Origin of the sequence: Acetivibrio straminisolvens JCM 21531 (genome assembly GCF_000521465.1) — a bacterium.
In the GTDB taxonomy this organism is placed as follows: Bacteria; Bacillota; Clostridia; order Acetivibrionales; family Acetivibrionaceae; genus Hungateiclostridium; species Hungateiclostridium straminisolvens.
In genome coordinates this window covers 1-46305 of the sequence record NZ_BAVR01000028.1, presented here as the reverse complement: position 1 = coordinate 46305, position 46305 = coordinate 1, and the positions used below count along the sequence as shown (strand labels likewise).

The following is a 46305-nucleotide window of genomic DNA, read 5'->3' as shown; positions in this document are numbered from 1 at the left end:
CTTAAATACATAAAACAAATTTTTATCAAAAAAATTTCATATTTTTGATAAAATGATTTATGTTGACCTTTTTCTCTGCCATAAAATTTTATAATAAATTACACTTGAAATGAGGACATAAAATAAATATACTGTAATGGGAACAAAAATTATAATAAGGAGGACTTATCGTGGAAGAGCTTCTTAAAGGTATACTTGGTCTTGGTTGGCAGAATTATTTAATGTTTATCATTGCAGGCATACTTATTTATCTTGCAATAGCCAAAGAATATGAACCAACACTTTTACTTCCTATCGGATTCGGCACAATTCTAGCAAACATACCTTTTTCCAACGCTTTAGGAGAACATGGCGTGTTAAGCATCTTATACGACGCAGGAATAAAAACAGAGCTTTTTCCTGTATTGATTTTTGTCGCGGTAGGTGCGATGATTGATTTCGGCCCGCTGCTAAAAAATCCTTTCATGCTGTTCTTCGGTGCCGCCGCACAGTTTGGTATTTTTGCTACAATGCTGGTTGCGACTTTATTGGGTTTTGATTTAGCCGAAGCTGCTACAATCGGTATTATCGGTGCTGCTGACGGACCAACATCCATAGTTGTTGCTCAACAGCTTGCTCCAGGTCTTATCGGACCCATAACAGTGGCTGCTTACTCTTATATGTCTCTGGTTCCAATAATTCAACCTCCGGTCATTAAGCTTCTCACTACTAAAAAAGAAAGACTTATTCGTATGGAGTACACTGAAGAAAAAGTACCGAAATCAGTTAAAATTCTGTTTCCGATAATCGTTACATTATTAGCCGGATTAATTGCTCCATCCAGCGTAGCTCTTGTAGGATTTTTAATGTTCGGAAATCTTATTAGAGAATGTGGTGTACTGGACAGACTGTCCAAATCCGCTCAAAACGAGCTTGCAAATCTGGTAACCATCCTTTTGGGTGTTACCATCGGTTCAACCATGGTAGGAGAACAATTCCTTAACGGACGTACATTAATGATTATTGGTTTGGGACTTGTTGCTTTTATATTTGACACTGCCGGCGGAGTAATTTTTGCTAAGATTTTGAATTTATTCTTAAAGAAGAAAATAAACCCGATGATAGGTGCTGCTGGAATTTCCGCATTTCCTATGTCTGCTAGAGTTATACAGCAGATGGCTACCAAAGAAGATCCTTCGAACTTCATTATAGCTCAATCCATAAGTGCAAATGTTTCCGGACAATTAGGTTCAATAGTTGCCGGCGGCATGATTCTTGCACTGGTGCCATTATTTATGTAGAAGGAGTTGATTATTAATGATAATAAATTGGGAAGCATTCTATAAAGGTATCAATGTAGCTTTAATAGGACTGGCAGGAGTATTTACTGTATTAATATTATTTTATATCATGACAAAGCTATTATTATACTTTTGCAATAAATATGAAAAAGAAAATCCCAATTCCAATAACCCTTAAAAGATAAATCATTAAATTTGAATTTGTGCCTGATTAAAATATTAAAAACAATAAAAACTATTACAGCAATTTATACTTGTGTAATAGTTTTTATATTGTTAAAGTTTACGGCTGAACTGTATAAGATGTTTCAATCCTTTGTTCTCCGCCGGTTATTACTATCGGATAAGTTCCCGGTGTCGTGTTTGACCGTACCTTCCATACCCATGTTGCAACTCCGTCTCTATTTGCAGTCCTCTTTTCAAAGACTGTAACATCTTCTCCGCCCCATTTATATTTTGATGTTATACTGTAGGTTTCCCCCGGTTTCCCAATTATACTGATACTTGCATATTCTTCATATCTCACTGTTGTATTGGCACTCAGTATTTTAAGTTCATCCGTCGAGCCATCATAAGTAGTATTATTATTCTGATAAAGCCTTGTAAATTCAACATTATTATTGTCATTGTAATTTATATTGGAACTGCAGCCTGTAAGTAAAAGAATTGCCAAAACTATTGTTGCAAATTTTATTTTCATTTGTATCACTCCAAAGTTATTAATAAAAATATTATAAATATATAATCTCCCTTTTTACCTAATAATATGATAAAGTTAAATATGGACATAAAATGCTTATTGCTTAAAATACCATTACTTTTGATATTATAAAACGCCACTTTTTATAACATAATAAATTATAAATAAGATTCTTTTTGAGCATAAATAAAATGCCTATTGTCAAACTAATTAAAAACTGAAAAGAAAGTAGAGAGAAGCGTATGAATTACATAGTATATGACCTGGAACTTAACAGTAAGCCCTTTAAAAGCAGTATTCCAAATGAAATTATTGAAATCGGGGCAATAAAACTTAATGAAAACCTGCAGGAGATAGGAGTCTTTAGCTCCTTTATCAAGCCTAAACACTTTAAAAAACTCTTTCCTGTAGTAAAGCAAAAAACCAAAATCACTCAGGATCAAATTAATAGTGCCGATAGTTTCAGAAATGTCATAAAGCAATTCATCCGATGGATTGGTGATGATTTCATTCTCATTAGTTGGGGACATGACGACGTGCACAACCTGATATTAAACTGTAAATTCAACAGGATAAGAACTGACTGGCTAAAAAGAAATATTGACATCCAAAAGCAGTTTTCAACCATCTACAACTTGCCGTCAGGGCAAAGATACAGCCTCGAAAACGCTCTTTCATTGATTGGAGTTGAAATAGGTGAAAACCTTCACCGGGCACTAAATGATGCTGAATATACTGCAAAGATTTTTGCCTCAATATTTGACAAATTAGACTTGAAGGTTTATAACACCGTTCATATAAAGAACAAATATAAAAGAATATTTAAAAAAAACTCAAAACCAAAACCCATGGCTTTGGCAAAACAAATAGGCGTAGAAAAAGCAAATAATAAAAGCTAAAAGCTTTTATTATTTGCCGGATAAAATTCGTTTTGCTCTTTCCACATCTTTTACACTCGGTTCTTTTAATCCTTCAAGCTCATACTTTTGACCGAGTTTTTCCCATTTATACGCTCCCATGCTGTGATAAGGAAGAACTTCGATTTTTTCCACAGTCTTAAGCTTACTTATAAAAGCAGATGCCATTTTTAGATCGTTCTCATCATCGGTATACCCGGGAACAAGGACATATCTTATCCAGATAGGCACCCCTTGGCCGGATAAATACATCGCAAACCGCTTGATTTTTTCGTTGGATACACCGGTAATTATCTTGTGCTTATCCTCCCGGGCATGCTTTATATCCAGCAACACAAGATCGGTGTACTTTATAAGCTCTTCAACCTTCTCTATATCGGCATATCCATTGGTATCCAACGCCGTATGTACGCCCAGTTCTTTTGCCAGTCTGAATACCTCCGTCACAAATTCAGCCTGAAGAACCGGTTCGCCGCCGGTAACAGTGATTCCGCCGCCTGAAAACTTTATATAGTCCATGTACTTTTTCATTTCGTCGATTATTTCTTGGGGAGTGTATTCACTCCCCGCATTTACATCCCAGGTATCTCTGTTATGACAATATATGCACCTCAAGGGACAACCCTGCATAAAAACCACAAATCTTATGCCAGGCCCGTCCACTGTTCCGAAAGATTCAAATGAGTGTATCCTACCCTTTAATGTCATTGCCCCGTCCTTTCTATTAGACTTTTCCGTGAATTGTTCTGTTAATAACATCTAGTTGCTGCTCTCTAGTAAGCTTTATAAAGTTCACCGCATATCCCGATACCCTTATAGTAAGCTGAGGATACTTTTCCGGATGCTCCATAGCATCAAGCAGCGTTTCTTTTTCAAACACATTTACATTTATGTGATGACCGCCTTGCTTGAAATATCCGTCAAGCAGCGATTTAAGGTTGTTTATCCTGATTTCCTCATCTCTTCCCAGAGCTTTCGGAATTATGGAGAATGTATATGATATACCGTCTTGAGCATATTCATAAGGAAGCTTTGAAATACTGCTCAATACGGCCAGAGCACCATTTACATCCCTTCCATGCATAGGATTTGCACCCGGTGCCAAAGGTTCACCCATCTTTCTACCGTCAGGAGTATTTCCGGTCTTCTTTCCATAAACCACATTCGAAGTTATTGTGAGTATGGAAAGCGTTGGCATTGATTTTCTGTATGTTCTTTGCTTTCTAAGCTTATTCATAAACATTTTTACTACTTTTACAGCTATTTCATCAACACGCTCGTCGTTGTTTCCGAATTTCGGATAATCACCCTCAACTTCATAATCTACAACCAGATTGCTTTCGTCCCGTATCGGCTTTACCTTTGCATATTTTATTGCGCTAAGGGAGTCCGCCACCACAGACAATCCGGCTACTCCGCATGCCATTGTCCTGAACACATCCTTGTCATGGAGTGCCATCTGCAATGACTCATATGCATATTTGTCATGCATGTAGTGAATTATATTGAGGGTATTCATATAGAGTCTTGCCACCCAGTCAAGCGCCATGTCGAATCTCTTCATAACATCTTCATATTCAAGGTATTCCGTTTCTATCGGTGCAAACATCGGAGCAATCTGTTCTCCAGTCATTTCATCCTTTCCGCCGTTAATAGCGTAAAGAAGAGCCTTTGCAAGATTACATCTGGCACCGAAGAACTGCATCTGCTTTCCGATTCTCATGGCAGAAACGCAGCAGGCAATTCCATAATCGTCTCCCCAGTGATGCCTCATTATGTCGTCACTTTCATACTGTATGGAACTTGAATGGATTGATACCTTTGCACAGTACTTTTTAAAGCCTTCGGGCAGGTTTACAGACCAAAGCACAGTAAGATTGGGCTCCGGTGCATGCCCCAGGTTGAAGAGCGTATGCAAAAACCTAAAGGAAGATTTGGTAACCAATGTTCTTCCATCCAGCGCCATACCTCCAATACTTTCGGTTACCCATGTGGGGTCTCCGCTAAAGAGCTTTTCATACTCGGGAGTTCTCAGAAATCTCACCAGTCTCAGCTTTATAACGAGCTGGTCAACCAGTTCCTGAGCTAATTCCTCCGTAATTTTTCCCTCTTTCAGGTCTCTCTCGATGTATATGTCAAGGAAAGTAGAAATTCTTCCAATACTCATTGCAGCGCCATTCTGTTCCTTAACTGCTGCAAGGTATGCAAAATACAACCATTGAACGGCTTCTCTGGCATCCTTTGCGGGGACTGATATGTCAAAACCATAGCTTAAAGCCATTTCCTTAAGCTGTTTTAATGCCTTAATCTGCTCGCTGATTTCTTCCCTGTCACGAACTGTCTCATAATCAATATAATCCAGCTCAAGGTTCGTCAATTCATTCTCTTTTTCGGCAATCAGCCTGTCAACGCCATAAAGGGCAACTCTTCTGTAATCGCCGATTATTCTTCCTCTGCCGTATGCATCGGGAAGGCCGGTGATAATTCCCGCTTTTTTTGCTTTTCTCATTTCCTGAGTGTATACATCATAGACACCCTGATTGTGGGTTTTTCTGTGTTTTGTAAATGTTTCAACGACATCAGGGTCAACTTTATGGCCATAAGCCTCAGCTCCCTTGACAACCATGCGTATACCGCCAAAAGGCATTATTGCTCTTTTCAAAGGTTCATCCGTCTGAAGCCCCACAACAACTTCAAGCTCTCTGTCTATATAGCCCGGTTTATGAGATGTAATTGTTGAAATAGTACGGGTATCCACATCCAATACCCCGCCGTTCTCCCGTTCTTTCTTTAACAACTCAGAAACTTTCTCCCAGAGCTTCCGGGTTTTCTCCGTAGGACCGGCAAGAAAGCTGTCATCGCCTTCATAAGGAGTATAATTTTTTATTATAAAATCACGTACATCAATTTCCTGGCACCAATTGCCTCTATCAAATCCGCGCCATGCATCCATCCTTCTCATCACCTTTCAAATCAAAATGTCACTATATATTTACCCAATATAATTGAACAATATCCAAAATAAAAAATACTCTGAAATACCTTATAAAATTTATAAAATCATTTTCGATTCACTTTTATACGGCTCACAAACGTATTTTTTCCTTCAATATATTGTACATCAAAATATTGTACATCAAAAAAAGTGTAATGGCAAACACTTGGATAATTAATTTTTTCTACTATCCAATAATACCATAAAAATTGATATATACAATGCTATAATGTTGTTGAAAATTGCTATTTTTTATTTTCTAATTCAAAATACAACTTGTCATCCTTGATAAGGCAGTTTGTATCAAGCTTGCTGCACAAATTCTTTTCCCTCTCCAAAATAGACTTTGCTTCGCTTCCTTTTTGAGGAACTACCTGGGTTTTCCCAACTGTTCTCACCGGTATCGCCTCTATTCCAACCGGTTTTGTGCCTTCGTAATCCAGCATGACAATAAAAGACTCCTGGTTTTCCGGATCGTTCTGGTCAAAAATAAAATTCCCCAGACTGTAGAAAATAGGTTTGCCGTTATAGATTTCTATACCTTGGAACTGATGGGGATGGTGTCCTATTATTACATCTACGCCGTTATCCAAAAGACTGTGGGCAAACTCTCTCTGTTCGGGCAGGACTTCAAAACTTTCCTCTACTCCCCAGTGAAGTGAAACGATTAAAATATCAACCTTGTCCCGCACTTGTTCTATATCCTTCTTAATGGAATCATCAAACTTTAAAGGCCTCGGTGCCACTCCCGGCTTGTCCTCTCCGGCTGCAAACTTGTAGTTCGGATTTCCCTTGTATACAACCTCAGCCATATCGGTATAAGCCAGCATTCCCACTTTCATACCCTTTGCTTCCATTATTGCAGGCTTCCTTGCTTCCTCGAGATTTTTTCCTGCTCCGGCATATTTAATGCCGTTTTTATCTAAAATCTCCATTGTGTCAAACAAACCCCGTTCATAATAATCAAGTATGTGGTTGTTTGCAAGATTCATCAAATTAAATCCGGCATATTTAAGCCCTTCTATTGATTCAACATCATTTTTAAGAACATATTTACCGCCTTCTTTTATGCCTGTAAGAGAATGAGTACTTGAAGTAATGGGCTCCTCCAGATTGCAAAAAATCACATCCCCTTTTTTTAGGATGTCCCTGACCTCAAGAAAAGGATATGTATAGTCTTTATTGCCGTTTTTAAGTCTCATGCCCACGCCTCGCCCCAAAAGAATATCTCCTACCGCAACAATTTTTAATTCCTGCACAGGAGTTGCTGTGGGCAAAAAAGTATTATAGACAGTGCCACTTACACTGTCATTTGCATCATCCTTCACTTTATCCTCATTTAAATCCTTTTTTTCATTATCTTTCTCATTTATTACAGCAATGCTGTCATTTTCGGCAGAACGGTGATTGCATGCGCTAAGACCCGATACTCCCATCAAAAAAGCAATCGCCGCCACCCAAATTATATACTTTTTATTCATTTTAATTCTCCTTTTTTAGTAAAAAAGCATTAAAGAATAGCCCTGTCCGCTAAACAAGCTTATGCTCCGTTATTGGGGTGTAAACCCTCTTATTGCCTATCTGTTCACTTTTAAACAGATTTACACTTCTGACTTCAATTGGGGCAAACCGGTAGTTTTTAACAAGCCCTTTGATTTCTTCAAAATCGGTATTAAACCTCACATCCTGTGCTATGGTTACATGAGGTACATAACGCCTTTTCTCCCTTTCAAATCCCAGTTTCTCAAGCTTTATGTCTATTTCCGACTGGAGCTTGTGAAGGCTTTCAAGATCGCCTGCAAGCTTTAACCACAAGACCCTAATGCAGTTATTCCCCGGAAAAAAACTCAGTCCGTCGATATTAAGGCAAAACTTTTGAATATTGCCGCATACCTCTTCAAGCCCATCCTTGATGCCCTGCACTTTGGATTTCTCTATTTCGCCAAGAAACTTTAAAGTAAGATGAAAATTGTCAATATATTTCCATCTGCCGGCAGAAGCCAATTCTTTAAGATTACTCTGAAGCTTCAATATTTCTTTCTTCAACTCCATATTAAAATCAACCGCTATAAAAGTTCTCATAATTATCCCCCTGCTGTTATTTCGTCAATAACCGTCAATTTTATGTAACGTATTTCAATTCATAACAAAAGTATACCATAAATATCATGGATATATAAAACTTTTTCTAATATCCGGTAATTGCAATCTTGCCCATGGAAGTTTCCACCTTTGCTTTTGTAGGATAACTGAAATCACTAAATTCATTTACTTCCAGTTCCCCAACGCTTTCAAAAGAAACTTCCGACTCTTTTGGAAGCATCAAATCGATATTTCCGGTTCCGGTTTTAAAAGTATAATCTCCTCCTTTTTCAAGCTCCGCCTTTACGCTTATACTTCCAATATTCTTTATTATACCGGACTTACCGGATATCCTGCCGCTTGATATTTTTACGTTTCCCACATCCCCTTTAATGTTTACTACCCCGACAAACCTGTTAATCTCCATATTGGCCATATTTATATCGGCGTTTAAAACTCCCTTGATATCATCGTAAAATTTTATATTGCCTATATCGAGTTTTAAATTGAGGGTATTTTCTGCTTTTGGAATATATATTTTTAAATCAATGCTTTTATCTATAGGATTTTTGTCTTTACCTTTGTACTCCGCTTTGAAAACAATATTACTTTCGTTTTTATCTATATCAACGTTGAAACTATCGAGTTTTTGAGCTAAAACCTCTTCCGCTTCAGCTCCTCTCACCCTTTTAGTCATTTCAAACTTTACTTCATTCTTATCCCAGGTATAAACCTCAATGTTGCTTGAGTCACAGACAATGTCCAAAACCAGAGGCTTTTCGGCTTCTACCGTCTTTTCACTGTATGAATTTACTTCCCTCTTCGGCCCTAAAACAGTTCCGGCAGATGTACACCCCGAAAACAAGACAAATTGTAATAAAACCGCAAGTATAATTATTTTTCGGCTCAAGTTTCTCCCCCTCTTTTCACCATCTCTTTATTGTTTGATACATAATAACACACCAGTCAAAGGTGTTACAAATATTTCCCTTTCTTGATTATTGCCGAAAAACAATACTTTTACCCTTTAAATTTTGCTTCAAATAAAAAAGAGCTTAAATTTGTAAAGCTCTCTTTTTTCTTACCTTTCATAATTAACTTTGAATAATTAAAACCTATATTTTTTTCCTTTTGCAAATTATTCTTATTATAGTTTTGATATCCGTTCCTTCCTCAATAGTATATTCTCCAACCTGTATAAATCTCTGAAGATTCATGGCTCTAATTTCATTCACAAAGGAATCGGCATCGTCTATCAATCCCTTTTCAACAAGCTTTTTGGAAATAACATACGGATTATCTCCCGGGGCTATGGCTACTTGAACTTGCTTTTTTACAGTGTTCTCCAGTGCTGCTGTTGACTCAGCCTGTATGTTTTCCGTATTTCCAGAAGCTGCAGTTGCCCCGGCACCTTCAATATTCCCCGGAACTGCTGTTGACTCAGCCATAATATTTTCAGTACCCTCCGGAGCTGCAGTTGACTCTACATCAACACCTTCTGTATTCTCCGAATCTTCAGCCGGTCCAGCCTGCACACCTTCAGTATTAGCGGTCTCAGACTCCTTTTGCTCATCTTCCTTAATCATTTCGCTGCTTGAAACCATACCATACTGTCTAGCCCTTGCCATTATTTCCTCTTTGCTCATTTGAGGTTCCATTCCGGCGGAATAAATAATACCTGTCAGTGCTGTCAGCACCACGCCTATTCCGATACCCAATAGTATATTTTTAATGTGAAACTTTCTCATATAATCCCCCGCAAGTAAGAATGAACTGCTTTTATTTGTTTACACCAAGGATAAGTTGTATCTCACCCTTACCGATACTTAGCTTCTTTGCTATCTCAGTTTCATTAAGACCTTTTTGAGCCAATGCCAAAACCTCTTTATGCTTGCTGTTTATAGGTATAACTTTATCATCGGTTATGCCCTGCAATTTAATTTGATAAGGTTTGGCGGCACTTACAGGTGTTTCTTCAAACTTTATACTCTCAATACTGTCAACGACAAGATCAGATTTGCTCTCCGCAAAGGAATCCTCAGTATTGAAATCAAATCTCTCTTTTCCTGAGTCCATTGAAACATTGGTACACTCTTTAGTTAACTTTTCCAACCTCTCTTCGGCGTCTTTTATGAGGTCCAGTGTTTCTTTGTTCTTTTGCTCCACCTGAGAGATGACATAATCGGAAAACTTGTTTAGCTCTTCAACCATAAGGTCTGCATCTGTAATAATCTTTGCAAGTTCTTGCCTTTTTTCATCAATTCTTTTCTCATCGTCAATCGATTTCTTTTTGTCGTAGAGAATCAAAGCCAAAGATATAAGTATCAATAAAATCCCTATAAACATCATGCTTACATAAAAACCCGTCATCTCATCACTCCTTTATCTTTTGCTTGAGACTAAATTTACAACCTTATGTCTATTATGCTTGTTTGTTCTTCCAATTCTTTTTCTCCTTTAGTTCCGTACCTGGCTCTGTTTGGGTTTTTTTCTGCTTTTTTTCATCCTTCTTCTTTTCCTGTTCACTGTCGACTCTCACTTTTTCAGCATTTTCCCTTGAATGAACAATATTAACGTTTTCCTCAGTTTTTTGCCGCATTGTATTAGTTTGCTGCTCATTAACAACAATGTTTTTCTGCTGCTGATCATTTTGAATTTTTGATATCTCGGCTGTCTTTGGAATCATCACTTGAAAATCAATGGGTTTAATAGACATCCGGCATCACTTCCATACACTTTTTTATTTATCAATAGGTCCTACTCTTATATCGGCTCCGTCCCTATATAATGTACAGTATTGAAGGTCCTCCTTGACATACATCATGCTTGTCCCTATTGTAACCTTTGTTCCCGGATATATATGATCAAATACCCTGACTTTACCGTCAGCTTCCCTCTGGAGTTTTTGCTCCGTTATCACCAATTCCTCTTTTAATTGATTAAGCCTGTTTGAATAATAAATCTTTGTCCTAACGCTTTTGGCCATTAACTCTTGTTTTTCCGGGGACATTTTTCCCGTAGCTTCAAGCTTTTTCAGTATTGTTATAGCCTGATCCGTTTTAACCAGATCCTCTTCAATTTTACGAATTTCATCCCGAAGCTCTTTGTAATGTTCTTTGATTTGAGGATCAACACCCACTTCAACATCGGTGTGAGTAGCAAGATACGAGCCAATAACCTTTGCAGATATTTCTTTTCCCACCTTGCATTTTCCGCCTATCAAAAGGCCTTTTTCCGGAAAGCTCCAGTTTGTTTCCGCATTTCACGTTGCTGTGCATTATCGCTTCGGCCTTTATATCACCTTTTGCTTCAATAATACTGTTTTCTATATATTTTGCAATTATATCGCCGCCGCTTTTTAATAAGCCTTTTCCAAGCCCCTGCATTCCCCTTCTTAGAATAATGTCACCATCGGCTTTTATAACTGCAGCCTCTACCACACCCATTACCTCAACACTGCCTCCGGCTTCAACAATAAAACCGGATAAAACATTTCCTCTTATGATAACATTGCCCACAAAACTTATATTTCCGGTAGAGTTGTCAACATCTGCAGGAACTTCATAATTGGCAAAAACATTTACCTTTCCGTCCGTATAATTAACCTGTCCGTCTATGCCGGCAATTAGATTTTGCCCGTCTTCAGTTATTTCAACATTTTTTCCTTTGGGAAGCACAGCAGGTTTTCCATTTAAGGCCGGTACCTCAGTATCTTCCACCGTTCTACCCGGTGCACCCGGAAGCGGAGGAATCAGCGAACACAGAACCTGTCCTTTTCTTACACTTTCAATAAGGTTTAATTCTCTGAAGTCTACTCTTCCATCTTCAAGAACAGTAGGCTTTCTTTCTTTGTTCAAGTCAAAATGAAACTCCACTTTCCCATTCTGACCGTTTGTGGGAGGTGTACCCTCGGCAATTAATATTATCTCATTATATACTGGATATTTTGAAACACTCTCAAGGGTTGACTCGTTTATTCCGTACCGTACTCCGTTGTTTTTCAAAATCTCCATTATCTCTTCTTTGGTCAGCATTCTCCCGCCGTCAGGAGGTTTTATCACCATTGTTGCTTTCATCTTGTCTGCAGAAATGTTAACATTTATTGAAGCATCAAGTACTAACTCCTCCTGAGGTTCACCAATCTTCACAGGGGTATTTACCGCCTTTTGAACGGCATACTCGACCATTTCTTTATCATAGCTGATCTTTTTTTGCGCAAGCCTGCTTATTACATCGTTTACTTCAACCGCTTTTCCCTTACCTACCGGAGAATGCACTGTAAGATATACGCCATTTTCTTTATACTGGATTTCAAAAAAGCCGTTATTCACACTATCATAGGATGAACCATTCCTACTGTCTGGCATACCGGTTTCCCCCCTTTATCGATTATTATCTTTTGTTAATCGCTTAAAATACTTTTGTGACGTGCAAGTTTACCTCTAAGACGCAGAATTGCCTTTGTATGCAATTGAGAAATTCGTGACTCCGATACTTTCATTATCGCACTAATTTCTTTCAATGTCAAATCTTCAAAATAATACAAAGAAACCACCATCTTTTCTTTTTCAGGGAGCTTACCTATAGCATCCACTAGTATTTCTCTAAGCTCTGCCATTTCAATATAGCCTTCGGGTTTTTCTTCCCTGCTCTCCGGAGCAGTTGTAACACCTATCTCATAGTTTTGCTCCAAAAATTCCTCTAAAGATATCATCGAAGAAAGATTTACTTCACTCAAAAGCTTGTTCAATTCGTCAACACTTATTCCAAGTTTGTCCGCCACTTCTTTATCTGAAGCAGAACGTCCAAGTTCATTCTCCACTTCGGCATAAACCTTTTCCAGTTCTTTATTCTTCTGTCTTAAGGACTTGGCACCCAATCCAGCTCCCTTATACTGTCAATAATTGAGCCCCTGATCCTTAATGATGCATAGGTTTCAAACTTGACTCCCTTATTGATGTCAAACTTCTCAATAGCATCAATCAGGCCAAATATTCCATATCCAATCAAATCATCATATTCAACATTAGAACCGAAGTATATACTCAGTCTCCCTGCAATATATTTGACAATGTTCGAATACTCAATAATGAGCTGTTCCTTAATAGCAGGGTTCTTAGTATCGGTGTACTGTCTCCATAATTCCAGTTGTTTATTGCTTGCGGATGACATATTAATCCCCCATTACCCATTTATTTTATTTATATATATAATAAAATTTTGAAACTTATTGCTTATTATCTTTAATAGTGACACGGCTTACTTCAAGAGGCGTAAATTCCTCGTCATAAAGTTGATCGCTTTCAACTTTTTCATTATTCCAGTCACCGGATTCGCCTCCTACTCTATAATCAATCCCATGACTTTTGTCATGTTCCTTTTTGCCCATGTTTGTATGTTCGGCTGTATTTTGAACTTCCTGTTCATTCTTTTCCTTTACTTCTTCATAAATATTGGTTACAAATCTCCTCAAGAACACACCGATAGCGAAAAAGAGAATCATACCGGCCGTCATTCTGACACATATTGCCTTTAAGTCAAAGCCATTTCCATAACTTATTATTCCCACTACAATCGATGCAGAAGCACCCATAATAAACGGCATTTTGCTGATATAGTCCATTTGTCAATCCTCTCTCATATTTGTTTAATTCCATATCCTATGGTTCTAATCAATAGCATACCGCTGTCCGAGTCAAGCTCAACAGTGCGACCGTAATTACCTCCGGTATCCTCAGATATTATGGGAATGTTGAGGCTCTCCAACTTCTTCCTTGCCGCTTCTACATTTCTATGGCCAATGCGCATTAATTCCGCTCCTTGAGTAAAAACAAACATTTGCGCTCCTCCGGCCAATTTTGCTACAATTTTCTTCTTTACCGCTCCAAGATTCAGCATTTCTTCCACAAGGAGGTCGATAGCAGTATCAACAAACTTTGCGGCATTAGTTTTATTTTTTACTTGCGTGCTGTCGGGAAGCATGGCATGGGCCAGTCCCACTACTTTCGTAGTCCTGTCAAAAAGCGCTATACCCACACATGATCCGAGCCCCAGAGTTGTTAATATCGCAGGATGATGCGATGCTTTTAAATCAGCCATCCCAACTTTTATAATATTTTCCATCAATCAGCGACTCCTAAAGCTTTTAATAGTACTTCATAAGAATCAATATCAGGAACCAGAAAAAGTTTCCCACAACTTTTGTACTGCCTTCATTGAATTCTGTTTCAATAAACAAAACCGAATCTCCAATTTTTCCAAATTCAATTGCGGGAACACTTATTATTGCCCCTGCCATATCAATTGCAAGTTCAGGTACTGACGGCAAAATGATAAGATTGGTCAGCGTAGATAGTGCCGACAGGTATGAGCCTGCAAGAATATTGCCTATTTCTTTTAATGCTGAAACCTGAATCTCATCAAAGTTAACAACTTCGTCTAAAGGTTTTCCCATTAAGATATTAATCAAAACACAAGCAGCCTTATCTTCCAGAATGAACATTATACTGCCACTTATGTCGCCAGTAACACTTAAAAGTAAGCCAACCACCGGAATTTCTGCCCCGCCAAGAATATCACTCACTTCTTGAAATTGAAGAACTCTTACTTGAGGTACATCCATATTAACTCTTTTATTAAGGATTTTTGCCAAAGCAGTAGCAGCATTTCCGGAGCCAATATTTCCCATTTCCCTCAAGACATCAATTTGAATTTTGTCAAGATTATCAAAATTTACACTCATTACTCAAAATCTCCTTGTTCATCTTCTTCACCAATATCCGTAAGCTTTTCAAGATTCAATAGAGTGACAATCCTGTCATCCACCTTGCCCACACCATATATATAATCCATTGACAAATCATTGGCAAAGCTGGATACATTCTCAATGGACTCCTCTGTCAAATTCAGCACTTCATCGACCTCATCCACAATTATTCCAAAGGTGATATCGTCAAACTTCAAGATAATAATCCTAGTCTCATCGGTTTCTTCAACCGGAGGCAATCCGAATTTTTTTCTTAAGTCCATTACAGGAATTATTTCTCCTCTTAGGTTTATTACACCCTTTATATATTCAGGAGTTTTCGGTACCCTTGCAGCCGGCATCATTCTTTCAATAGTTGTAACTTTTTGAATGTCCAGTCCGTAGTCTTCCTTTCCCAGCTTGAAGACAACATATTGCTTGCTTTCTGAGTTAGCTCTTTGCTCCATTTCCTTCAACTCCCTTCTATACGGCTAGTAAGTTAACATCCAGTATCAGTGCTACATTTCCGTCTCCAAGGATGGTGGCACCGGCAATCCATTTAACACCTGAAAGAAGTTTGCCCAGTGATTTTATAACTATTTCCTGTTGTCCTATCAGCGAGTCTACCAGAAAACCGGAAAGCTTTTCTCCTTTTTTTACAATAACCACTGTCATGTCTTTCTTTGTTCTTTCAACCTCAGGAACCTCCAGGATTTTGTCAAGCCTTACAATCGGCACAACTGTGTTCCTTAGCAAGAACACTTCCTGCTTTTGAACCATTTTTATCTGTTCAGGAGTTATTTTGATTATTTCCTTGGTACTGCTTAGAGGTATTGCATATTTTTCGTTTCCGACCATAACCAATAGCGCCTGTATTATTGCAAGAGTAAGTGGAAGTCTTATTATAAACTTGCTTCCTTTTCCCGCCTCCGTTTCAACCTCAACAACGCCTCCAAGCTGTTCTATCTTGGTCTTTACCACATCAAGCCCTACCCCTCTTCCGGATATATTTGTAATGCTATCCGATGTACTGAAGGACGGCTTAAACAAAAAGTCAATAATATCCTTCTGCGACAAAGTATTGGCAATTTCTTTCTTTACAAGACCTCTTTCTATGGCCTTATTTTTTACCTTCTCAACATTTATACCCTGTCCGTCATCCTCAACTTCAATTACAACATTGTCTCCATCCTGATAAGCCCGCAAATTTATATGACCAACAGCAGACTTACCCATCTCGAGCCTTTTCTCCTTCGATTCGATTCCGTGGTCCGCCGAGTTCCTAAGCAAATGAATAAGGGGATCTCCTATCTCGTCAATAACCGTTCTGTCAAGTTCAGTCTCCACACCCGACATATTGAGTTGAATCTCTTTCCCAAGCTCCCTCGCAGTATCCCTTATCATTCTCGGGAACCGGTTGAATACCATCTCAACAGGCACCATTCTAACCTTCATTACTGCATCATTAAGACTTGTTGTTATGCGCTCTAAGTATTCAATTGTTTCATTATAGGTTTGAGTATTCTCACTTCCATTAAGACCGGCAAGTCTGGTTTTAATGATAATAAGCTCACTAACCAGATTCATCAATACATCAAGCCTGTCAATGTCAACCCTGACGGTTTTGCCGGTTTTTGTCTTATGGGCTTGAGATACAGTATTAGATTCGCTTTTCTCTTCCTGTGCCTGAGCCTCTTCCCCTTCTGTTTGAGTATCAGCCTCATTGGAATCGCTCTCGTTTTGAGCCGCAGAATTCTTTATTTCTGCAGTTTCCACCGGAACTATTATTACTTCATCAACCTCGGCAATTCCGTTAATGTCCCTTTGAAACACTTCTGCGCTTTCTTTCGATACGCACACCACTGTAAACTCAAAGTCAAATTTTTCGTCTTCAATGTCTTCAACTTTCGGCTCGGACTTAATAATTTCGCCATATTTTTCTAGCGTCTGGAATATAATAAATGCCCTGGCCGACTTCAAAACACAGCCTTTATTCAGCACAACTGTAATCTTGAAGACATTCATATTCATCTCTATTGCCTTGTTTGCAACATTCTGTTCATACTGATTAAGTTTAATGCCTGAAGTTGGATGCTGATTCTGTTCTTTCAAAGGTTCCGAAGAATCTGCAGTTTTTTTGCCGGATGAAGCCGTCTCCTCGGAGGATTTCATTTGAATAGTATCATTCAACTCCTTAATGATTTCATTATATTCGTTACTGCCCTCGCTTCCGCTGTTTACAATATTGTCGGTGTAGTTTTCAAGAGCATCGAGACACTTAAACAGCAAATCCACAAGTTTTGAAGTTGCTTTTATTTGATTGTTTCTTAATGCCTGCAAAACATTCTCCATATCGTGGGTCAGCTTTGCCATTTTAGTAAATCCCATTGTACCGGACATGCCCTTTAGCGTATGAGCTACCCTGAATATTTCATTCAAGACCGATGTATCTTCCGGATTCTGTTCTAATTGAAGCAACGATTGGTTCAAACTTTGCAAGTGCTCTTTTGTTTCGTCAATAAAAATCTCGAGGTATTGACTCATGTCCATTATTCATGCACCCCCACTATTTTCATAATCTCATTCGCTATTTCTTTCAGCGGTACAACTACATCTACTGCTCCTGTGCTAATTGCGACCCTTGGCATCCCAAATACAACGCATGAGCTTTCATCCTGTGCAATTATATGTGCCTTGTTCACACTCTTCAGCTTTCTGATGCCTTCACTTCCGTCTCGTCCCATTCCCGTCATTATCACGGCGACAATGTTTTTAAATCCTGTATCGGATACCGACTCCATCATTACATCAACTGAGGGTCTGTGGCCTCCTAACGGAGGATCCTTTGAAAGTTTTATTTTAAACAAATCATTGCCTTTCTTTTCAAGAAGCATATGGAAGTCTCCGGGGGCAATGTATACATGAGAGTTTTCCAAAATCTCATTATCCTCAGCCTCTTTTACCTTCACATTGCTTATTGAGTCCAGCCGCTCCGCCAAGGACTTTGTAAATCCTCCGGGCATATGCTGCACTATTAAAAAAGCAGCATCTACATTTGCCGGGAACAGCGGCAAAACATCCTGAAGCGCCCTCGGTCCGCCGGTAGAAGTACCGATAACCACAAGATTTTGAATTTTGCTTTTGGTTGTATCGACTTTTATTACATTTCCTGTTTTCTTTTTGTCGCACTGAAGGCATTTATAGTTTTTGGCAATTTTCACTTTTTCAATTATCTCATTCTTTATTCTTTCCTCTTTCATATCAAAAATATTTTCAGGCTTTGCAACAAAGTCCATTGCTCCTTCCGCGAGAGCCTGAATAGTTGCCTCAGCACCCTCTTTTGTAATACTGCTCAGCATAATGACCGGAATACGCATAGTTTCATTTAGTTTTCTCAAACACTCAAGGCCATCCATAATCGGCATTTTCAAGTCCAGAGTGATAACATCAGGTTTTAACTTCTGCGCCTTTTCAATGGCTTCAAGACCATTTTTTGCAGTATCGATAACTTTGATTTCCTCATCACTGTTTAGAATATCCGATATTACTTTTCTCATGAATGCCGAATCATCAACCACTAAAACCGTAATTTTTTGCTTCAAATTCCAAATCATAATGCAATATCAACCCTTTTTTATAAGTCTTCTTTGTTCTTGAAATATATAGCTTATAATTCTTTCTCGGTCTTTTTTCTCAATATCTTCAAACAAGACTCCTATTTCGTATTTATAAACATCATTTTGTATTCATACTCTGTCAGCCGGACTACTCTTCCAAAAAGTTTACCTTATTAAAATCATTGAGTGACAGTTCGCATTCCAGCAACTCTCCGGTCTCAATTCTTTCCTTGAGCCGGATACAAACTCCGCCTCCGCTTAAATCTCTGGTATAAGATTTTGTAAATCTTTTTTTAGAACCGTCGATTTCTTTCTGTCCTGCTATTCTGTAACCTACAGGGATTGAACAATCAAACCTGAAAAACTCCCGTCTTTGTATCTTTCGTATCTCCGATGTTATTTCAACTCTCAGAAGACTTATATTATGTCTAACTTCTCTGCCGATAACCTCTCCTTTAACTTCATAAAGGTTGTCGTTTTTTATAAATACCATATCTACACTTTCACCAACGATGACGGGATAGATTCTACCGTTCTTTATCGGAGCTGCAATGTATATTATCTTGTCGTTTTCAGCCCATTCAAATTCGCTAACAAAGACAGAATTGCCTCTTTTTTCATCCAAACTGTTAAGTTTTAATTCAAGCTTAAGCCCTACGCCCAATTCGTTAAACCTCATATTCTACCTCCGTACAAGTACTCCTGATACAGACTGCTAATTAAGTATTCATAAGGTTTACAAGTCTTCTCACAAAGCTTCTTATTCCACTTTCCTGCCGATTTGATATATCTGCACTTCCTTCTATCAGTCTTCTTGAAATTTCCTTAATCTGCTTTGTGGCATCACTTTTAGGGAAGCTCAAAGAAAACGGCTGCTGCATTTTCACTGCCTTTATTACCGATTCATCCTGGGGAACAAATCCCAGCGGATAAAGCTTCATTGCAAGAAATTTTTCTGCCACCATCGAAAGTCTGTTTAGTATGTCTCTTGCTTCATTTGCATTTTCCGCTCTGTTGACAACAACTTTTATTATCTTATTATTTTCCCTGTTCGATATCATCTTTATGAGCGCATAAGCATCAGTAATGGAAGTAGGTTCGGGAGTAGTTACAAGAAATACCTCGTCGGCCGCCATCACAAACTCATCACACTCTCTGACAGCCCTGCTCCCGTGTCAATCAGTATAACGTCCGATAGTTTGTCTAAAAGGGATATATTGTTGACAAACTTCTCAATCTGCGGGCCATCAAGCTTTACCAGGTCTTCCACACCCGAACCGCCGGACATAAACTTTATATTTTTAGGCCCGTCTGTCAAAACCTCAAGTATATTTTTCTTGTCATACAAAACATCCACCAGTGTATATTTGGGCACAATTCCTAAAAGGATATCGATATTTGCCAAACCAAAATCCGCATCTAAAATTGTTACTCGCCTGCCAAGCTCACTTAAAGCTATGGCTAGATTTACTGTGATATTGGTCTTGCCTACACCGCCTTTTCCACTGGTTACAGTAATGACTTTAGCGGCTTTGTCCCTGACGCCCAAGGGATTGTTTGAATCTACAGCATTTCTCAATTTTAAGTTATCTATAATTTGTCTGAGTTTTTCTGCTTGATCCATCATCTATGAAATGCTCCCTAACAGATTTTTTGTTATCATGTCAACATTTGCAAGCTCAATATCATCCGGTACACTTTGTCCGGTTGTAACAAACGATAAATCCCTATTGGTCAGGCGTCTTGAATTTAGTATGAGCCAAAAGATGTACTTTCATCCAGTTTTGTGAATATAAGTTTGTAGTTTTCCAAAAAGCTATAGTGTTCCAGGATTTCTCTGCAGTTTCTCATACCTGTTGTGGTACTTAACACAAGGAAGATTTCATCGGCACGGGTTGCCTTTACCAACGTCTTTAGCTCATCAAAATGATCTTTGTTTTTGTAACTTCTTCCTGCAGTATCGATAAGTATCAAATCTTTATCGCTGTATTCGTTTATGGCTTCTTGAATTTCATTAACCGAATATATAACTTTAAGAGGCATTCCCAGTATCTCTGCGTAAGTCTTAAGCTGTTCCACCGCCGCAATACGATATGTGTCGGCAGTAATCAAACCAACATTTTTATTTTGATTTAATGAATAGTTTGCAGCAATCTTTGCTAAAGTTGTGGTTTTTCCCACACCGGTAGGTCCCACAAGCATTATCACTGTCGGTTTGCCGTCATCCCTAAGTTTTATGGCTGAAGGTTTGCCAATCATTTCCGAAATCAGGTTATAGAGTATCGATGCAGTTTCATTTACACTTACATTTTCCTTTATCTTTCCCCGTACAACGCCAATAAGCTGTTTTACTATCTCCATATCCACTTCATTTTTCACCAGATTGTTGTAAAACAGGTCAAGAACCTTAGACTGCGACTGCCCGTTTGTATCATTTGCAGCAGCACTCAGTTTATTAGTAGGATGTTGGATTTGCTCATAAATTTTATTAAGTGTCTCTTCAATACCAATTATTTTATTCTCTAACAGATGGATTTTTTCCTCTTTTTCGTCCAATTTACTTTTTGGACTCTCATTATAATGCAAATTATTGTTTCCTGGGGAATCATAACCTCTTTCGTTTCTTCCCCTACTTTCATAAGCCGTCCTTTTGGCACTTGCTCCATAATTGTCATCCACGGAAGCCAGAACCTCAACCAAAGGCTTTGAAATATTTTCAAAAGACCCTTCTGCCGTATCTTTCTGGTATTCAATATCACTGCATCATTACCGAGATCCATTTTCACTTTTAATAGAGCTTCATGGGTATCTTTCCCAATATACCGTCTTATTTTCATTTTATACGCTCACCGTCCCTATTGACTGAACCTCGACCCCTGGGTCAAGCTCATTGTATGATAACACTATCAATCCTGGTATAGACTGTTCCGACAATCTTCTAAAATACAGTCTTACAAAGGGTGATGCAAGAACTATGGGTTGCTGGCCCAACTGCACCAATTTCTGAACTTGTCTTGACAGATTGTTTAAAATTGAATTTATCATACCCGGTTCCAAAGTAAGATAAGAACCTTGCTCCGTTTTTTGAACAGAATCCATTATTATCTGTTCAAGCTTTGGATCTAAAGTTATAACCGTAGACTTTTTATCTTTGATAACTTTTTCGAAATTGCCCTTCCAAGAGCTTGTCTTACATATTCGGTCAGCATATCGGTGTCATGAGTGGTTGGCGCATAATCTGCAAGTGTTTCCAGTATTGTTACAATATCCCTTACCGATACACCTTCTTTTAATAAATTTGCAATTACCTTCTGAATTTCTCCGATTGTCATTACCTTTGGAACAAGCTCTTCTACTATAGCAGGATAGTTTTCTTTCACCTTGTCGATAATTGTCTGAATTTCCTGTCTTCCTGTAAGTTCATGGGCATGGGCTTTAATTACTTCAGTCAAATGAGTTGCTATTATTGACGGCGGATCAACTACAGTGTATCCAAGCATCTCAGCCTTATCCCTTTGAGCTTCGGTTATCCACACTGCAGGTAGCCAAATGCCGGTTCTGTCGTCTTAATTCCGTCTATCTCCTCTTCCACAAAGCCCGGACTCATTGCAAGATAGTGGTCAAGCATTAATTCGCCGCCGGATACCTCAACTCCTTTTATTTTTATTATATATTCATTGGGACTTAGCTGTATATTGTCTCTAAGCCTTATTATAGGAACTATCATTCCCAGTTCCAAGGCAAGCTGCCTTCTAATCATAACAACTCTGTCCAAAAGGTCTCCGCCTTGGTTTACATCTGCCAGAGGTATGATACCGTAACCAAACTCCAGCTCTATAGGATCAACCTGAAGCAAATTCACCACATTCTCAGGTTTTCTGATTTCCTCAACCTCATTTTGCTCAATCTGTATTTCTTCCTGCTTTTCAACTTCGACACTGTGCTTTCTAAGCTGCAATCCTATTATCATAAATAAAGCTGCCAGTGCCAAAAAAGGCAGTGTTGCCAAAGGTATTGACAGCAATACGCAGAAGCCTGCCGAAATAAAGAATACTTTGGGATTGTAAATTATCTGTTTTTTCAAATCGTTAGTTATGCCGTCGTCAGAAGTGGATTTGGTAACTATAAGTCCGGTTGCTACCGATATAAGCAGTGCAGGTACCTGGCTAACCAGTCCGTCACCTATGGTAAGTATTGCATAACTTTGCAGGGCCGTACCTATTTCTTCATTTCTCATTACAACTCCGATAATTATTCCGCCCACAATGTTTATGATGGTTATTATAAGGCCTGCAATGGCATCTCCCTTTACAAACTTGGTAGCACCGTCCATCGCTCCATAGAAATCGGATTCTCTCTGAATCTTTTTTCTTCTCTCCCGGGCTTCCGCCTCACTTATAAGTCCAGCGTTCAAGTCGGCATCTATTGCCATCTGCTTACCCGGCATTGCATCAAGGTAAATCTTGCAGCAACTTCAGAAACTCTCTCGGTACCCTTTGTTATGACAAGGAACTGAACAATGGTAATGATAAGAAAGATTACGGCACCTACCACAAGGTTTCCCTGGGCAACAAAGTCTCCGAATCCTTGAATAACCTGCCTGCCTCTCCCTGTGAAAGTATCAATGTTGTCGACTTGATGTTTAATGCCATGCGGTATAGTGTGGTAAAAAGCAGTAAGGATGGAAATACCGATAGTTGAAGCGGCTCTTTTGAGTAAACAACATTAAGGAGAATAACAATTGCCAACGATATATTAAGTGCAAGAAGAACGTCTAAAATTCCGCTGGGAACAGGCAAGATGATTACCAGTACAACAGCAACAAACATAACCGCTACAGAAATATCTCCAAGTTTAGCCTTCACAACATTTCACCCCTTATGTGCAACGTTAGTTACCAATAGATGTTATTTATTAATTTTTTCCTTCAAACTATATACAAAGGCAAGAACCTCGGCTACTGCCTGGTACAGCTCCGGAGGTATTTTGCCGCCTATTTCGACAGTATTGTAAAGTGTTCTTGCTAGAGGTTTGTTTTCTACAATTTCCACTTTATTCTCTTTTGCAATTTCCTTAATTCTTAATGCTATATAATCCTGCCCCTTTGCCACAACAATGGGAGCATCAGCTTTCTCTGGGTCGTATTTAATTGCTACCGCATAATGCGTCGGGTTTGTTATAACCACGTCGGCTTTCGGGATATCCTGGAGCATTCTCCTCATTGACATCTGTCTTTGCTTTTGCCTTATTTTTGACTTGATTTCAGGATTTCCTTCCACCTCTTTATTCTCTTCCTTAATTTCCTGTTTTGACATTCTAAGACTCTTCTCGTATTCCCACCACTGGTACCCATAGTCGGCAACTCCTATTACAACCAGAGCAATACACATTCTTATTGCCGCATTTGTGATTGTAGAACCGAGAAATGCTGCTGTGCTGACTACATCCACATCCATCATGCTCAATACATTTATCGCTTCACCCTTGATGTACACATATCCTATATAAGCAACTATTGCAATTTTTATAATCGACTTTAAAAGTTCTACCAAGGATTTTGGTGAGAAAATCCTCTTGAGTCCTTTTAAGGGATCAATCCTGCTGAACTTTATCCCCAGTGTCTTGGTAGTAAATAAAAATCCTACCTGGGCGTATGCGGATACAACACCTGCAACCAGCACCACCACAAGAACCGGAGCTGCTATTATCAAATAAGTAATCAATGTCTCACTGTAAACATCCATCAAGCCATCAATTGTAAACAAGCCATCCTTTGTCGGATAGAGAGTTATAGCCACTTTTAAGCACTTTAAAATCTCTTCATATATACGCTGTCCAAAAATCCTTAATGTTACAAAGGCACTCAAAAGAACTATTGCCGAATTCAGCTCCCTGCTCTGAAGTACCTGTCCTTCTTCTCTTGCCTTTGACCTCTTTCTTGGAGTGGCCTTTTCAGTCTTGTCGCCATTGTCCGCAAAAAGCTGTAAGTTTGCCTTTATTCTTACAGTACTTTTTTGATGGCTTTTGCTGTCCTTATTTTCCATTAAATTTGATAATATCTCCATTAGAAAACACTTTAGATTCATTTTGGTGCCATATCCTTAAGAAAAATGTGCATTTCATTGTCTATGCCCATTATAAGGCTTTCAACAAGATGTACAAACATCGGTATCGTTATAACCATCACAGCCAATCCTAAAATAATCTTAAGCGGCATTCCTACCATAAATACATTAAGCTGCGGTACCGTCTTTGATATAATTCCCAGTGCCACCTCACTTATCATAATTGATACGGTAATGGGCGCACTGATTTTGAAAGCTATCAGAAATATGTTTCCAAAAACTCTTATTATGTCGTTTACAATATCCTCTCCAAATACGCCGGCTCCTACAGGTATATAATTGTAACTGGCAAACAGTGCTCTAATTAATATATGATGACCTCTGCACATCAGAAAAACAAGCATGCACATTAGGAAATAAAAAGTTGACGTAATAGATACCTGTGTACTGCTTACCGGGTCAATAACATTTACCACCCCAAAGCCAATTTGCATGTCTATAAACTGTCCTGCAACATAAATAGCTGTAAAAACCAGATACGATACATAACCTAAGGTAATTCCCACCACGAACTCTTTCAAAACAAGAACAAAATATTCATAAATATTGCTAAAATAAAGCTCCTGAACCTTAATGGTGTTTACAAGTATTAATGCCAGCATGAATGAAAAACCGATTTTCAAATACGCCGGTATGTTCCTTGTCCCAAAAATGGGAGCTATTACAAACAGACCTGTCATTCTAACGAATATTAACATAAATACTTCTATATCAACATGCAAAACTCCTTCTAGAGCAAACAATTTATTGTCCTCCAATTTATTATGAACTTAAGTTTATCTAATGTAGTGATTTATGTTCATGTAAATCGTCTGGGTAAATTCAATCAGCACTCTCAGCATCCATGGACCAAAAATAGCTATTGCTCCAAGGACTGCCAGTATTTTAGGTATAAAGGTAAGGGTCTGCTCCTGAATCTGGGTCGTGGCCTGAAAAATACTTATTGCAAGTCCTACAATCAAGCTAAGCCCGAGCATTGGCGCAGATACATATAAAACTGTCATAATTGCCTTCTGTGCCAATTCCATTACCATTCCCTGTTCCATAAAACTTTCCCCCTGCCGTCACTTTTTTTGGAAAACAGTGTATAAATCAATACATAAGCCATTTACGTAACAAAACTGTTTACTATCATCTGTGTCAAAAGATTCCATCCTCCCACCATGATGAAAAGCAAAATCTTAAAAGGAAGGGATATCATTACAGGAGGAAGCATCATCATACCCATAGACATAAGGGTACTTGAAACCACCATATCAATTACCAAAAAAGGAATATATATTAAAAATCCTATTTTAAAAGCTACTGTCAGCTCACTTATTAGAAATGCCGGAATAATTATTGTTAACGGAAGTTTGGGAATATCTTCTTCTTTTATGGGTGTTTCCATACCGGACAGCGATACGAAAAGACCAAGGTCATTTTTCGATGTATGTTTCAACATAAACCTTTTAATAATGTCTGAAGACCTCTCCAGCGCAACTTCCTGAGTAATTTCCTGATTTGAATAAGGTTTGAAAGCAGTATCATTTATCTCTGTCAATACAGGTCTCATGATAAACAGGGTTAAAAACAAAGCTAGCCCAATCAATACTTGATTCGGCGGCATTTGTTGCGTTCCAATCGCATTTCTGAAAAAGGAAAGCACAATAATTATTCTGACAAAACTTGTCATCATAATTAATATCGATGGAGCCAATGTCAAAACTGTCAAAAGCACAATTATCTGAATAGTGGTTGAAACATCCTGGGGATCATCGGAAGATTCCACCGTAAAGCCTAGTTTTGGCAGAGCTATTGTGTCAGGCTCTGCATAAACGCTTGATGTTATTAACATAAATACCGATATTATCAATAAAGCAATCCCAAGATATTTTAGCCTAGTTTTCATTGGTATATTCCTCTCCATCTACTGTCTTGTAACTTGCAATATTTGCTGTAATTTTTCTCAAGCGGTTCAGATTTGAATTAAATACCGGTGAATTTCCGGTTTTGCCCCTCTCACCACTTTCCGATTTGAAAAAAGATGTACCTTCCCGATTCTTTGAAAAGCCCTGAACATATTTATTGAAAAATTCTTTGAAATTAAAGCTATTATCACTCTCTTCCGTTTCATCGGAAGAATACTCATCCAATTGTACCTTGGTCAAAATTTGGACATTTTTCCCGCAAGTCGATATTAACACAAACTCCTCTCCTGCTTTTACAAGGTGCAGCTTACTGTCAAGCCCAAGATTGACCGTTTCAATTACTTTTATATATTTTCCTTTAATAATCCCGTTTGTTTTGGCTCCAATAAATTTTGTAGTAACATATGCCAAAAAGAGTACAGAACCAAAAACAATAGTAAACATAACAGCACTAATAAAAGTCTGCATATTATACTCCCTTTCCCAAGGTTGCCGTCTCTATGTTTTTAATTAGCAGAAACTATCCGAGAACTTTTTTAACTGCCTCAACCACTCTTTCAGCCTGGAAAGGTTTTACTATAAAGTCCCTTGCCCCTGCCTGAATGGACTCAATAACCATAGCCTGCTGCCCCATAGCAGAACACATAATAATTTTGGAATCGGAATTGATTTTTTTGATTTCCCTTACAGCTGCTATACCGTCTACTTCAGGCATAGTAATATCCATAATTACCAAATCAGGATTCAGTTCCTTATACTTGTCAATTGCCCGGGCTCCGTTTTCTGCTTCTCCTGCAACCTCATACCCGTTTTTTGTGAGAATGTCTTTTATCATCATTCTCATAAACGCAGCATCGTCGACTATAAGAATCCTTTTTCCCATTGTTACCCTCTCCTTAAATTATAGTCTATTCCATTGCCAAACTGATAAAAATGAAAACATAATTTAATAACTTAATTCATCTAAAGTCTTTTGGACGGATGAAGTATATCTGTAATCCTGACTCCAAAACTCTCATCTATAACCACAACTTCTCCTGTGGCAATTACTTTTCCGTTTACCAAAATATCCACAGGTTCCCCGGCAAGCTTGTCAAGTTCAATTATTGAACCCGGGCTGAATTCCAAAATATCTTTAATGAGTTTATTGGTTCGTCCAAGCTCAACTGTGACCTGAAGCGGTACATCCATAATAAGTCCGATATTCTTCTTATCAATCGAGATTCTCGAACCGTCATCAAAGGCCTCAAACTGTGCAGGCTGTACATTTATCGGGTTGCGATAAGCCTCGTTCTGCCGTGCCGGTTGCTCATACGGCTGGTAATACTGCTGATACTGTTGCTGAGGAGGTTGCTGATACTGCTGAGGCGGTTGCTGGTACTGTTGCTGCTGTACTTGATAATTCTGCTCACTTTGCTGTTCGGGAACAGGTGTATGAACAGCTGATGCTGCCACCTCTTCAATCACTTGTTCATCAATGTCTTTTGAATTCATAATATTATTAACCATTTTTCTTGCAAATCGATAGGAAGAAGCTGCATAATTTGACTGTCAATTAATTCTCCGATAACCATTTTAAATGCAACCCTTACTATCTTTTCATCCCTTGGAAATTCAGTCTCGGGAACAGCATCGTTTAAAGTCATGGGAAATGCTTTCGGCGGTGAAATATCTATCTTCTTGTTAAACATTGAAGACATTGAGGTAGCTGCAGAACCAATCATCTGATTCATGGCTTCACTGATTGCACTTAAGTGCAAATCCGTTAATTCACCATCTTTATTGCTACCGTCTCCGCCCATCATTAAATCGGTAATCACCTTTGCATCATCTTCCTTTAGAAGAAGAAGGTTCATACCGTCAAGTCCTTCAGTATATTCTACTTTCACAGCCACATAAGAACTTTGGTACTCACCTGCCAATTCATCCCATGAACATATCGTTACCTTGGGAGTTGTTATGACCACTCTTTGACCTAACAGCGAATTAAGAGTAGTAGCAGAAGTACCCATGCTTATGTTGCCTATTTCACCCAATGCATCAATTTCCTGATTCGTAAGGTCATCACCTTTATTGTTTTCTTTATCCACCTCTGATGAGCCGCCATTTAACAAAGCATCTATTTCAGCCTGAGACAACATATCCTCCATGCTACTCATCCTCCTTCTTATTACTTCGGTTATTTTGACTGCGTTCCTGTTTTTCTTAACTCCAGGAGAACCACGGAATTTCAGCAAGTCTCCCACCAATACCTCAAGATTTCCGTTAACATTTGAATCCAGAGGTATTACGTCTCCCGGCTGCAGTTCAAGAAACTCAGCCACTTGAATCGTTGTTCTTCCCAATATTGCTCTAACAGGTACTCTTGTATGCTCAATTTTCTTCTCAATAGCTTCTTTCGCTTCCTTTGTTGCCTCTTTTTCAACACTGGAGAACCAAAACTTCGTATTTAACTTTGACACTATCGGTTCTACTACAATATGAGGAACACAAAGGTTTATCATTCCTTCAACCTCGCCAATTTTTGCACCTAAAGTAATCAATGCCACTGTCTCATTGGCCGAGACTATCTGTGCAAACTGGGCGTTGGTCTCAATTTTCTCAAGCCTTGGTTTCAATTCCACTACGTTTTCCCACGGCTCTCTCATAAGGTTTACAAGCTGAATGATAATTCTTTCGATAATGGCAATCTCTACTTCTGTAAATTCCCTCATTCTTTCCATCGGCAAGCCTTTTCCGCCGAGAATCCTGTCAATTAATGCATAAGCAACAGGCGGTGCCATTTCAAGGATGATCGAGCCTGTCAGCGGAGCAAAATCGACAACCGCAAGCACTGCAGGATTTGATATTGAGTTGTTGAATTCATAATAAGCTATTGGCTCAACAGAAATAACCTCTACTTGAACAAGAGTCCTCAAATATCCGGAAAGGAAGTTTGTAATAAGTCTTGCATAGTTGTCGTGGATAACATTTAAAGTCCTAATGTGATCCTTGGCAAATTTACTGGGTCTTCTAAAATCGTGGGTTTTTACCTTCCTCTCCTCGATCTTTGAACTGATCTGCTGGACGTCTAATTCACCTGTATTAAGGGCTTTTAGTAAATCGTCAATTTCATTTTGAGACAAAATATCTCCCAAGTTAAGCACCCCCTACTGGTAAAACCACTGATCAAACACAACGGTATATATAATGTCTGAATTTATATTTTCATTTGACAGTAATTGCTCATTCATCATCTTTGTGAGATCTGCCCTGGCTTTTTCCTTTGCATCGGATTTCATAACCTCCTCAAGAGTCAATGATTGGAAGTATGTACCGACAATTTCCTGAAGCTTGCTTTTATTTGACTCTACCTTGGCTGTAGTATCGGAAATGCCTTTAACCTTTGTAAAATAGGACAGCTCAACATTGACAACAATTACAGATATTTTTTTAGGATCTGTACTTTTAAGATTGAACGGAGTCTTTTCTTCAAACAGCTTAACCTTCAGCAAGTCTTTGTCTTTGGGTGTAACAACCACTTTACTTGCTGAATTCGGCCCTTCAGCCCTACCTCCCTGCACGAAGAAGATATATGCTGTCAATAATGTAAGGGCTAACGATAGAAATGCAACTACACCAATGAGAACAAAAAAGCTACTTTTACGCTCCAAATTCTATGCCCCCTTATCTTTGGAATAGATGTAAAAACAGGCATTGCTATTTATAATTAAAAAAGTGAAGAGCGTTAGAATGTTATCGGTCTTGATTGATAAACAAGTCTTTAAAAAGAAAGATTTTTCTTTTATATTGTAACACTTTTTCGACTACTTCTTCAACACTTTCGACAACAACTATTTTTTTCCCTGTAGTTGTTGAAATAATTGTGTCCGGAGTCTGTTCAATAAATTCAATTAAATCACTGTTTAAAATAAAGGCCTTACCATTTAGCTTCGTTAATTTAATCATAATATTTTTACCTCAAAAACTCAATAGAAAATTAATATTTTTTATGAAAATATTACGTTTTTTTCGATTATTTTACGTCAAAATACATCATCCGTCATTTTTCTTTCTAACGCTCACACATTACGTCAACTTATTATATCCGGGAGTGTATGCCTGACAAACCGCCATACACCCCCATCATCCTATATGCTATCTTTTAAGGTTAACAAGTTCCTGAAGCATTTCATCGGAAGTTGTTATTATTCTGCTGTTTGCCTGGAATCCTCTCTGAGTTATAATCATTTCCGTAAACTCTTTTGACAGGTCTACATTGGACATTTCCAATGTACCGGGATTCAAAGTTCCTACGCCTTCCGTTCCTGCCTTGGCACCTTTTTTGAACTCTCGGAGTTGGTAGTCGGAATATACATATTCTCTCCAACCTTTTGAAGGCCGGCCGGGTTGTCAAACTCGCCAGGGCTATAAGTCCCAACGGTTGCTGCTGACCGTTGCTGTAAATACCGGTAATCATTCCGTCAGAACCGATACTGAAGGTTACAAGCGAACCTGCCGGGTATCCGTCTACATTGGTAGGCTTTGCAGAACTGTCTGCCGCATACATTGTAAGTCTTGAAAAGTCAAGCTTCACATTGATATTTTGTGTTCCTACACTACTGGCCGGTATAATTGTTATGCTGGGAGTAACTGCCGAACTCTCAATTACCTGTCCCTCGGTATCAAACAGTATAGACCCGGTAGCTCCCGAAGCCGTAACTCCATTACCCGAATCAACCTGCCATGTCCACTCGGTGGCTCCGCCTGTAACAGCGGTTTTCCAGAAGCTCACATTTATTTTGTAGCTGTTTCCCAAGGAATCATATACCGTTAAAGGCATTGTAAACTTATTGTTATTTACAGTCGAAACGGAAGATGCACCGGATGCTGCACTGGTATAAATTGCATAGGATGCATCCAGATTTCCTTCAAACATGGCATAAGTAGTTGCTTTTGCTGCGATCATTCTTTTATTCTTATTGACGTCATCCGAATAAAGATTTATCGGTTCAATTTGACTTTCGGTATCAAATTTATAGGTTCCGTCAGCCTGCTTTGTATAAGCCTGCCAACCGTAAACATTCATTCCGCTTCCTGTTACAAGGTTTCCCAGCTTGTCTATACCAAAGTTACCTGCCCTTGTAAACTTAAAGGTATCGGCAGTTCCGCCTTTTACAATAAAGAAGCCGTCTCCCTCGATTGCAAGGTCGGTAGGATTATCGGTTCTTTGAACACTTCCGCGGGTCATAAGGGTATCAATGGTCGCAACCCCCAAACCCAAACCTACCTGCATAGGGTTCGTGCCTCCTCTTCCGGTAGTTGTATCAGGAGAACCGGCACCCTTTAAAGTCTGACTGAAAACTTCCTGAAACGTTACTCTGCTTGATTTAAAACCTACAGTATTCACGTTAGCTACATTGTTTCCTATAACGTCCATCTTTGTCTGGTGCGCCTGGAGTCCTGAAACTCCGGAAAACATGGATCTCATCATAATAAACGACCTCCTTCTTCTACGGTCAAGTATAATTATCAACTGTTGCTGCATCGTTCTATTCCTTCTGTCAGTCCGGAATAGGTAGCCTCCCTGAAGGGTCCGGCCACAAGTTTGGCATCAAATACTGTATCGTATATTTCTTCCATTTTCTTTAAAAGTATTATGCAAATACAGCTCCGTCGATGTTTGTGAATACGTTTTCTTTTAGCTCATTACTGTTTACTGCGGTAATAACTGTCCTGTTCCGTACGTTTACAACGAAGGCAATATCATCTATCAGCACCAAGGAGTCCTTTACTCCTTTTTCTTCCGCCTTCTGTACGGCTTTTGATATCTTTTCCTTTTGGGCATCCGTAAGATTAATGTTTCTTGCTTGAAGTCTCATTTCGGCATGTTTTGAGAATTTTAACTGGCAATTTTCATTTACCTTGCTCTTTAAAATATCCTCAAACTTTCCTGCACCTTTCTTTCAGGCTTGCCGGTTGATATTGTTCCGCGACTTCCATTAATCTTACCAATATTGGTATAAAAATTATTATTAATAATCACACTATCACCTCACCTACCTATGATGTCATATTCCCTCCGACGTTTTAGGCCCTATACATTACCGGGTTCTTCATTTTGAGGTTCTCCGTCTTGAGGTTCTTCAACCTGAGGGTTCTTTTCCGTACCGTCATCCACGATTGAATTTGCAGACGGTCTCTTTATATTGCTGATACTGTCCACAGGTACATATACCTCATCCAAAACTCCGGTGATTTTACCGTCAGGTGCTATATTGAAATCTCTAAGAATTCCGGTAACGGGAACCTGAAGTCCGTAACCGTATGCATCGGTAATTACCAGAGAAACTTTTTTGCCTATGTTTTCCTCAAGGTAATCCTTTTTAAAGTTCGGATCCGCCGAATTTACTTTAGTGTCTACTGCAGCTATTGTTACCTTTACGCCATCCATTACGGCATAGTTTTCATAAACACCTCTTTGAATTTCTTTTACAATTCCGCTTACTCCGATAATATCTCCGGTAGCAGGATCATAAACACTTCCCTTTACTTCATAGCCAATAATTCCGGTATATTGGGATATATTAGAACTACTGAACTGTCCATATTCTTCCGAAACAGTAAGCACATTTTCCACCGGAATATCCAAACCATCGACTACCAAAAGGGTTTTTCCGCCTTCCATTTTCACGCTGCGTACAATGCCCTCCACAAAGCTGGCCTCTGAACTGCTGCCGTTAGTCTTATTGGCAGTTATGTATTTTCCTATCATGCCAAAAGCCTTTGTAGCAGAAAAGCTTGTATTAAGGTTCTGCATTTGCTCTAAGGCACTGAACTGCGCCATCTGACTGATAAACTCTTTGTCGTCCACCGGATTTAAAGGGTCTTGATATTGAAGCTGTGTTATGAGGAGGTTTAAAAACTCATCTTTGCCCAGTTCTCCGGTCTTCCTTTGATTTGACTTGTTTGCGGTACTATCGATGATCTCCTGAATGGTCTTTTGATGACTTACAGCATCTATTGCCATTATGATTCCTCCTTGCTATGCCGTTAAATTAATACTGCTGCCCTCATAACCGTATGGATTGATGCTTTGATGAATCTTCTGCATCCTTTCAACGCCGGCCACATCCGAAACCTGCAGTTTTTCGTTGGAAATCCTTTGGTTAGCAGTTCCCTTATTCATTTCGTCTCTGCCGTCTTCCCGCCTTTTGTTGTCCCCGACTGTGACACTAAATCCTTCTACCGAAAAGCCTTGCTTTTCCAAGGACTCCTTGAGCATATTCATGTTTGATTCCAAAGCTGCTTTTACCTGCTCATTCTCTGCAACAAATTTGGCAATAACCATACCTCTTTCAGTAACAATTTTAATTCCAGTTTGCCAAGGTGTTCCGGCTTTAAGTCAATGACCATTTCACTTTTATCACCGCTTAATACCACTTTCGCCTTTTCAACCACCTGCTGAACTATTTCCTTCTTTGTGATAGGGATAGTATTTTGGACTTTTTCCACTTCAGCCTGACCTGTTGCTTTTTGAATGCTTGAGTTTGAAACTGCTTCAAACTGTCCGTCGTTACTGTTTCTTGCAGCAAATTCCGGCTCAATACCCTTTGAAGCCATAGACGATGCTTCTTTGCCAGCCTCTCTTCCGTGCCGGCATTGCCTTTCTCATCCGAAGAGGATTTAACCTCTCTGATATTGCTGCTGTCTTCTGCGCCGGTCTTTAAGACAACCTCTTCAATACTCTCATCATTTGTGTCCATTGCTTTCAATCCGGCTGCGTTTTTATCCTCTTCCAACACTTCTACAACTTTAGCAGCAATCTGTCTTATAAAACCGTCAGGTTCTTCATCGAGTTTGTCTTTTATTTCCTTTAAAGCTTCGGAAATACCCAGTTTATTTTTTAGCACCGATGCATCCTCCGCCAACTCTGATTCTGCATTTTCAAACTCCATGCCGTTTTGTGTGCTTTCATTATTCATGCTGTATTCTACGGCATCAACTTCGGCCCCCTTACCCATGAAAGCCTGTTCAACTTCCTTTTGGACAAGAGTTACTATCTTTGACAAGGTCATTTCCTCATCAGAGCTTAAACCAAGATATTCGGAAATTTTACTAGCGGCTATTTCGGCTCCAACTTCACTGCTAATGTCTCCAAGGTTTATTCCAATTGTGCCATGAGCCTTTCCAACTCTTTAGAACTTATTCCAAGAACTTCTGAAAGAGCTTTCACCATAGCCTTTTCCTTTAGCTTTTTATCATTTTCGATTTCGCCTTCAATGGATTTTTCCTTCGGGGAAGTTGTGCGTTCTGCCTTGTCCTGTGTTCTAGATGTCATTTTATTGGATGCTTTTTCAAAAGGCTTGCTTCTGTCGACCCTTTTTTCCTTTGCTTCCAATGCATCCTGAGAGATTTTGCTTTGCAGATTTTGATAGTCCCTGCCTCTTATATCCATTGCATTTTTATAACTGCTGCTTTGTCTCTCATTCGACTTCTCAACAGCCAGGTTAAGAGTATCCTTAAACTGCGATGACGAGCTTTTTCTCACGTCGGACGGCTTTTGCACCTCTTTGGACATATTCATCTTTGAAATAAAGTCAGGAATTAGATTTTGAGTTATCATTTTTTCACCTCCTTTCGATAATTGTGCAAATATATGAAAAGTTTCTATTTGTCAAATTCAACTCCATATACCTTTGAAAGCTTTTCTGTGACCTTTGCCGCATAGTTTTTACTCATTTCCGATATAATTTCGGCAGCCACATCTTTCTTCATATTTTTTAATGTATAGGCAACCAAGTCCAGTTGTGAATCGCCCAGCTCCTCAAATATTTTCGCAGAAGCTTTGGTGTCCATTTTTTCATATAACTGGGCAAATTCCTTTGCCTTTTGATCAGCTTTTTCTTCACTGAGTATCTTTTCATAAAGGCTTTGGGCCAGTTCCTCGTTCATATTTTCATAGAATTCCTTAAATCCCTCTTTATCTTCTTGCACCATAAGCTCCTCTGCTTTTCTAAGCTCCTCTTCATATTTAGCCCTTTTAGCTTCCATTTCCCCTTTTATCTTCTCATTTTCATTCCTCAATGCCTCAAAATCGGTCTGAGATTTCTTAAGCTCTTCAAAAGCTTTTTCCGTCTCCTCAAGCTTCTTTGCAAGCTCGCTGTTTTCCTTTCGGAACTGGTTGTATTTTTCAATCAGTTCTTCTATTTTGAGATTCTTCGGATCAAGGGGATCATATTCCGCCGGAGGAGGAGGTAAAGCCATTTTAAGAACAGGAATATCTTTAATATTGTTTCTGTATTTTTCCGCAAGTCCGTTTACATTGTTCCTGATAATAATGAAAAAACCCCTCCGACAACACTAACTATAACAATCAGTGTTACCAACAGCACAAGCAGCCCAAACAGAAAACCACTTCTTTTAACTTCCTTTTTCTCAGTTCCGCTTCCTTGCGCTTCAGGGTTTTTAATAGTTTCTTGAATCTTTTCTTTTGCCATGTCTCTCTCCCAATAGCATTATTTATAGTATTGTTTAATGTAATTAACTACTTACTACTACTCTTCCGAATTGCTTATATTAAAGCTTACAATCTCGTCATTGAGCTTTTGCTCTTCCTTAACTTGGTCTTTTAAATACTCTTCAAACTTCTTTTCCCTAAGCTTTTCAAGCACTTTTCGCTCCTGCATGGCTTTAATCAGCTTATCTCTATATTTATCGACAACTAGCTGTGCCTTCTTAATATTTTCTTTTTGAAGCTTTACCCTGTTACTAAGATAAGATATATACGTATTGTACTCTCGAAGCTCTCCTACCGATATGCCTTCCCAGGACTTGCTGTTTACGCTGTGGACATATTCATCCATCTCTTTATTGAGCCTGTTTAATATATCCTTTTGCCTCTCCAATTCCTGGACTGCTCTTCCCAGATCATTTTTAAGACCGTTTTCTATTTGAATTTTCAGGTTCAGCAGAGTCTGCATTCTGAAAACAAACTTTCCACAATCATCACCCGCCCTGCTCACCTATGCTATCAAAACAACACACTTTTCATCAAATTTATTGTCTCGTCATAAGAGTATCGGTCATGGACACCCTGTTCAATAAACTCCAGTATCTTGTCAATTACCTCAATGGCATAGTCAATTTTTTTATTGCTTCCTCTGGCATAAGCACCGACATTAATCAAGTCCTCAGCCTCTCTGTATACCGCCATGGTCTTTTTAATATTGTTTGCAATCTCTTTATGTTCATCGGTTACTATGTCCGGCATAACCCTGCTTACACTTGCCAAAACATCAATTGCAGGATACTGGTTTTTGTTTGCCAGATTCCTGGACAAAACAATATGCCCGTCAAGAATTCCTCTGGCGGTATCCGTTACAGGTTCAGTCAGGTCATCACCGTCAACCAATACGGTATACAGTCCGGTAATCGATCCCGATTGAGAATTCCCAGCTCTTTCGAGGAGCTTTGGCATTACAGAAAACACTGAAGGAGTATAACCTCTTGAAACCGGCGGTTCACCAATTGAGAGCCCAATTTCCCTCTGTGCCATGGCAAACCTCGTAAGGGAATCCATCAACAAAAGTACGTCTTTTCCCTGATCTCTGAAGTACTCTGCTATAGCTGTTGCCATAAGGGCCCCTTTAAGCCGGATAAGGGCAGGCTGGTCGGAAGTTGCAACCACCACCACGGACCTTTTTAAACCTTCCTCTTTTAGGTCCTTTTCAATAAACTCCCTTACTTCTCTTCCTCTTTCTCCAATAAGGCAATTACATTAACATCTGCCTTTGTATTTCTCGCAATCATACCGATTAAGGTACTCTTTCCCACGCCGCTTCCTGCAAAAATACCTATTCTCTGACCCTTGCCCACAGTTAAAAGACCATCTATAGTTTTTACCCCCAAGGGCAAAGGATCTTTGATTCTATTCCTTTGAAGGGGATGCGGCGGTTTATTGTCAACGGGATACGTATTCTCGGTAACAATCGCACCCTTGCCGTCAATGGGCCTTCCTGTTCCGTCAATTACTCTTCCGATAAGTGCACTGCCGACTCCCACTGACAAATAATCCCTTGTTGCCACCACTTTGCTTCCGGGACCTATTCCGTTCATGTCTCCTAAGGGCATGAGTAGCACCTTGTTATCCCGAAACCCCACCACTTCTGCAGATATAATTTTATTTTCCCTTAACGCATTTATCTTGCAGATTTCTCCAATATTAACCTCGGGGCCGTTGGATTCGATTGTCAATCCTACAACCTTGGAGACTTTTCCGGTATACTCAATAAAATCCTTATTATCCAAGACATCATAGTATTTTGAAAAATCAATGGCCGCCATAAAGCTTCCCCATTCCAGATTGATTGTTTTATGCGTGAAATGTAAATTATTTTCGACTTGCCAATACCTTGAAAAATGCTTCTTCAATCTTTTTAAGTTTAGTATCCATTCCGGCATCTACACTTCCGTAAGGTGTTTCCAATATCAACGCCCCTAGCTTTAATGCTTGATCCTTTACAATTTCAAGCTGTCCTATTCCTTCAACCGTCGAAAGAATCCTATCTTTGTTTTCAACTATAAAATCATAGTCCGCCAAAGAAACCTTCAGCGTTATGCTTTCCCTGTTAGAACATCTTTCAAATGCCTGTGCAATCATTTCCAAAAGTTTATCTTTGTTCATGCTGATCTCAGTACCGATAACTTTTCTGGAAATGTCCAGAATAACATTCATTGCATCCTTTTCAATGCCTTGAAGCGTTTCCTTATATTCCTTCAATGCATTTTCTCTGATTAACTCTGCCTCCTGCAGCAAATCCTCATACTGATTTTTGGCTTCTTCATATCCCTTTTCAAATCCTCTTTGCCTACTGTCTTCCTCTATTTCGGCTATTAACTGCATTCCCTTTTCCCGAGCTTCCTCCAATATTTTGGCAGCCTCAAGCTCGGCTTGTTTGATTATTTCCTCTGCCTCTTTTTCGGCTTTTTCCAAAATTTCCTTTTCATTAACAACCTTTTCATTTTCACACTTTTTGCCGAAAATCTCAGACTTTTCATTTATACAGGAATCAAAATCGATTTCCGATTCTTTAACCCTTTTAATGTTCTGATAATTAATAGGAACTTTGATCTGAACGGGAATTCCAATATTTATTTGACTACTCTTAAATATTTTATTGCTATACAATTACATCATCTCCTCCGCCTCTGGAGATTACAATCTCTCCGGCGTCTTCGAGCTTTCTAATGACATTAACAATCTTCTGCTGAGCCTCATCAACATCCTTAATTCTTACAGGACCCATAAATTCCATATCCTCTTTCACCATTTCAGCCATACGCTTGGACATATTGGCGAAAATCTTGCTCTGAACTTCCTCTTTAGTTCCTTTAAGAGCAATGGCAAGCTGATTGTTGTCAACTTCACGCAGGAACCTTTGAATGGAACGATTGTCCAGAGTAAGTATATCTTCGAATACAAACATTCTTTTCTTGATTTCTTCGGCAAGATCGGTATCTTCAACTTCCAGAGTTTCCATAATGTATTTTTCGGTTCCTCTGTCAACGTTATTCAAAATATCAACAATTGCCTGTACACCACCGGCTGCAGTAAAGTCTTCGGTAACAATGGACGAAAGCTTTTTCTCAAGTACCCGCTCAACCTCTTTTATTACCTCAGGGGATGTCCTGTCCATCGTTGCTATTCTCCTTGCAACATCTGCCTGTTTTTCCTGAGGAAGTGCAGACAATACAATTGATGACTGCTGAGGTTTCAAATATGACAAAATCAATGCTATTGTCTGAGGATGCTCATTTTGTATAAAGTTTATAAGCTGTGAAGGGTCTGCCTTCCTTACAAAGTCAAAAGGTCTGACCTGAAGGGACACTGTCAGCTTGTTTAAAACATCCAGTGCCTTTTGAGTGCCCAGAGCCTTCTCGAGTATTTCCTTTGCATAGCTTATACCACCCTCGGCAATATAATTCTGTGCAAGACATATCTGGTAGAATTCCTCCAACACCTTTTCCTTATCTTCGGGGCTTACTGTTCTGATATTTGCAATTTCAAGGGTTAACTGCTCAATTTCATCATCTTTCAGGTGTTTGAAAATTTCTGCCGATCTCTCAGGCCCAAGAGCAATTAATAACATTGCTGCTTTTTCTTTTCCGGATAGTTCTGTTTTTGCTGCTCCACCTCGAGCCACAATAATACCCCCTAAACCTGTTGTTCTTTTGTGACAAGTCGTCAAAACCTGTTAATCCCAGTCTTCAGACAGCCAATTTCTAAGAAGTTGTGCAACTGACTCTGGCTTTTGTTTTACAAAATTCTCAATCTGCTTCTTAATTTCGGATTGCTCTTCAAAGCTTATTTCAGGCAATTCATCTTCTTCAAGTGCATTAAGATTAGGACCACCTGCTGTAGCAAGTTCCGGTGCCAGTTGCGGCGTCTCTTTCTTTCTAGGCATTACTGAAATCATTAGTGCAATTATTAATATAATCAATAGTGCAAAGAAACCATAATCATCTATAAACTGTTTTACTCTGTCGGACATTGGCACTACTACTTCTTCCAAAGGTGCCAGTTTTTGCTTGTTAACCGTTATTTTTGCAACAGGAATTCCTGTAGCATTACTCAAACCTTGTTTAAACTGCTCTATAAATTCATCTGTCAACTTGCTGTCATCGGAAACTCTATTTCCATACCACAGGGCAACAGTCATTGATGACTCTTTAAAATTCATTGTCCCTATGGCTTTTTCTTCCGCCGTCAATGTCTCGGTAAATATTCTGTTAATTATTTCAGACTTGCTTTCATAAGAAGAGTTTCCCCCTCCGTCTATGGGGTAAGTCGGGACCTCTCCGGTTCCCGGATTGGCATCCATCCCCGGTGCACCGTTTTGATTTCCGTTTATAAGCTCCTCTGTCTTTCTTTCTTCACTGACTATTGCCTCATCCAATCCGGTAGGCTTTTCAATTTCTTTTCTGTTTTTTGTGACTTTATCCAAATCTAAAACCGGATTTACAGCAACGCTTATAAAATCGTAGCTGTCCGAACGGCCGGAATACAGATTTTTTATATTCTTCTCGAGTTCTTCTTTTATACGGAGCTTAAGTTTGTACTGGCTAGAGGGTATATTCATGCCATCTGACAAATCCTGATTCAATATATTAAAATTATTGTCTACAACCGTTACATTTTTGGGATCCAATCCTTCTATAGACGAGGCAACTACCATGACAATTCCTTCAACCTGTTCAGGAGTTATTTCTCCTTTAGGGTTTATCCTTACAGATGCTTTTGCCTCACTCTTTTTCTCAATGAAAAACATAGAGTCTTCCGGTATCGTAAGCTCGACATCAGCATCTTTTACATTATCAAACATCTTGAGTTTCGCAATAAGACTGTTTTTCTTAAAATTCTGCCATAGCTGCTTTTTATCACTCTCGGAAGAACTTACTTTTAGGAGGCTCCAGGCATCCTCAAAGGTCATCCCTGTCTCAGTGAGGCCTGTGGATGCAAGAGCAAACTCAGCTTTATTCTTGTCCTTTGAGTCAACAAGAATACGCTTCCCCTCTCCATGCTTATATTTTATATTTTTTTCTTTAAGAGCTTCTTCGATTGCAGAAATGCTTTCCGGATCTTCAACTGTAATGAGAGGGACGTATGTAGTCCTTGTAAGCATTACTATGGCGAGTGTAAGTACAATTACCAAAATACCGGAAGTTACGAGAAGTCTTGTTTTTTGTGACTTGTCAAGGTTTTTCCAAAAGTCAGTCACCTGCTGCTGCATTCTTGATAGTACCTCTGGCATGAATCCACCACCTTAGTCAACGGTTATCATCTTTTGTGACATTTACGCAACCTGTATAGAAGTGCACACATAAAAATATTCACTGCTTAAATCTGCATTCTCATTATTTCATTATAAGCATCTAAAATTTTATTCCTGATTTGCAATGTAAATTGAAGAGCTATATCTGCTTTTTGCGCAGCAATCATAACCTCATGAATATTGTCGGTTTTACCCGCTACAAAATCCTCGGTAATAGCTTTTGACTGTTTTTCAAGTTCATCTACCTGCTTTATGGCGTTCTTCAAATAATCGCCAAAGGATTCCTCAATACTTTCATTCTTTTTACCCACCGTATAATCAATTCTTGATACTGCAGGAGATATTAAATCAATACTATTTACAGCCATAATATCCTCCTTAAATAACGTCATCGAATTTCCACATCTTAAATTTCGGTTACATAACATTACGCCATAAGAGCTTTTATTTCATCGGGTTATCTTCCGATTTCCAGCGCCTTCATCGCCATACCCTTTGTAGTGTTAATAGATGTTATATTTGCTTCATATGCCCTTGTTGCAGAAATCATATTCACCATTTCCGTAACAACATCAACATTTGGCATTAAAACATAACCTCTTCATCCGCATCCGGATGTCCGGGATCATATACTCTTTTAAACGGAGATCTGTCTTCCACTATTCCGGTAACCCTTACTCCTCCGCCTGCCGACTTTCCTTTACTGCTATTTGCTAAATATTCGGAAAATGAAGCTTGAGAAGTTTTTTCCTCAAACAGCACCGTCTTTCTTCTATAGGGCTGTCCGTTTTCTGTCCTTGTAGTATTTGCATTTGCAATATTCTGTGAGATTGTATCCATCCTGAGTCTTTGGGCAGTAAGAGCAGATGCGCTTATATCAAGAGAACTGAAATATCCCATAATTTATTATCTCCCTTCTTTAATGACAGACTTGATCTTATTGAAATCACCGCTGATTCTTTGTGTGATCAGATAATATTTAATAGTATTTTTCGCCATTTGTGCCATTTCATCTTCAATATCGACATTATTTTCATCAAGTCTCATTGAAACTGCACTTTTATCCTCAGAAACCTTAATGTCTACATCCATAACATCTCTGGCACCTACCGGTATATGTTCCGGCCGTGTCCTTATACCTTTAATGCTTCCTCTTGCATTATTCAAATACTCCTCGAAAGCAACTGTCTTTCTTTTATAACCCGGGGTGTCAACATTCGCTATGTTCTGTGAAATAGCTTCGTTTCGTAACAATGCTGCATCCAACGATTTTTCAAGTACATTCGTTCCTGTAAGAATTCTGCTTAGCATTGGATACACCTCCTATGTATTTTCACTTTGCTTTCAAATAAGAACAAAATACTTCTCAGTATAATTCGACATATAAATATATTTTCCTGCATCAATTGTTTCAGTTACAACGGTATTATTAACCATATAATCACACAGGAATACTTCCAATTATTTTTATCGGATTTTTGCGGAAAATAAACATACACATGTACAAAAAATACTCTTGAACCCTATAAAGATTAAATAAAGAAAATCAAAAAAGAACTGCCAAAACTTGACTAATACATAAAATACCATTGCTTATAATGATATTATCACAACTTATAAAAAAACAACTATTTTAATATAAAATTATCATAATAATTTTTTATTGCTAAATAATTTTATTTTTCCAAATACCTTGAAACATATTCTTTCAAATTGTCTAAAGCCCTCATTGCCGTCTCATAATTTCTTTTTCTTTTATCCCGTATTTTAAGCGGAAGGCTTTCCATAATTCCGAAATTCACATTCATGGGTTGAAAATCCTTCACACTTTTATCGGAAATATAATGGCTTAAAGCCCTATTGCAGTACTTCTCGGAAATATGACCCGTTCTCTTCCCAGAAAATCCATAGAAGCATTAATACCCGCTATCATGCCTGAAGATGCCGATTCCACATATCCTTCCACACCGGTAATCTGTCCGGCAAAATAGATATTAGAAGCCTTTTTTAAGGCTGTATGCGGCATCCAAAAGCATTGGCGAATTTATAAAAGTATTTCTGTGCATTACACCATACCTTACAAATTCAGCATTCTCAAGTCCCGGTATCAATCTAAACACCTTTTTTGCTCCGGCCACTTAAGTCTGGTTTGAAAACCTACTATATTATACATAGTTCCTTCGCTGTTGTCCTGCCTCAACTGAACAACCGCATAGGGTTCTTTTCCGGTATTGGGGTCAGTAAGCCCCACAGGTTTTAAAGGACCGAACCTTAAAGTATCAATTCCTCTTTTGGCCATGGTTTCAACCGGCATGCATCCTTCAAAAACCACTTCACGGTCAAAGTCCTTTACTTCTGCAAGTTCTGCATTTACCAACTCATTCCAGAAATTGTCGTACTCATCCTTATTCATGGGACAGTTTATATAATCATCCGTCCCCCTTCCATAGCGTGCAGCCTTAAATGCCTTGCTCATGTCTATTGACTCGAAAGTAACAATAGGAGCGGCAGCATCAAAAAAATGAAGATAGCCCTCTCCGATAAAATCTGCCAAGTGCTTTGACAAACTTTCGGATGTAAGGGGACCGGTAGCAACGATTGTTATCCCTTCCTTCGGAAGCTTCTCTACCTCTTCGTTTATTATTTCTATATTTTCGTTTTGCTTAATAAGCTCCGTCACCATTTGAGAAAACTTGCTTCTATCCACCGCCAAAGCTCCTCCGGCAGGTACTTGGACATTGTCTGCACATTTCATAATTATGGAGTCCAAAAGCCTCATTTCTTCTTTTAAAAGCCCTACCGCATTTTCCAACTGGTTTGAACGCAGAGAATTGCTGCAAACCAGCTCTGCAAAAGTATCCATATGATGTGCCGGAGAATATTTTTTCGGCTTCATTTCAAAAAGCTTTACTTTTATTCCTCTTTTCGCAATCTGCCATGCTGCCTCGCATCCTGCAAGTCCTGCTCCTATTACATTTATATAATCAGCCATACTATTCCTCTTCTTCCTGTTTTCCATCTGTTTTTGCAAAATCACAGTTTTCATTGCTGCATCTTAGCTGCACCTTTTTGCCGGAATATTTTTTAAGCAGAAAACTCCCGCAATTTGGGCAACTTTCCTTTGACGGCATATCCCAAGTCATAAAATCACATTTAGGATCACCGTTGTTGTTCTCACACCCAAGATATTTCCTTCCTTTTCTTGTCTTCTTAATATATACCTTGCCGCCGCATTTAGGACAGGTAACACCGGCATCCTCCAAAATAGGCTTGGCGTTTCTGCACTCCGGAAAACCCGGACAAGCCAGAAATCTTCCGTTTTTGCCCATCTTGATTACCATATTTCTTCCGCATTTCTCGCAAATTTCATTTGTTACCTCATCGGGAATTTCAATATTTCCTATCTTTTCTTCCGCATCCTTAAGGACATTGACAAACTGTGAATAGAAGTTTTTCATTACATCTACCCATTTTTTTTCGCCTTCTTCAACTTCATCAAGTTTTTTCTCCATCTGAGCGGTAAATTCAACATCAACAATATCCTGAAAATAGTTTTTCATAATATCCGTTACTATTTTGCCAAGTTCGGTAGGAATTAATGTTTTTCCTTCCTTTACTATATAACCCCGGGCTAAAATAGTTGTAATAGTAGGAGCATAAGTACTCGGTCTTCCTATGCCTTTTTCCTCTAAAGCCTTAACCAGACTTGCTTCCGTATATCTTGGAGGCGGCTGTGTAAAATGCTGCTTCGGTTCAATCTTTTTCTGCTTTAAGTTTTCTCCTTCTGTAAGCTCGGGAATAATGATTTCTCCTTCTTCCGACTCTTCATCCTTGCCCTCCTGATACAGGACCGTAAATCCCGGGAACTTAACAGTGGAACCGCTTGCCTTAAAAAGATATTTTCCGGCTTCAATATCAGCATTTATAGTGTCATATACCGCCGGTGCCATCTGGCTGGCTACAAATCTATCCCATATAAGCTTATACAAACGGTATTGTTCCTTGGACAACGATTCTTTTACAGACTCCGGATCCATTTCAACCGATGTTGGCCTGATGCACTCATGGGCATCCTGGGAGGCTGATTTATTTTTATAGATATTCCTTTCTTTTGGAAGATAACTCTCTCCAAACTTTTCTTTTATATACTCTGCAGCTTGGTTTTGCGCCTCTTCAGATACTCTTGTGGAATCTGTACGAATATAGGTAACAAGACCCACTGCGCCAACACCCTTAACTTCAATTCCTTCATACAGCTGCTGCGCCACTATCATAGTCTTTTTAGTCGAAAAACCCAGCTTTCTGGAGGCTTCCTGCTGCATTGTACTGGTGGTAAACGGTGCGTTCGGATTTTTCTTTTTCTCACCTTTTTTAACTTTCTGCGCCACAAACACTGCATCTTTTATGTCATCTAAAATTTTTTTGACTTCCTCTTCACTCGTAAGTTCACTCTTTTTATTGCCCAAGCCGTAGAATTTAGCGTCAAAAGAAGTCTTTACTCCTTCCTTTAAAAGCTTCGCAGTAATAGTCCAGTATTCCTCTGGTACAAACTTTTCAATTTCTTCCTCTCTGTCGCATATAAGCCTTGTTGCAACCGACTGAACCCTTCCTGCACTCAATCCTTTTTTAACCTTTTTCCAAAGCAGCGGGCTTATCTTGTATCCCACAATTCTGTCCAGCACCCTTCTTGCCTGCTGGGCATCAACCAGGTCCATGTTGATTTCTCTGGGTGACTTTATGGCGTTCTTAACAGCATTTTTGGTTATCTCATTAAATGTTACCCTGCATTTTTCTTTTTGATCTATGTTAAGCAAATTAGCCAAATGCCATGAAATAGCCTCCCCCTCACGGTCAGGGTCGGTTGCAAGATATATGGTGTTTGCGTTTTTTGCTTCCTTTTTAAGTTTTGAAATTATTTCGCCTTTTCCTCTTATTGTAATGTACTTGGGAGCAAAATCATTTTCTATATCGACCCCCATCTGACTTTTGGGAAGATCTCTCACGTGTCCGACAGAAGCAACTATCTTATATCCTTTACCCAAGAACTTCCCGATAGTATTTGCCTTCGCGGGAGACTCAACAATAACCAATTTATCAGCCATCTTTTTCCTCCACTTTTTT

Annotated in this window: 40 protein-coding genes and 13 pseudogenes; 3 read left to right on the top strand and 50 right to left on the bottom strand. The window is 38.9% G+C overall.

The features are described 5' to 3' along the window. Positions 1-170 precede the first annotated feature (170 nt). Positions 171-1280 carry a sodium ion-translocating decarboxylase subunit beta gene (locus JCM21531_RS08980; protein ID WP_038289160.1) on the top strand — a complete coding sequence of 370 codons (1110 nt, stop codon included), beginning with the start codon at positions 171-173 and terminating at the stop codon, positions 1278-1280. A 16-nt stretch (positions 1281-1296) separates the two neighbouring features. After that, positions 1297-1458 (top strand): OadG family protein, encoded by a 162-nt coding sequence (locus tag JCM21531_RS23710; RefSeq protein ID WP_038289158.1) that lies wholly within the window; start codon positions 1297-1299, stop codon positions 1456-1458. 105 nt (positions 1459-1563) lie between these two features. Here JCM21531_RS23710 and JCM21531_RS08970 read toward each other — a convergent pair whose 3' ends face one another. After that, positions 1564-1980 carry a hypothetical protein gene (locus tag JCM21531_RS08970; RefSeq protein WP_038289156.1) on the bottom strand — a complete coding sequence of 139 codons (417 nt, stop codon included), beginning with the start codon at positions 1978-1980 and terminating at the stop codon, positions 1564-1566. Positions 1981-2222: 242 nt separating this feature from the next. Here JCM21531_RS08970 and JCM21531_RS08965 point away from each other — a divergent pair, with 242 nt between their 5' ends. After that, on the top strand, positions 2223-2879 hold the full coding sequence (locus JCM21531_RS08965; protein WP_038289154.1) for a 3'-5' exonuclease: 657 nt from the start codon (positions 2223-2225) through the stop codon (positions 2877-2879). A gap of 9 nt (positions 2880-2888) precedes the next feature. Here the strand turns inward: JCM21531_RS08965 and pflA are convergent, their stop codons facing one another. The 49 genes and pseudogenes from pflA to topA form a co-directional block, all read right to left on the bottom strand. After that, entirely contained in the window at positions 2889-3605 is a 717-nt protein-coding gene (pflA, locus tag JCM21531_RS08960; RefSeq protein ID WP_038289166.1) for a pyruvate formate-lyase-activating protein, read from the bottom strand. A gap of 16 nt (positions 3606-3621) precedes the next feature. Next, positions 3622-5850, bottom strand: a complete 2229-nt coding sequence (gene pflB, locus JCM21531_RS08955) for a formate C-acetyltransferase (protein ID WP_038289152.1) — start codon at positions 5848-5850, stop codon at positions 3622-3624. A 287-nt stretch (positions 5851-6137) separates the two neighbouring features. Further along, entirely contained in the window at positions 6138-7373 is a 1236-nt protein-coding gene (locus JCM21531_RS08950; RefSeq protein WP_038289150.1) for a CapA family protein, read from the bottom strand. A 49-nt stretch (positions 7374-7422) separates the two neighbouring features. Further along, positions 7423-7974, bottom strand: coding sequence for an RNA 2',3'-cyclic phosphodiesterase (thpR, locus tag JCM21531_RS08945; RefSeq protein WP_038289148.1), 552 nt, complete (start codon positions 7972-7974; stop codon positions 7423-7425). Between the two features lie 106 nt (positions 7975-8080). Then, positions 8081-8884: a DUF4097 family beta strand repeat-containing protein gene (locus JCM21531_RS08940; protein WP_094184771.1), complete on the bottom strand. Its 804-nt coding sequence runs from the start codon at positions 8882-8884 to the stop codon at positions 8081-8083. A 205-nt stretch (positions 8885-9089) separates the two neighbouring features. Next, positions 9090-9722, bottom strand: coding sequence for an aminodeoxychorismate lyase (locus JCM21531_RS08935; RefSeq protein ID WP_038289145.1), 633 nt, complete (start codon positions 9720-9722; stop codon positions 9090-9092). 31 nt (positions 9723-9753) lie between these two features. Further along, on the bottom strand, positions 9754-10344 hold the full coding sequence (locus JCM21531_RS08930) for a DUF6115 domain-containing protein (protein ID WP_038289143.1): 591 nt from the start codon (positions 10342-10344) through the stop codon (positions 9754-9756). A gap of 52 nt (positions 10345-10396) precedes the next feature. Next, a complete protein-coding gene (locus tag JCM21531_RS08925; RefSeq protein WP_243467467.1) occupies positions 10397-10690 on the bottom strand; it encodes a hypothetical protein in 294 nt (97 codons plus the stop codon). A 24-nt stretch (positions 10691-10714) separates the two neighbouring features. Beyond that, a pseudogene (locus tag JCM21531_RS08920) lies at positions 10715-12341 on the bottom strand (flagellar assembly protein A). A 35-nt stretch (positions 12342-12376) separates the two neighbouring features. Then, positions 12377-13146: pseudogene (locus tag JCM21531_RS08915) on the bottom strand (FliA/WhiG family RNA polymerase sigma factor). 55 nt (positions 13147-13201) lie between these two features. Then, entirely contained in the window at positions 13202-13597 is a 396-nt protein-coding gene (locus JCM21531_RS08910) for a hypothetical protein (RefSeq protein ID WP_038289142.1), read from the bottom strand. 14 nt (positions 13598-13611) lie between these two features. Next, positions 13612-14097 carry a chemotaxis protein CheD gene (locus JCM21531_RS08905; protein WP_038289140.1) on the bottom strand — a complete coding sequence of 162 codons (486 nt, stop codon included), beginning with the start codon at positions 14095-14097 and terminating at the stop codon, positions 13612-13614. Further along, a pseudogene (locus JCM21531_RS08900) lies at positions 14097-14716 on the bottom strand (chemotaxis protein CheC). The gene JCM21531_RS08905 and the pseudogene JCM21531_RS08900 overlap by 1 nt, the downstream one beginning before the upstream one ends. Then, a complete protein-coding gene (locus tag JCM21531_RS08895) occupies positions 14716-15186 on the bottom strand; it encodes a chemotaxis protein CheW (RefSeq protein WP_038289138.1) in 471 nt (156 codons plus the stop codon). Before JCM21531_RS08895 ends, JCM21531_RS08900 begins: the two are co-directional and overlap by 1 nt. Positions 15187-15202: 16 nt before the next feature. Then, positions 15203-17269 (bottom strand): chemotaxis protein CheA, encoded by a 2067-nt coding sequence (locus tag JCM21531_RS08890; RefSeq protein WP_038289137.1) that lies wholly within the window; start codon positions 17267-17269, stop codon positions 15203-15205. Then, entirely contained in the window at positions 17269-18333 is a 1065-nt protein-coding gene (locus tag JCM21531_RS08885) for a protein-glutamate methylesterase/protein-glutamine glutaminase (RefSeq protein WP_038289136.1), read from the bottom strand. The genes JCM21531_RS08890 and JCM21531_RS08885 overlap by 1 nt, the downstream gene beginning before the upstream one ends. Before the next feature lie 151 nt (positions 18334-18484). After that, on the bottom strand, positions 18485-19015 hold the full coding sequence (locus tag JCM21531_RS08880) for a flagellar brake protein (RefSeq protein WP_243467466.1): 531 nt from the start codon (positions 19013-19015) through the stop codon (positions 18485-18487). A 40-nt stretch (positions 19016-19055) separates the two neighbouring features. Beyond that, positions 19056-19963 (bottom strand): annotated as a pseudogene (locus JCM21531_RS24420) (MinD/ParA family protein). After that, a pseudogene (gene flhF / locus JCM21531_RS08870) lies at positions 19964-21173 on the bottom strand (flagellar biosynthesis GTPase FlhF). It lies immediately after the preceding pseudogene. 1 nt (position 21174) lies between these two features. Continuing rightward, a pseudogene (gene flhA / locus JCM21531_RS08865) lies at positions 21175-23165 on the bottom strand (flagellar biosynthesis protein FlhA). Between the two features lie 78 nt (positions 23166-23243). Then, positions 23244-24422 (bottom strand): flagellar biosynthesis protein FlhB, encoded by a 1179-nt coding sequence (flhB, locus tag JCM21531_RS08860; protein WP_038289135.1) that lies wholly within the window; start codon positions 24420-24422, stop codon positions 23244-23246. Continuing rightward, the gene (fliR, locus tag JCM21531_RS08855) at positions 24419-25204 is read right to left on the bottom strand and encodes a flagellar biosynthetic protein FliR (protein ID WP_038289133.1); all 786 of its coding nucleotides are present in this window, start codon (positions 25202-25204) and stop codon (positions 24419-24421) included. The genes flhB and fliR overlap by 4 nt, the downstream gene beginning before the upstream one ends. A gap of 33 nt (positions 25205-25237) precedes the next feature. Next, complete coding sequence (gene fliQ / locus JCM21531_RS08850; RefSeq protein ID WP_038289132.1) at positions 25238-25507, bottom strand: flagellar biosynthesis protein FliQ; 270 nt, start codon at positions 25505-25507, stop codon at positions 25238-25240. A gap of 62 nt (positions 25508-25569) precedes the next feature. Continuing rightward, positions 25570-26352: a flagellar type III secretion system pore protein FliP gene (gene fliP / locus JCM21531_RS08845; RefSeq protein WP_038289130.1), complete on the bottom strand. Its 783-nt coding sequence runs from the start codon at positions 26350-26352 to the stop codon at positions 25570-25572. Further along, entirely contained in the window at positions 26342-26839 is a 498-nt protein-coding gene (locus JCM21531_RS08840) for a flagellar biosynthetic protein FliO (RefSeq protein ID WP_038289127.1), read from the bottom strand. Before JCM21531_RS08840 ends, fliP begins: the two co-directional genes overlap by 11 nt. A gap of 52 nt (positions 26840-26891) precedes the next feature. After that, positions 26892-27254 (bottom strand): response regulator, encoded by a 363-nt coding sequence (locus JCM21531_RS08835; protein ID WP_038289126.1) that lies wholly within the window; start codon positions 27252-27254, stop codon positions 26892-26894. An 80-nt stretch (positions 27255-27334) separates the two neighbouring features. Continuing rightward, positions 27335-28521, bottom strand: a pseudogene (gene fliY, locus JCM21531_RS08830) (flagellar motor switch phosphatase FliY). Positions 28522-28533: 12 nt separating this feature from the next. Next, positions 28534-29508 (bottom strand): annotated as a pseudogene (fliM, locus tag JCM21531_RS08825) (flagellar motor switch protein FliM); the annotation flags it as partial. Positions 29509-29520: 12 nt separating this feature from the next. Beyond that, positions 29521-30024: a flagellar basal body-associated FliL family protein gene (locus tag JCM21531_RS08820; RefSeq protein WP_038289124.1), complete on the bottom strand. Its 504-nt coding sequence runs from the start codon at positions 30022-30024 to the stop codon at positions 29521-29523. Between the two features lie 82 nt (positions 30025-30106). After that, complete coding sequence (locus tag JCM21531_RS08815; protein ID WP_038289123.1) at positions 30107-30319, bottom strand: flagellar FlbD family protein; 213 nt, start codon at positions 30317-30319, stop codon at positions 30107-30109. Between the two features lie 189 nt (positions 30320-30508). After that, positions 30509-31844, bottom strand: a pseudogene (locus tag JCM21531_RS08810) (flagellar hook protein FlgE). Between the two features lie 163 nt (positions 31845-32007). Next, a pseudogene (locus JCM21531_RS08805) lies at positions 32008-32396 on the bottom strand (TIGR02530 family flagellar biosynthesis protein). A 51-nt stretch (positions 32397-32447) separates the two neighbouring features. Beyond that, positions 32448-33380 (bottom strand): flagellar hook capping FlgD N-terminal domain-containing protein, encoded by a 933-nt coding sequence (locus JCM21531_RS08800; protein WP_038289121.1) that lies wholly within the window; start codon positions 33378-33380, stop codon positions 32448-32450. Positions 33381-33395: 15 nt separating this feature from the next. Continuing rightward, positions 33396-33701 (bottom strand): flagellar hook-length control protein FliK, encoded by a 306-nt coding sequence (locus JCM21531_RS21525; RefSeq protein WP_243467463.1) that lies wholly within the window; start codon positions 33699-33701, stop codon positions 33396-33398. Then, positions 33662-33811 carry a hypothetical protein gene (locus JCM21531_RS21520; protein WP_243467462.1) on the bottom strand — a complete coding sequence of 50 codons (150 nt, stop codon included), beginning with the start codon at positions 33809-33811 and terminating at the stop codon, positions 33662-33664. The genes JCM21531_RS21525 and JCM21531_RS21520 overlap by 40 nt, the downstream gene beginning before the upstream one ends. A gap of 8 nt (positions 33812-33819) precedes the next feature. Next, positions 33820-34422, bottom strand: a complete 603-nt coding sequence (locus JCM21531_RS21515) for a hypothetical protein (protein ID WP_243467461.1) — start codon at positions 34420-34422, stop codon at positions 33820-33822. A gap of 92 nt (positions 34423-34514) precedes the next feature. After that, entirely contained in the window at positions 34515-34976 is a 462-nt protein-coding gene (locus tag JCM21531_RS21510) for a hypothetical protein (RefSeq protein WP_243467460.1), read from the bottom strand. Between the two features lie 44 nt (positions 34977-35020). After that, positions 35021-35617, bottom strand: a complete 597-nt coding sequence (locus tag JCM21531_RS08790) for a MotE family protein (RefSeq protein ID WP_243467459.1) — start codon at positions 35615-35617, stop codon at positions 35021-35023. Positions 35618-35670: 53 nt separating this feature from the next. Beyond that, on the bottom strand, positions 35671-35850 hold the full coding sequence (locus JCM21531_RS21505; RefSeq protein ID WP_243467458.1) for a hypothetical protein: 180 nt from the start codon (positions 35848-35850) through the stop codon (positions 35671-35673). A gap of 57 nt (positions 35851-35907) precedes the next feature. Beyond that, the gene (gene fliJ, locus JCM21531_RS08785; protein WP_038289119.1) at positions 35908-36333 is read right to left on the bottom strand and encodes a flagellar export protein FliJ; all 426 of its coding nucleotides are present in this window, start codon (positions 36331-36333) and stop codon (positions 35908-35910) included. Between the two features lie 50 nt (positions 36334-36383). Continuing rightward, positions 36384-37696 (bottom strand): annotated as a pseudogene (fliI, locus tag JCM21531_RS08780) (flagellar protein export ATPase FliI). A gap of 46 nt (positions 37697-37742) precedes the next feature. Then, entirely contained in the window at positions 37743-38540 is a 798-nt protein-coding gene (locus JCM21531_RS08775; RefSeq protein ID WP_038289118.1) for a FliH/SctL family protein, read from the bottom strand. Then, a complete protein-coding gene (fliG, locus tag JCM21531_RS08770) occupies positions 38533-39555 on the bottom strand; it encodes a flagellar motor switch protein FliG (protein ID WP_038289116.1) in 1023 nt (340 codons plus the stop codon). Before fliG ends, JCM21531_RS08775 begins: the two co-directional genes overlap by 8 nt. 51 nt (positions 39556-39606) lie before the next feature. Beyond that, a complete protein-coding gene (gene fliF / locus JCM21531_RS08765; RefSeq protein ID WP_038289114.1) occupies positions 39607-41163 on the bottom strand; it encodes a flagellar basal-body MS-ring/collar protein FliF in 1557 nt (518 codons plus the stop codon). Between the two features lie 86 nt (positions 41164-41249). Next, the gene (gene fliE, locus JCM21531_RS08760; protein WP_038289112.1) at positions 41250-41552 is read right to left on the bottom strand and encodes a flagellar hook-basal body complex protein FliE; all 303 of its coding nucleotides are present in this window, start codon (positions 41550-41552) and stop codon (positions 41250-41252) included. An 89-nt stretch (positions 41553-41641) separates the two neighbouring features. Further along, positions 41642-42084: pseudogene (gene flgC, locus JCM21531_RS08755) on the bottom strand (flagellar basal body rod protein FlgC). A 6-nt stretch (positions 42085-42090) separates the two neighbouring features. Continuing rightward, positions 42091-42495: a flagellar basal body rod protein FlgB gene (gene flgB / locus JCM21531_RS08750; RefSeq protein WP_038289111.1), complete on the bottom strand. Its 405-nt coding sequence runs from the start codon at positions 42493-42495 to the stop codon at positions 42091-42093. A gap of 365 nt (positions 42496-42860) precedes the next feature. After that, positions 42861-44176, bottom strand: a pseudogene (gene trmFO / locus JCM21531_RS08745) (methylenetetrahydrofolate--tRNA-(uracil(54)-C(5))-methyltransferase (FADH(2)-oxidizing) TrmFO). Between the two features lies 1 nt (position 44177). After that, positions 44178-46286, bottom strand: coding sequence for a type I DNA topoisomerase (gene topA, locus JCM21531_RS08740; protein WP_038289162.1), 2109 nt, complete (start codon positions 46284-46286; stop codon positions 44178-44180). Positions 46287-46305 lie beyond the last annotated feature (19 nt).

Excerpts from the sequence above, each read along its gene's own strand:
- JCM21531_RS23710 (WP_038289158.1), top strand. The coding sequence starts at position 1,297 with ATGATAATAAATTGGGAAGCATTCTATAAAGGTATCAATGTAGCTTTA.
- JCM21531_RS08970 (WP_038289156.1), bottom strand. The coding sequence starts at position 1,980 with ATGAAAATAAAATTTGCAACAATAGTTTTGGCAATTCTTTTACTTACA.
- JCM21531_RS08965 (WP_038289154.1), top strand. The coding sequence starts at position 2,223 with ATGAATTACATAGTATATGACCTGGAACTTAACAGTAAGCCCTTTAAA.
- pflA (WP_038289166.1), bottom strand. The coding sequence starts at position 3,605 with ATGACATTAAAGGGTAGGATACACTCATTTGAATCTTTCGGAACAGTG.
- pflB (WP_038289152.1), bottom strand. The coding sequence starts at position 5,850 with ATGGATGCATGGCGCGGATTTGATAGAGGCAATTGGTGCCAGGAAATT.
- JCM21531_RS08950 (WP_038289150.1), bottom strand. The coding sequence starts at position 7,373 with ATGAATAAAAAGTATATAATTTGGGTGGCGGCGATTGCTTTTTTGATG.
- thpR (WP_038289148.1), bottom strand. The coding sequence starts at position 7,974 with ATGAGAACTTTTATAGCGGTTGATTTTAATATGGAGTTGAAGAAAGAA.
- JCM21531_RS08935 (WP_038289145.1), bottom strand. The coding sequence starts at position 9,722 with ATGAGAAAGTTTCACATTAAAAATATACTATTGGGTATCGGAATAGGC.
- JCM21531_RS08930 (WP_038289143.1), bottom strand. The coding sequence starts at position 10,344 with ATGACGGGTTTTTATGTAAGCATGATGTTTATAGGGATTTTATTGATA.
- JCM21531_RS08925 (WP_243467467.1), bottom strand. The coding sequence starts at position 10,690 with ATGTCTATTAAACCCATTGATTTTCAAGTGATGATTCCAAAGACAGCC.
- JCM21531_RS08910 (WP_038289142.1), bottom strand. The coding sequence starts at position 13,597 with ATGGACTATATCAGCAAAATGCCGTTTATTATGGGTGCTTCTGCATCG.
- JCM21531_RS08905 (WP_038289140.1), bottom strand. The coding sequence starts at position 14,097 with ATGGAAAATATTATAAAAGTTGGGATGGCTGATTTAAAAGCATCGCAT.
- JCM21531_RS08895 (WP_038289138.1), bottom strand. The coding sequence starts at position 15,186 with ATGGAGCAAAGAGCTAACTCAGAAAGCAAGCAATATGTTGTCTTCAAG.
- JCM21531_RS08890 (WP_038289137.1), bottom strand. The coding sequence starts at position 17,269 with ATGGACATGAGTCAATACCTCGAGATTTTTATTGACGAAACAAAAGAG.
- JCM21531_RS08885 (WP_038289136.1), bottom strand. The coding sequence starts at position 18,333 with ATGATTTGGAATTTGAAGCAAAAAATTACGGTTTTAGTGGTTGATGAT.
- JCM21531_RS08880 (WP_243467466.1), bottom strand. The coding sequence starts at position 19,015 with ATGAGGTTTAACGAATTGGGCGTAGGGCTTAAGCTTGAATTAAAACTT.
- flhB (WP_038289135.1), bottom strand. The coding sequence starts at position 24,422 with ATGAATCTAAAGTGTTTTCTAATGGAGATATTATCAAATTTAATGGAA.
- fliQ (WP_038289132.1), bottom strand. The coding sequence starts at position 25,507 with ATGGAACAGGGAATGGTAATGGAATTGGCACAGAAGGCAATTATGACA.
- fliP (WP_038289130.1), bottom strand. The coding sequence starts at position 26,352 with ATGAAAACTAGGCTAAAATATCTTGGGATTGCTTTATTGATAATATCG.
- JCM21531_RS08840 (WP_038289127.1), bottom strand. The coding sequence starts at position 26,839 with ATGCAGACTTTTATTAGTGCTGTTATGTTTACTATTGTTTTTGGTTCT.
- JCM21531_RS08835 (WP_038289126.1), bottom strand. The coding sequence starts at position 27,254 with ATGGGAAAAAGGATTCTTATAGTCGACGATGCTGCGTTTATGAGAATG.
- JCM21531_RS08815 (WP_038289123.1), bottom strand. The coding sequence starts at position 30,319 with ATGATTAAATTAACGAAGCTAAATGGTAAGGCCTTTATTTTAAACAGT.
- JCM21531_RS08800 (WP_038289121.1), bottom strand. The coding sequence starts at position 33,380 with ATGGCAATAGATGCTGTAAGTCATCAAAAGACCATTCAGGAGATCATC.
- JCM21531_RS21525 (WP_243467463.1), bottom strand. The coding sequence starts at position 33,701 with ATGGTTATTGCCAAATTTGTTGCAGAGAATGAGCAGGTAAAAGCAGCT.
- JCM21531_RS21510 (WP_243467460.1), bottom strand. The coding sequence starts at position 34,976 with ATGATAACTCAAAATCTAATTCCTGACTTTATTTCAAAGATGAATATG.
- JCM21531_RS08790 (WP_243467459.1), bottom strand. The coding sequence starts at position 35,617 with ATGGCTTTACCTCCTCCTCCGGCGGAATATGATCCCCTTGATCCGAAG.
- JCM21531_RS21505 (WP_243467458.1), bottom strand. The coding sequence starts at position 35,850 with ATGGCAAAAGAAAAGATTCAAGAAACTATTAAAAACCCTGAAGCGCAA.
- fliJ (WP_038289119.1), bottom strand. The coding sequence starts at position 36,333 with ATGCAGACTCTGCTGAACCTGAAAATTCAAATAGAAAACGGTCTTAAA.
- fliF (WP_038289114.1), bottom strand. The coding sequence starts at position 41,163 with ATGCCAGAGGTACTATCAAGAATGCAGCAGCAGGTGACTGACTTTTGG.
- fliE (WP_038289112.1), bottom strand. The coding sequence starts at position 41,552 with ATGGCTGTAAATAGTATTGATTTAATATCTCCTGCAGTATCAAGAATT.
- flgB (WP_038289111.1), bottom strand. The coding sequence starts at position 42,495 with ATGCTAAGCAGAATTCTTACAGGAACGAATGTACTTGAAAAATCGTTG.
- topA (WP_038289162.1), bottom strand. The coding sequence starts at position 46,286 with ATGGCTGATAAATTGGTTATTGTTGAGTCTCCCGCGAAGGCAAATACT.